Annotated in this window: 50 protein-coding genes and 1 riboswitch (1 of these 51 running past the window's edge); of the genes, 25 read left to right on the top strand and 25 right to left on the bottom strand. The window is 71.1% G+C overall.

The window, feature by feature from the left end:
- On the bottom strand, positions 1–1,532 hold the 5' portion of the coding sequence (locus tag FS770_RS08170; RefSeq protein WP_244944827.1) for an alpha/beta hydrolase family protein. Its footprint begins 112 nt before the window's first position; 1,532 of the gene's 1,644 nt are visible here — the first part of the coding sequence; the start codon lies at positions 1,530–1,532; the stop codon falls past the left edge of the window.
- Positions 1,533–2,168: 636 nt separating this feature from the next.
- Between FS770_RS08170 and FS770_RS08165 the strand changes: the two genes are divergently transcribed.
- The 3 genes from FS770_RS08165 (at position 2,169) to FS770_RS08155 (ending at position 5,594) form a co-directional block, all read left to right on the top strand.
- Positions 2,169–3,434 carry a glycosyltransferase family 4 protein gene (locus tag FS770_RS08165; protein WP_145011051.1) on the top strand — a complete coding sequence of 422 codons (1,266 nt, stop codon included), beginning with the start codon at positions 2,169–2,171 and terminating at the stop codon, positions 3,432–3,434.
- A gap of 52 nt (positions 3,435–3,486) precedes the next feature.
- On the top strand, positions 3,487–4,527 hold the full coding sequence (gene gmd, locus FS770_RS08160) for a GDP-mannose 4,6-dehydratase (RefSeq protein WP_145011048.1): 1,041 nt from the start codon (positions 3,487–3,489) through the stop codon (positions 4,525–4,527).
- A gap of 65 nt (positions 4,528–4,592) precedes the next feature.
- Positions 4,593–5,594 (top strand): GDP-L-fucose synthase family protein, encoded by a 1,002-nt coding sequence (locus FS770_RS08155; RefSeq protein ID WP_244944837.1) that lies wholly within the window; start codon positions 4,593–4,595, stop codon positions 5,592–5,594.
- A gap of 42 nt (positions 5,595–5,636) precedes the next feature.
- Here FS770_RS08155 and FS770_RS08150 read toward each other — a convergent pair whose 3' ends face one another.
- The 7 genes from FS770_RS08150 to FS770_RS08120 all read right to left on the bottom strand — a co-directional run bounded on the left by FS770_RS08150 (position 5,637) and on the right by FS770_RS08120 (position 12,653).
- Positions 5,637–5,954: an ATP-binding cassette domain-containing protein gene (locus FS770_RS08150; protein ID WP_145011045.1), complete on the bottom strand. Its 318-nt coding sequence runs from the start codon at positions 5,952–5,954 to the stop codon at positions 5,637–5,639.
- 151 nt (positions 5,955–6,105) lie between these two features.
- Entirely contained in the window at positions 6,106–6,480 is a 375-nt protein-coding gene (locus tag FS770_RS08145; RefSeq protein WP_094393426.1) for a hypothetical protein, read from the bottom strand.
- A gap of 185 nt (positions 6,481–6,665) precedes the next feature.
- Entirely contained in the window at positions 6,666–7,559 is an 894-nt protein-coding gene (locus tag FS770_RS08140; RefSeq protein WP_145011042.1) for a phosphatase PAP2 family protein, read from the bottom strand.
- Positions 7,560–7,653: 94 nt separating this feature from the next.
- Complete coding sequence (locus FS770_RS08135) at positions 7,654–8,913, bottom strand: polysaccharide biosynthesis protein (protein ID WP_144943165.1); 1,260 nt, start codon at positions 8,911–8,913, stop codon at positions 7,654–7,656.
- Positions 8,907–9,758: a glycosyltransferase family 2 protein gene (locus FS770_RS08130; RefSeq protein ID WP_145011039.1), complete on the bottom strand. Its 852-nt coding sequence runs from the start codon at positions 9,756–9,758 to the stop codon at positions 8,907–8,909. The genes FS770_RS08135 and FS770_RS08130 overlap by 7 nt, the downstream gene beginning before the upstream one ends.
- 67 nt (positions 9,759–9,825) lie before the next feature.
- A complete protein-coding gene (locus tag FS770_RS08125; protein WP_145011036.1) occupies positions 9,826–11,292 on the bottom strand; it encodes a hypothetical protein in 1,467 nt (488 codons plus the stop codon).
- A gap of 14 nt (positions 11,293–11,306) precedes the next feature.
- Positions 11,307–12,653, bottom strand: coding sequence for a tyrosine-protein kinase domain-containing protein (locus FS770_RS08120; protein ID WP_186366732.1), 1,347 nt, complete (start codon positions 12,651–12,653; stop codon positions 11,307–11,309).
- Between the two features lie 712 nt (positions 12,654–13,365).
- Here FS770_RS08120 and FS770_RS08115 point away from each other — a divergent pair.
- The 6 genes from FS770_RS08115 (at position 13,366) to serA (ending at position 20,776) form a co-directional block, all read left to right on the top strand.
- Positions 13,366–14,010, top strand: a complete 645-nt coding sequence (locus FS770_RS08115; RefSeq protein ID WP_186366731.1) for a YveK family protein — start codon at positions 13,366–13,368, stop codon at positions 14,008–14,010.
- Positions 14,007–15,269, top strand: a complete 1,263-nt coding sequence (locus FS770_RS08110; RefSeq protein WP_145011030.1) for a hypothetical protein — start codon at positions 14,007–14,009, stop codon at positions 15,267–15,269. The genes FS770_RS08115 and FS770_RS08110 overlap by 4 nt, the downstream gene beginning before the upstream one ends.
- An 85-nt stretch (positions 15,270–15,354) precedes the next feature.
- Positions 15,355–17,088, top strand: coding sequence for a hypothetical protein (locus tag FS770_RS08105; protein ID WP_145011027.1), 1,734 nt, complete (start codon positions 15,355–15,357; stop codon positions 17,086–17,088).
- A 122-nt stretch (positions 17,089–17,210) separates the two neighbouring features.
- Positions 17,211–17,747: an LbetaH domain-containing protein gene (locus FS770_RS08100; RefSeq protein ID WP_055086077.1), complete on the top strand. Its 537-nt coding sequence runs from the start codon at positions 17,211–17,213 to the stop codon at positions 17,745–17,747.
- A gap of 5 nt (positions 17,748–17,752) precedes the next feature.
- Positions 17,753–18,868: a glycosyltransferase gene (locus FS770_RS08095; RefSeq protein ID WP_144943192.1), complete on the top strand. Its 1,116-nt coding sequence runs from the start codon at positions 17,753–17,755 to the stop codon at positions 18,866–18,868.
- A 711-nt stretch (positions 18,869–19,579) separates the two neighbouring features.
- Positions 19,580–20,776 (top strand): phosphoglycerate dehydrogenase, encoded by a 1,197-nt coding sequence (gene serA / locus FS770_RS08090; protein ID WP_144943160.1) that lies wholly within the window; start codon positions 19,580–19,582, stop codon positions 20,774–20,776.
- 82 nt (positions 20,777–20,858) lie between these two features.
- On the opposite strand, the gene FS770_RS08085 is transcribed toward serA, so the two are convergent.
- The gene (locus FS770_RS08085) at positions 20,859–21,500 is read right to left on the bottom strand and encodes a Dps family protein (RefSeq protein WP_144943159.1); all 642 of its coding nucleotides are present in this window, start codon (positions 21,498–21,500) and stop codon (positions 20,859–20,861) included.
- Between the two features lie 242 nt (positions 21,501–21,742).
- On the opposite strand from FS770_RS08085, the gene FS770_RS08080 reads away from it, so the two are divergent.
- The 8 genes from FS770_RS08080 (at position 21,743) to pknB (ending at position 33,950) form a co-directional block, all read left to right on the top strand.
- Positions 21,743–23,899, top strand: coding sequence for an oxidoreductase (locus FS770_RS08080; RefSeq protein WP_145011025.1), 2,157 nt, complete (start codon positions 21,743–21,745; stop codon positions 23,897–23,899).
- A 208-nt stretch (positions 23,900–24,107) separates the two neighbouring features.
- A complete protein-coding gene (locus FS770_RS08075) occupies positions 24,108–24,950 on the top strand; it encodes an FHA domain-containing protein (RefSeq protein WP_144943157.1) in 843 nt (280 codons plus the stop codon).
- 1 nt (position 24,951) lies between these two features.
- Positions 24,952–25,476, top strand: a complete 525-nt coding sequence (locus FS770_RS08070; protein WP_145011023.1) for an FHA domain-containing protein FhaB/FipA — start codon at positions 24,952–24,954, stop codon at positions 25,474–25,476.
- 3 nt (positions 25,477–25,479) lie between these two features.
- Positions 25,480–27,060, top strand: coding sequence for a PP2C family protein-serine/threonine phosphatase (locus tag FS770_RS08065; protein ID WP_144943155.1), 1,581 nt, complete (start codon positions 25,480–25,482; stop codon positions 27,058–27,060).
- Positions 27,057–28,787, top strand: a complete 1,731-nt coding sequence (locus FS770_RS08060; protein ID WP_313960154.1) for an FtsW/RodA/SpoVE family cell cycle protein — start codon at positions 27,057–27,059, stop codon at positions 28,785–28,787. Before FS770_RS08065 ends, FS770_RS08060 begins: the two co-directional genes overlap by 4 nt.
- Positions 28,784–30,226 carry a peptidoglycan D,D-transpeptidase FtsI family protein gene (locus FS770_RS08055; protein WP_145011019.1) on the top strand — a complete coding sequence of 481 codons (1,443 nt, stop codon included), beginning with the start codon at positions 28,784–28,786 and terminating at the stop codon, positions 30,224–30,226. The genes FS770_RS08060 and FS770_RS08055 overlap by 4 nt, the downstream gene beginning before the upstream one ends.
- On the top strand, positions 30,223–31,992 hold the full coding sequence (locus FS770_RS08050; protein ID WP_144943153.1) for a protein kinase domain-containing protein: 1,770 nt from the start codon (positions 30,223–30,225) through the stop codon (positions 31,990–31,992). The genes FS770_RS08055 and FS770_RS08050 overlap by 4 nt, the downstream gene beginning before the upstream one ends.
- Before the next feature lie 5 nt (positions 31,993–31,997).
- The gene (gene pknB, locus FS770_RS08045; protein WP_145011016.1) at positions 31,998–33,950 is read left to right on the top strand and encodes a Stk1 family PASTA domain-containing Ser/Thr kinase; all 1,953 of its coding nucleotides are present in this window, start codon (positions 31,998–32,000) and stop codon (positions 33,948–33,950) included.
- 181 nt (positions 33,951–34,131) lie between these two features.
- On the opposite strand, the gene FS770_RS08040 is transcribed toward pknB, so the two are convergent.
- Complete coding sequence (locus FS770_RS08040) at positions 34,132–34,773, bottom strand: anthranilate synthase component II (protein ID WP_055082492.1); 642 nt, start codon at positions 34,771–34,773, stop codon at positions 34,132–34,134.
- 201 nt (positions 34,774–34,974) lie between these two features.
- Here FS770_RS08040 and FS770_RS08035 point away from each other — a divergent pair, with 201 nt between their 5' ends.
- Complete coding sequence (locus FS770_RS08035; RefSeq protein WP_055082494.1) at positions 34,975–35,781, top strand: cell division protein CrgA; 807 nt, start codon at positions 34,975–34,977, stop codon at positions 35,779–35,781.
- A gap of 49 nt (positions 35,782–35,830) precedes the next feature.
- On the top strand, positions 35,831–36,037 hold the full coding sequence (locus FS770_RS08030) for a hypothetical protein (RefSeq protein WP_144943151.1): 207 nt from the start codon (positions 35,831–35,833) through the stop codon (positions 36,035–36,037).
- A 129-nt stretch (positions 36,038–36,166) separates the two neighbouring features.
- Here FS770_RS08030 and FS770_RS08025 read toward each other — a convergent pair whose 3' ends face one another.
- The 4 genes from FS770_RS08025 to FS770_RS08010 all read right to left on the bottom strand — a co-directional run bounded on the left by FS770_RS08025 (position 36,167) and on the right by FS770_RS08010 (position 39,048).
- Positions 36,167–36,724, bottom strand: a complete 558-nt coding sequence (locus FS770_RS08025; protein ID WP_055082497.1) for a YceI family protein — start codon at positions 36,722–36,724, stop codon at positions 36,167–36,169.
- 127 nt (positions 36,725–36,851) lie between these two features.
- The gene (locus FS770_RS08020) at positions 36,852–37,511 is read right to left on the bottom strand and encodes a flavin reductase family protein (RefSeq protein WP_083482298.1); all 660 of its coding nucleotides are present in this window, start codon (positions 37,509–37,511) and stop codon (positions 36,852–36,854) included.
- A gap of 214 nt (positions 37,512–37,725) precedes the next feature.
- A complete protein-coding gene (locus FS770_RS08015) occupies positions 37,726–38,253 on the bottom strand; it encodes a flavin reductase family protein (RefSeq protein ID WP_144943150.1) in 528 nt (175 codons plus the stop codon).
- An 87-nt stretch (positions 38,254–38,340) separates the two neighbouring features.
- Positions 38,341–39,048 carry an alpha-ketoglutarate-dependent dioxygenase AlkB family protein gene (locus FS770_RS08010; protein ID WP_144943149.1) on the bottom strand — a complete coding sequence of 236 codons (708 nt, stop codon included), beginning with the start codon at positions 39,046–39,048 and terminating at the stop codon, positions 38,341–38,343.
- A 106-nt stretch (positions 39,049–39,154) separates the two neighbouring features.
- Here FS770_RS08010 and FS770_RS08005 point away from each other — a divergent pair, with 106 nt between their 5' ends.
- Positions 39,155–40,132 carry an LLM class flavin-dependent oxidoreductase gene (locus tag FS770_RS08005; RefSeq protein WP_144943148.1) on the top strand — a complete coding sequence of 326 codons (978 nt, stop codon included), beginning with the start codon at positions 39,155–39,157 and terminating at the stop codon, positions 40,130–40,132.
- Positions 40,133–40,221: 89 nt separating this feature from the next.
- On the opposite strand, the gene FS770_RS08000 is transcribed toward FS770_RS08005, so the two are convergent.
- The 11 genes from FS770_RS08000 to FS770_RS07950 all read right to left on the bottom strand — a co-directional run bounded on the left by FS770_RS08000 (position 40,222) and on the right by FS770_RS07950 (position 49,257).
- Positions 40,222–41,037 (bottom strand): alpha/beta fold hydrolase, encoded by an 816-nt coding sequence (locus FS770_RS08000; protein ID WP_145011013.1) that lies wholly within the window; start codon positions 41,035–41,037, stop codon positions 40,222–40,224.
- An 85-nt stretch (positions 41,038–41,122) separates the two neighbouring features.
- Positions 41,123–41,998, bottom strand: a complete 876-nt coding sequence (locus FS770_RS07995; protein WP_144943146.1) for a prenyltransferase — start codon at positions 41,996–41,998, stop codon at positions 41,123–41,125.
- Positions 41,992–42,330, bottom strand: a complete 339-nt coding sequence (locus FS770_RS07990) for a lycopene cyclase domain-containing protein (RefSeq protein WP_055082509.1) — start codon at positions 42,328–42,330, stop codon at positions 41,992–41,994. The genes FS770_RS07995 and FS770_RS07990 overlap by 7 nt, the downstream gene beginning before the upstream one ends.
- Positions 42,327–42,674 carry a lycopene cyclase domain-containing protein gene (locus FS770_RS07985; protein ID WP_055082511.1) on the bottom strand — a complete coding sequence of 116 codons (348 nt, stop codon included), beginning with the start codon at positions 42,672–42,674 and terminating at the stop codon, positions 42,327–42,329. Before FS770_RS07985 ends, FS770_RS07990 begins: the two co-directional genes overlap by 4 nt.
- On the bottom strand, positions 42,674–44,293 hold the full coding sequence (crtI, locus tag FS770_RS07980) for a phytoene desaturase family protein (RefSeq protein ID WP_145011010.1): 1,620 nt from the start codon (positions 44,291–44,293) through the stop codon (positions 42,674–42,676). Before crtI ends, FS770_RS07985 begins: the two co-directional genes overlap by 1 nt.
- The gene (locus FS770_RS07975; RefSeq protein ID WP_145011007.1) at positions 44,290–45,270 is read right to left on the bottom strand and encodes a phytoene/squalene synthase family protein; all 981 of its coding nucleotides are present in this window, start codon (positions 45,268–45,270) and stop codon (positions 44,290–44,292) included. The genes crtI and FS770_RS07975 overlap by 4 nt, the downstream gene beginning before the upstream one ends.
- A 14-nt stretch (positions 45,271–45,284) precedes the next feature.
- On the bottom strand, positions 45,285–46,385 hold the full coding sequence (locus FS770_RS07970) for a polyprenyl synthetase family protein (RefSeq protein ID WP_145011004.1): 1,101 nt from the start codon (positions 46,383–46,385) through the stop codon (positions 45,285–45,287).
- A complete protein-coding gene (locus tag FS770_RS07965; RefSeq protein ID WP_244944826.1) occupies positions 46,382–46,873 on the bottom strand; it encodes a MarR family winged helix-turn-helix transcriptional regulator in 492 nt (163 codons plus the stop codon). The genes FS770_RS07970 and FS770_RS07965 overlap by 4 nt, the downstream gene beginning before the upstream one ends.
- 115 nt (positions 46,874–46,988) lie before the next feature.
- Positions 46,989–47,858, bottom strand: coding sequence for a fructosamine kinase family protein (locus tag FS770_RS07960; RefSeq protein WP_144943141.1), 870 nt, complete (start codon positions 47,856–47,858; stop codon positions 46,989–46,991).
- Between the two features lie 9 nt (positions 47,859–47,867).
- On the bottom strand, positions 47,868–48,470 hold the full coding sequence (locus FS770_RS07955) for a hypothetical protein (protein WP_145011001.1): 603 nt from the start codon (positions 48,468–48,470) through the stop codon (positions 47,868–47,870).
- Positions 48,471–48,558: 88 nt separating this feature from the next.
- A complete protein-coding gene (locus tag FS770_RS07950) occupies positions 48,559–49,257 on the bottom strand; it encodes a TetR/AcrR family transcriptional regulator (RefSeq protein ID WP_055082522.1) in 699 nt (232 codons plus the stop codon).
- Between the two features lie 77 nt (positions 49,258–49,334).
- Here FS770_RS07950 and FS770_RS07945 point away from each other — a divergent pair, with 77 nt between their 5' ends.
- The 5 genes from FS770_RS07945 (at position 49,335) to FS770_RS07925 (ending at position 57,592) form a co-directional block, all read left to right on the top strand.
- The gene (locus FS770_RS07945) at positions 49,335–50,948 is read left to right on the top strand and encodes an MFS transporter (RefSeq protein WP_186366730.1); all 1,614 of its coding nucleotides are present in this window, start codon (positions 49,335–49,337) and stop codon (positions 50,946–50,948) included.
- A riboswitch (SAM riboswitch) is annotated at positions 50,929–51,044 on the top strand. (Overlaps the previous gene by 20 nt.)
- A 42-nt stretch (positions 51,045–51,086) precedes the next feature.
- A complete protein-coding gene (locus FS770_RS07940) occupies positions 51,087–52,094 on the top strand; it encodes a methylenetetrahydrofolate reductase (protein WP_244944825.1) in 1,008 nt (335 codons plus the stop codon).
- Positions 52,095–52,346: 252 nt separating this feature from the next.
- Positions 52,347–54,857 (top strand): 5-methyltetrahydropteroyltriglutamate--homocysteine S-methyltransferase, encoded by a 2,511-nt coding sequence (gene metE, locus FS770_RS07935; protein ID WP_145010998.1) that lies wholly within the window; start codon positions 52,347–52,349, stop codon positions 54,855–54,857.
- 94 nt (positions 54,858–54,951) lie between these two features.
- Positions 54,952–56,241 (top strand): aminotransferase class V-fold PLP-dependent enzyme, encoded by a 1,290-nt coding sequence (locus FS770_RS07930; protein ID WP_145010995.1) that lies wholly within the window; start codon positions 54,952–54,954, stop codon positions 56,239–56,241.
- A 55-nt stretch (positions 56,242–56,296) separates the two neighbouring features.
- Positions 56,297–57,592, top strand: coding sequence for a cystathionine gamma-synthase (locus tag FS770_RS07925; RefSeq protein WP_144943137.1), 1,296 nt, complete (start codon positions 56,297–56,299; stop codon positions 57,590–57,592).
- Positions 57,593–57,671 lie beyond the last annotated feature (79 nt).

Genomic DNA, 57,671 nt, shown 5'->3' with positions numbered 1-57,671 from the left:
AGCGCGGGGACGTGGGCCACCTTGATCCGGCGGCCGCGGCGGGTGAGCCGCGCGAGCCCCTCCTCGCCGCGCTCCTGCTCGAAGAACACGCCGTCCTCCACGCCGAAGTAGAAGGAGACCTCCGCGTTGCGCGAGGCGTGCTCCATGACCACCTCCGGCACGTTGGGGATGTTGCAGCGGCCCAGCAGCAGCCACATGCGGTAGGGCATTCGGCGGCGCACGAGCTCCTTGGCGCGCGTGCGCCACGTGGTGTTCAGCTCCACGTCGCTCATGGTGCGCAGCTGCTCCAGCACGGCGTCCACGTCCCAGTTGCGGTAGAGCTTCTCGTAGTACCGCTCCCCGGCGCGCCAGGCCACGTTGTTGAGCACCACGCGGGTGGTCATCGCGCTCGTGGGCGGTGCCATGGCCACGAGCCAGCCGCCCACGCACAGCCCAGCGCCCGTGACGGCCTCGCCCGTGCGCTCGTGCAGCCAGGACGCGCCGAGGTCGATGTCCGCGACCCCCTGGTACTTGTACGGGTTGATGTCCTTGACCTCGTCCAGCCCGGCACCGTCCCCGCAGTGGTGGCGCTCCACACGCATCGCGGGCACCCCGCGTGCGGCCAGCCGGCGCGCCTGGACGGCCCACAGACCTGTGGGCCCGTCCTTGGGGTCTGCGGAGGGCGGCGCGAGCACGGCCGCACCGGCACCCGTGCCGTGGCGGCCCACAGGGTGCGTGTAGGTGGCCGGCAGCAGGTCCTCCCCCAGCTCGAGGAGCTCCTCCTCCACGTCCACGTCGAACTCGGCCACGTGGAACCGGGCGTGCGTGGTGGGCCGCCAGCCGCTGACGTCCGCCGTCCCTCCCGTCACGACGACGCCGCTCGCGGCCTCCCCGGCCCCACTCACCGTGGTCTCGTGGGCCGGGTCCGCGGCGGTGCCGGGCGAGACCGCGCGTGGCGCGGCGTCGTCGTCACCGGCGCCCGCAGCCGGCTCGTCCAGGCGGGCGACGAGCGCGGCAATGGCCGACGGGGTCGCCTTGGCGTAGATCGCGGCCACGCCGTAGAGCTTCTTGGCCACGGTGCGGTCCTTCTCGCGCACCGGCACGAGCCCGGGGGTCGTGAGTTTGCGCGGGTCCGGCAGGGCGCGGATGGCAGCGGCCTCGGCATCGGTGAAGTGCGCGCCGCCGATCTCCACGCCGCCCTCGACCTCCGGCGGCAGGCTCAACCCGCTCGCCCGCCGCAGCCCGGTGTACTGGCGCATGTAGATGGCGCCGGAGACCGGCTCCCACAGCACCCGCTTCCCGAAGGGGAGCTCGGAGGTGGCGAGCACCGCGGCACCGATCCGCAACCCGATGCCGTGGACGGGCAGGTGCGGCCCCACCAGCTCCCGGGCCGTGCCGAACGCGACCTCGAGATCCCGTTGCCACACAGCCACGGGATTGCTTCCCACGGGGCGTTCGCCGGACTCCGAGGTGCCGCTCCAGGCGACCCTGATGACGACCCAGCCCGCTTCCGCCGCGCGTGCCGCCACCAGCCGCATGCTGCGGTGGCTCACCACTTCCTCCCGCGCGAGAGCCGGTGCAATGACCACGGCTCCGCGGACACGGTCGTTGTCGGGACCGTGCACCCACGCGTGAATGGTGCGCCCGTGCCCCGTCAGAAAACTTGCCTGTCCGGCAATACGCATGAATTCTCCCCAGTCCTGCCCCGGAAACACCTCAGCCGTGCCACCGTTGCCCTGTTTCCCCCGTTGCCGGAGGAGTCTCCCCGTGCGAGCGCGGCGCCTCCGCCACCGGCCGACCCCCGCCCCCGAACGCCGCGTTCCCCCACGTTCCCCCGTGAGTGGCGTACGGCTTTGCACTCATAAATCATAGCCACTCGTGTCCCAGGACGGCTCGATGACGCCGTCCCCTAATGTGTGGTTTTACATTTACACGACTGTTTTTCCCGGTCCCACGTGCGCTTTTACCGCGTTGTACCTATATGGGCCCACACAGATTTGTCATCTTTCTGGCGATAAGGTCAGATCTGCAGAGTTATGATGGCAAACGCCGATGTTCTGGGGAGACACAGCATTGGCGCCGTTCACTGTCCACGGGCTTGCACCGTGGGTGACGGGGGACCTGGGGAGGTCCCCCGTACTGGGGGAGATGCAGGCACCGTCTGCGTCTTCATTGGGGGAGGAGACAGCGTGGCTGCACGCATCCTGATTATCGGTCTCAACTATTCACCGGAGCACACGGGCATCGCCCCGTACACCGCCGGGATGGCACGCGCCCTGCGTGAGGAGGGCTGGGACGTGGAGGTCGTCACCGGCCTGCCGCACTACCCGCAGTGGCAGGTCCACGAGGGCTACCCGCGCCAGGACGGCCCGCTCGAGGTGATCGACGGAGTGCCCGTCCGGCGCATTCCGCACCCCGTGCCCCACGACGCCGGCCAGCTGCGCCGCCTCGGCATGGAGATCGTCTTCGGCCTGCGCGCCGCGCGGGCCCCGTGGGGGGACCCGGACGTCGTCGTGCTCGTCACGCCCGCCCTGTTCGCCTCGGCGATCGCGCGGGTCAGGGCCGCACTGACCCGCACCCCGGTGCTCGTGTGGGTGCACGACATCTACACCGCCGGCCTCGCGGAGACCGGCGCGGCGGGCGGACCCGCGACCCGGGTGATGCGCGCTGTGGAGGGGACGTTCCTGCGCTCCTGCAGCGGCGTCGTCGTGATCCACGACCGTTTCTCCGACTACCTGCGCCGCCACATGGGCGTGGCCGGGGAGAAGATCACCACTGTCCGCAACTGGACCCACATCGCCGAGGCCCCCACGGTGGACACCGTCTCGCTGCGCCGCCGCTTCGGGTGGGAGCCGCAGGACGTGGTGGTGCTGCACACCGGCAACATGGGCGCCAAGCAGGACCTCACCAACGTGGCCGCCGCCGCGCGGGTGGCCGAGGAACGGAGCGCCCCGCTGCGCTTCGTGCTCGTTGGCGGCGGGCACCAGCGCCCGCAGCTCGAGGAGCTCGCGGCCACCACGCCGCGCTTCGAGGTGCTGCCCAGCGTGGACAACGACACCTACGCCGGGCTGCTGCGCGCGGCGGACATCCTGCTGGTCAACGAGCGGCCCGGGCTCACCGAGATGTGCGTGCCCAGCAAGCTCACCAGCTACTTCACCGCGGACCGCCCCGTGCTGGCCGCCGTCGAGGCCGCTGGGCCGTCCGCGGCTGAGCTCGCGGCGGCCGGTGCCGGGATCCGCGTGGAACCCGGTGATCCCGAGGCCCTCGTGGCGGGCGCCGTGCGCCTGCACGAGGAGTGGATCACCACGGGCGGCACCACCCACCGCGGCGGTCGCCGCTACGTGCGCGAGGTGCTGAGCCGGGGGGCCGCGGTGCGGTCCTTCCTCTCGGCGCTCACCAGGCTGCGCCCGGACCTCAGAGCCGAGGACCGGTCGCCCGCCACCGTCAAGTCCTGATCCACCGGGGCCGGGGGCCTCGACGATCCGATCCACAAGGGGAGAGAACACTATGAACAAGAAAGCACTGATCACCGGCATCACCGGGCAGGACGGCTCCTACCTGGCGGAGCTGCTGCTGTCCAAGGGCTACGAGGTGCACGGGCTGATCCGCCGCGCCTCCACGTTCAACACGTCCCGCATCGACCACCTCTACCAGGACCCCCACAACCCGGACGCCCGGCTGTTCCTGCACTACGGGGACCTCTCGGATGCGGCCCGGCTCGTGACCCTGCTGGGGGAGATCGATCCTGACGAGGTCTACAACCTGGGCGCCCAGTCGCACGTGCGCGTGTCCTTCGACGAGCCCGAGCACACCGGTGACACCACCGGGCTGGGCACCGTGCGTCTGCTCGAGGCCGTGCGCCGCGCCGGCGTGAAGTGCCGCTTCTACCAGGCGTCCACGTCCGAGCTGTTCGGGGCCACGCCCCCGCCGCAGGACGAGAACACCCCGTTCTACCCGCGCTCCCCCTACGGCGCGGCCAAGATCTACTCGTACTGGATCACCAAGAACTACCGCGAGGCCTACGACATGTTCGCCGTGAACGGGATCCTCTTCAACCACGAGTCCCCACGCCGCGGCGAGACGTTCGTGACCCGCAAGATCACCCGGGCTGTGGCCGCAATCGCCGCGGGCAAGCAGGACCTGCTCTACATGGGCAACCTGGACGCCGTGCGCGACTGGGGCTACGCCGCGGAGTACGTGGAGGGCATGTGGCGGATGCTCCAGGCGGACGAGCCCGAGGACTTCGTGCTCGCCACCGGCGTGCCCTGCACCGTGCGGGACTTCCTGGTCACGTCCTTCGAGCACGCGGGGCTGGACTGGGAGAAGCACGTGCGTTTCGACGACCGGTACCTGCGCCCCACCGAGGTGGACGCGCTGATCGGAGACCCCTCCAAGGCCGAGCAGAAGCTCGGGTGGAAGGCCACCGTGCACGCCCCGGAGCTCGCGCGGATCATGGTGGACGCGGACCGGGCCGCGCTCGAGTGCGCGGGCACCCCCTGGATCGATACGGTGGCCCAGAACATCTGGACCCCGGAACACGCAGCATGAGGACAACAGTGGACACAGCAGATCAGATCGGGACCGTCGACGCCGGGGCGGACTGGCCCCAGACCGTGAGCGACCCTGCGGACGCCCGCACGAGCGACGACGTCGTCTACGCACCGCACGAGCTGGACCGCACGGCACCGTTCTACGTGGCGGGCCACCGCGGACTCGTGGGCTCGGCCATCTGGCGCCACCTGGAGAAGCAGGGCTTCGAGAACCTGATCGGGGCCAGCTCCCAGGAGCTGGACCTGCGGGACCGCGAGGCCGTGGAGGCGTTCATCGCCGAGCACAAGCCGCGCTACATGATGCTGGCCGCCGCGAAGGTGGGCGGGATCGGGGCCAACAACACGCGCCCGGTGGACTTCCTCTCGGACAACCTGCGGATCCAGCTCAATCTCCTGGATGCCGCGCGCACCGCGGAGGTGGAGCGCGTGCTGTTCCTGGGCTCGTCCTGCATCTACCCCAAGCTCGCGGAGCAGCCGCTGCGCGAGGGGGCCCTGCTGACCGGATACCTGGAGCCCACCAACGACGCCTACGCGATCGCCAAGATCTCCGGGATCATGCACGTGCAGGCGGTGCGCCGCCAGTACGGGCTGCCGTGGATCTCCGCGATGCCCACGAACCTCTACGGGCCGGGGGACAATTTCTCCCCCACCGGCTCGCACGTGCTGCCGGCCATGATCCGCCGCTACGACCAGGCCGTGCGCAACGGGGACACCGAGATCACCAACTGGGGCTCGGGCACACCGCGGCGCGAGTTCCTGCATGTGGACGACCTCGCGGCGGCGTGCCTGTTCCTCATGGAGCACTACGACGGCCCGCAGCAGGTCAATGTGGGCACGGGTGAGGACATCTCCATCAAGGAGCTCGCCGAGCTCGTGGCCGAGGCCACCGGCTACCGCGGCGCCACTCATTGGGACTCCTCCAAGCCGGACGGCACGCCCCGCAAGCTCATGGACGTCTCCCTGCTCAGCTCGCTGGGCTGGACCGCGTCCATCGACCTGCCCACCGGCCTCGACGACGCCGTGGCCTGGTACCGCTTGCACCGCGACTCCGCGCGCGGCGCGTAGCACCGACACACCACGACGACGGCGCGTGGCCCTGAAAAGGGGTCACGCGCCGTCGTCGTGTGCCCGGGTCTCCGGTCGCCGCAGCCGGCAGGTGCGGTCCGAGACCGCGACCATCTCCTCGTCGTGTGTCGCGACGACGACCGAGGCACCGTGCTCCATCAGCTCACGGAGCATCCCGACGACCGCACGACGGTTCTCGTCGCCCAGGCACACGGTCGGCTCGTCCGCGAAGACATACACCGCCTGCTTGTGCAGGGCATGGGCGATCCTGACTCGCTGCTCATCCCCGCCGCTGAACCGGGCGGCCTGCTCCTCGTGGCGCCCCTCGAGACCGACCCTGTCCAGGACCTCGCGGGCCACGCGTCTGCGAGGGGCGCGTGAAGACCCCCGACGGCCGCAGCAGAACGTTCTCCAGAGCCGTCCACGGAGTCGAACCGGTCAATGGGCATCACCGTCACGAGCCGTAGGCGAGGACCGCCTCGTAGAGCGTGCGGCGGCCGAGGACCTGACTTCACATCTGCCCTGCGCAGTGCCGCAGGAAGAGCTGGCGGTGCACGGTCGCCACGTGCACGCGGACCGAGACCGCGGCCGAGATGACGGAGGCGCCGGAGCCCGGGGACCAGACCGTGACCAGCAGGAGGTGCGCGGGGTCCACTGTCGGCTCTCGGACGCTCACACCGTGCTCGGAGGTGAACCGCGCCAGGGCGTCACGCCCGTCCGGTGCAGTACGGAAGGCGAAGGTCCAGATCGCGCTCAGGTCGGCATCACCAAGCTGCGAGGACGGCCGCGCGGTGCCGTGCCTTCTGGTGTCGTACCAGCAGATCTCGTCGGAGGTCTGCGAGCCGCCGCCGAAACGGTAGAGGTCCGTGCCGTGGAAGAAGTCCATGCTTTAGGAGGCGTCGTTGCCCAGCGGAACGACCTCGTACCGTTGGCGGACGTACGCGTCCGTGAGGCACATGAGGAGCAGGAGCACGAGGACACTGGCCACGAGGACGGAGACCCTGATCATGGCTGCTCTCCCTCCGCCGCACGGACGCCCGGGAGTGTGCGCTACATCCTATGACCGCGAGGTCAGCGCTCCGTGGTCCCCGGGGCCCCGCGGGGAACAGCGACGCACCCCCGGTGCCGCGGCGCCGTCGGCCGCCACGCGTCCACACCGATCACCACGCCCAGCACCGCGAGCGCCAGCAGGAACGCGCCGGTGACGTCCGTGAGCCAGTGGTACCCGAGGTAGAGGCAGCTGAACGCGACGACGGCGATCACCGTGACCGCGCCGAGCAGTGCCCACCACCGGCCCCGCCGCGGCTCGGGCCGGGTCGTCGCCGCGACCTGCCGGACGCCGTGGTCACCGGGAGACGTCGGTACGGCGCCCGCGGGAGACCGCAGGGCGGCGTCGTCCGCGGCAAACCGGGGCGTGACGGCGCGGGGGCGGAAGTACAGCAGGTAGACCAGCACCAGCACGAACGTGGTGGTGGCCAGGGTGTGCCCCGAGGGGAACGAGAACGAGTGGTCCGCACCCAGGAGCATGTCCGCGATCGGGGGCCTGCGGCGCTCGACGATCCACTTGACACCCACGATGCCCGTGACCGCCAGGAGCATGGACCCAGCCAGGAGCACGGGCCGCCACCAGTGCGTGCTGCGCCACAGCCACACGAGCACGGTGGCCAGGCTGATGAGGATCATCCCGGTGGGCGCGGTGACGGTGGTGATCACGACCAGGACGGACGTGACCAGCGGGTCCCGGTGCTCCGTGAGCCACCGCATCAGGGGGGTGTCCAGGCGGGAGAGGTCCTCGTGCTCCAACCACCAGTCCCACACGCGGGTGAAGAGTAGCACGCTCCCGACCACGAGCAGGCCCGCGAGGACCAGCCGACGACGGCGGGCAGCCAGGTCCATGATGGCGGGTTCGGCCAGGCGGCGGCGCAGAAGTCCTTGGGATGCGTCGGGGTGCGGGGCGGATGGCATGCGAAAATCCTAGGAGCACCAGCCGCACGTCAGCTGGTGGTTTCCTCGAAGGACGGGCCGTCTCCACGGTGTGGGGAGCCGCAGGCCCAACGCCTCAGAGCACCACGATCCAGCAGGTTGCCAGACCCACCGTGGTCAGCGCCACTCCGAGCCAGAACGAGCGCCACGGCGCCGCCTTGCCGACGAAGCTGTAGGCAACGATCACCACGGCGAACTCGCGCAGCACCAGGATGGTGGCCGCGAGATGGAGGTCGAAGGACGCCACCCAGGCGATGAGCGCGCCGAAGACGATGCCGATCACCGGACCCACGAACGTCTTCCACGCCGCGCCCGTGCGCACGAGCAGCACGGAGGCCGCCCAGGAGAGCACACCGGGGAACGAGACCATGGCGATGAACGGCACCATGGACATCGCGGAGTTCCACTTCTCGCCCAGAATGGGCCCCAGCACGACCGCGGCCACCTGTGCCACGACCACTCCAACCACCGCGAGCATGAGTGCCCCGGAGAGGAAGCGGTTGCTGGTGTCGCTGATCTCCTCGGGGGTCTCCTTGTCCGCCACGGCCACGCGCACCATGTTCGCCGTCGACGCCGCCAGGGCGTCTCCCGGGGCTCGGCCCACCGCGCTGCCCGCGGTGTAGGTGCCGAGCACAGCGGTGCCTGCGAAGAACGTCATGAACAGCCGCTCGGCCTGTCCCTGGAACCACGCCATCAGTGCGTACCCGGACATCGCTCCCATGTCCGAGAGGATCGACTTCTTCCCCGGTGCGGAGTGCGGGATGGGAATGGTGTTCTTCCGCGCCCGCCTCCAGCACAGCAGCGCGAACACGCCCTCCGTGACGGCCAGCTGCAGTGCGGGCCCGAGCAGGGACTGGGTGAGCAGCAGCGTTGCCCCACCCACCACGAGGCCCACGATCGCGGCACGGAACTGGAGCCGCGCGAGCAGACCCCACTGGCTGGTGGCCTGCAGCGTACCCACGTAGAGCAGCCCCAGTGCGCCGAAGCCGGGCGCGAACGCCACGGGCAGCACCTGGAAGAACTCGCCCCAGTTCTCCAGGGTCCCGTTCCACAGCAGGAACAGCATGAGCGCGACCAGCAGCTCGAACGCGACCACCGGCATGAACATCCGGTAGCGGTTCATGATCTTCATGCCGCCAGGCTCGGTGAGCACGCGCATCACGGCGAAGCGTGCACCGGAGTCGATCGTGACCTGGATGGCGGTGTAGAGCAGCGTGACCACGTTGTAGATGCCCACGTAGTGCGGGTTGGTCAGCGCCGCGAGTGTGAGGATGACCAGCGCTGAGGACAGCCTAGGGATGATCCGCTCGATGAGCGCCTTGACCTGATTCAGCACGAGGACTCCGCCGCCTCCACGTGATGCATCACCTGGTGCCTCGCGTAGGGGCGGGTGACGGGCCGCACCTGCGTCAGGACCTCCGCCGCGCGCTCCGAAGGCACGCTGGGATGGGACGGGGTCCCGCCGTCATCGAGCAGCCAGCCGCGACCCGTGGCACGGGCCCACTCCTGATAGACGCGGCGCACCTCCGGGTCCGCCTCGACACGCCGGTGGTAGTCCTCCGCACCCGAGATCTGTCCGGCGCTGAGCCGGTAGGCGATCACGGGAGCCGCGATCTTCGAGAGGCGTGCCCCGTTGAGCAGGGCGTCGTGCCACAGCACATAGTCCTCCGCCGGGGAGTCCACGGCGTAGGCGTTGGCCTCCAGCAGGGTCTCACGCCGTGCGAGCATGCTCGGGTGGAACATCGGATTGGTGAACGGCAGCAGGACCCCGATCTCCTCGGAGGTCAGCGACCCGAAGTACGAGGGCCGCGGGACGGCGCCGCCACCGAACCGGATCCCGCTGCCGCACACGATGTCCGCGTGGGGCATCGCGGCGAGCTCCAGTCGGAACCGCCACGGGGCGCAGAGGTCGTCCGCGTCCATCTTGGCCACAAACGCGCTGTCGGTGCTCAGCAGCAGCTCCCGCGTGCACGCGACCGAACCCCGGTTGCGTTCGTGGGCCCGCACCACCAGGCGCGGGTCCGTGACGGCGCGCGCAGCCCGCTCCGTGGCGTCGTCGGGCCCGTCGAGGCCCACCACGAGCTGGGCGTCGCGCGGCATGGCGCGCAGCGTGGACCTGATGCTGCGCCCGATCGTGCCGGACGCCCGGTAGGCGGGCATGATGACCGTGATCAATGGCATGTCTTTTCCCCCAAGAAAGTGTGTCAGAGCGCGTCCGGCGCCCCTCCCCCGAATTGTCCTCGGCGGCTCAGAGCCGCGCGGGTGCCCTCGCGCCGCCCAGCGCCGTCGCACCGCTCGTGCCGTTCGGACCGCACTGGCCGCCCGGGGACCCGGGTGCCGACGACGCCGCGGGCCCCGGTTCCAGCGGCTGCCCCAGGTCGCATGGCCGTGCGAAGAGCCGTTCGGCAACCCACAGTGCCCACAGGGGCAGGATCGACAACGTCACGAAGACCTCGAACGACTCGAGCTGCCCCACGATGCCCTGGAACACGAGAGTGGAGCCGACCGTGGCCAGCAGCACCCGGTTGGTCTCGCTGCGGCTGCGGCTGTAGGCGTCCGAGACGACCGCGGAGAAGATCCCCAACAGGAAGTACCCCGCGACCACCCCCACAAGACCGAAGTTCAGCAGCATCTCCGCGCTGAAGCCGGGAACCACGTAGATCTGGTCCTCCCCTCCGAGCAGGTCGTAACCCGAGACCTGGACCATGGAGCGGAAAGGGTTGTCCACGGAGACGCCGCCCAGGTGCAGCAGGGCGAGGGGCACGTTGATCAGCGCGCTCCAGATGGTCTCCCCGTGCAGCGAGCCGTGCAGCGCGGTGTGGTTCGACGCCCATGCGGACATCGAGAACCGCCCCCACTGCCAGTCGATGAAGGACCAGGGGTCCGTGGTGGCACCGACCCGCTGGGAGGTGGTCGCCACGACGAACACGACCATCGCCACGGCGCCCGCCACGATCAGGGGCCACCGCAGGATGCTGATCCGCGGCAGCATGATCGCCAGCAGCGGGAACGCGACGTAGGCGATCTCGGCGCGGCCACCGTTCCACGTGGCGCTGACGGCCAGCGCGGCCAGCCCTCCCACGAGCAGCAGCGTGTTCCACACGGCCTGCCCGGTGGCACGCCGGCGAGCTGCGAACGCCAGCACCAGGAGAGTCACGGCCCACGGGAGCCATCCGGCCAGGAACGCGTAGCGGGCGTTGCCACCGTCCACCGAGATAATCCGGCCGCCGGTCTGGTCCGTGGTGGCACCCATGACCCGGATCAGTCCCACTCCTCCCGCAGCGGCCAGCACGAGGGCGAGACCACCCACGCTCACCCGGTGGGCGGCGGCGAACGAGTACAGGTTCTCCGGTGCCAGCGGGCGGCGCGGGACCTCCCGGGAGTCGTCACGGGCCGGGAACAGCCGGGGGCGCGGCACGACCAGACCGGCCCACAGTGCGCAGCTGGCGAGGAACGTGGCCCACGCGGCGGTGGTCAGCCCGGAGGTGGAGCCCACAGGATCGCCCGAGAGCACCTCGTAGAAGCCGCGGTCCTTGGACCAGCCCAGCACGTGGGCGAAGCCGGAGACCACATTGGCCAGCAGGAAGTTGAGCACCATGAACAGGCGCAGGTTGAGTCCGTCCACCCGGCCACGGGTGCGGATGTGGCTCAGGGCCAGGAGACCCACCACGGCGGAGGCGGTGAGCAGCAGGATGGCGCCGGCAACGGGATTCACCGCGGTCACCGCGCTCAGACCAGTCCGGCGTGTCCGCGGCCCGAGCGCACCTTGTTGGCCACGAGGGACACGGGCACCTCGCGGAACCCCGCCACCGCGCTGTGCAGCTGGTCCGTGGAGACCCGCCCGGGAACCGTGACGAGCAGGACCTCGTCCGCGAGCTCGCCGAGCACGGCGGCGTCCGCAGACTCGCTGAGCGGCGAGCAGTCCAGGATAACGACGTCGAACTCGCCGTGCAGCTCTCGCAGCAGCGCCACCATGGGCTCGGAGCACACGAGGTCGCTGGGCCGCGACGCGGGCGAGCCCGCCGGCAGGAACGAGAGCCCCGGCTCGAGGCGCACTGCGCTCTGCTCGGCCGCCGCGCGCCGCTCCAGGAGGTCGGAGACCCCCGGGTGCGCCTGCTGCGCGAGCAGCTCCGTCATCCCGCGGTCGGAGAGATGTGCGTCCACGAGGACCACCCGGCTGCCGAGGCCCGCGAAGCTGCGGGCGAGCTCCAGGGCCACCGTGCTCGCGCCGTCACCGGAACGGGTTCCCGTGACCACGAACGTCGCGCCGCCCTCCACCTGGGGCAGCACCTCCGCGTGGCGCTGCTGCAGCCGCGAGCGCAGCGCGGTCACGTGCGGGGTCGGGGCCGCGGAGCCGGGCTGCTCGATGGCCGCGGGGTCGAAGCTCAGCGCGTCGCTGTGGTGTTTCAGGCGCGGGACGCTCGCGGTGAGAGCCGCCCCCGGGACGCTGCGCAGCTCGGTGAGGGTGCGGGGGCGCCGGACCAGACTCTCCAGCACGAACGCCAGGACCGCTCCGAGCAGTGCACCGAGCACCAGGCCCGCGGCGGGGTACACCGCGGCGGGAATCCCGCTCGGCTTCTCCGGCAGCTGGGCCCGGCTCAGGAGCTCGGCCTTCACGGCGCCCTCACGGTTGGCCACCTCGGGGGACAGGGACTGCACGCCCTTGGTCAGCTGGTCGGCGACGCCGTTGGCCACCTGCTGGGCCTCCTCCGGCGTCTCCGCCGTGGCGGTCACCTGGATCACGGACGTGGCCGTGGGGTTGGTGACGTCCAGCATGTCCTGCAGGTCCGAGACCGAGCGGTTCAGGCCCTTGTCACGGATGACAGGGTCCAGGACGTACGGGGTGGTCGCCACCGTGGCGTAGGACTTCAGCTCCCGCGAGAGGTACGTGGCCGCCTGGTTCAGCTCGGTCGCGGAGTCACTCGTGGGAATGGTGACGTAGAGCTGCGAGCTGGCCTCGTACTTGGCCGGCAGCGCCACGGCGAGCACCCCTCCCGCCACGAGGCCCACCACCGCCAGTGCGGCAATGGTCTTCCACCACTTCTTCAGAACCTCGGCGTAGTCGCGCAGCGTCATGTGTCCTCCATACCCCGTGGTGACGGTGTCGCGGTGGACCCGAGCCTGCGCGCTGCCCAGCGCACACGGCGATCGGGACCGGCCCATCCGTCTCTCCCCAAATGAATCTGAGGGAAGTCTATCGCGCGGATTCATCTCCATGAACACTCAGACAGTTTCCGCGGAATTCCTTTGTACCCACATCGGGGGATGAATTTTACCTCCGGCAGGGTGGGCTCGTGCGTTTCGCCCGGAAAATGAGGGGTGTCGAAAGTGCACTGCCCGGAATCCCATGAGTGCGACAACTACTTCGACACCGAGAGGAGGGGCCTCCCACCTGCGCCGTCGCCCAGGAGGCCGTGCCGGACCCCCGCCCCTGGGACGGCCTGCGCGGCCCCCGGTGCGACGAGGAACATGTGCGGACAAGGTCTTTGCCAAAGTGAACTTCGCGGGAAATTGGGGCTACGATGAAGAGAGAAGGGGGCAGGAGCGGACCACGAGGACCGCACCGCCCCCGGCATCACACGTCGCGGCGCGGCCGGTGCACGGTGTCCGGGGCACCTCCGGCCCGTGACCACGGAGGCCGCCACCGCACAGCGGAGCTCACGGGACGAACGCTTTGTCCCCCGAGCTGGGGAATGTGATGAATATTTGTCCCCCATTCGGGGAACGACAGGGAATGGGGATTTCCGTCGGGCTGACGGGAACGCGAAAGAACTATCGGGGGAATCACATGAGCGCACGAACGAAGAACGCCGTCGTGGCATTCCTGGCCGTCGTCCTGGGCACCGCGGTGCTGGGGGCAGTGGTTGCGGGCGCCGCGGCCGCGCTGCGGCCGGAGACCTACACGTCCACCGCCACCGTCATGGTGGCCCCGGACAAGGACCTGCCGAACGCGCAGACGGACTCCGTCTCGCAGTACGTGCTGAGCAACATGCCCACCTACAACAACCTGGCGACGACCACCACCGTCCTGCAGGAGGCGGCGGACCACGGCCGCTCCACGGACGAGATCTCGCAGCACCTCGCGGTCGAGGTCCCCACCGGCTCCACGCTGATCAAGCTCGCCTACACGGACACCGACCGCGAGCGCAGCGCGGCTGTCGCGGACGACCTCGTCGCCGGGCTGCAGAAGGCCATCCGCGAGTACTCTCCCCGCGCCGACGGCACCTCGCAGGTGGACGTGACCATCGTCCAGGACGGTGCCTCAGCGACGTCGAGCAGCACGCCGCAGGTCAGCCGCTGGGCGACCGTGGGCGGTGTGGTGGGCGCGATCGTCGGTCTCGCCGCAGCCCAGGCCCTGAGCACGCGGCGAGCCAAACGCGCCCGTGACGCGGGCTCCTCGGCCGCCGCGCGGACCGAACCCGCGTCCTCGTGAAGTGGCGCGACGCCCTCACGATGGACCGGGTCCCGGTCCTCACGCTGGTCGTCTTCCTGCTGATCAGCTGGGCCTCCACCGAGTACTACCTGGGTCACGCCGTCGTGGCCTCGCCCAGCCCCTTCACACCCGTGTGGGGCGCGTACGACCACGCGGACGCCGTGCGGCTGGTCCTGTGGGCGCTGCTGGGACTCGCGCTGGCACTGATCGTGCCACTGCCCGGCCGGGTCGCCTCGTGGCCGTCCCTGCTGGGCACCGTGGGTCGCCAGGTGCAGTCCCTCTCCGGCCTGTGGCTGGTCGTGACGTTCGGGACCATGGCCGCGCTGGTGCTCGCCAAGGGGCCGTACCTGCTGCACGCTCCCCAGTACCTGATGTTCACGGCACCCTCCGCGTTCGTCTCCGCCGCGAGCGTGGCCCAGCCGATGGCGGTGCTCGCGGCAGGGTTCCTCTCCGTGCGGCACCCGAACCTGGGCCGGATCGCCCTGGGCCTGTGGCTCGTGCTGCTCTTCGCGTGCGCCACCCGCGTGTTCGCCGGCGTGCTGGTGCTCTACATGGTGGGGAAGTTCCTCGCGGGCGGCCGGGTGGCCTGGCCCACGTGGCTGCTGACCACCGTCGTCACCGTGGTGCTGCTGCCCATCCCGCTGCACTGCCGGGCGCTCACGGACCACGGACTGATCCCCTACGCGCGTGCCATGGTGCACCTCGTGGAGAACCCGTCCTTCTTCACGGACTCCCTGCTGACCACCACGAGCAGCTTCGGCTTCAGCGTGCCCCTGCTCGTGTTCACGAGCCGTGAGCAGTCGATCACGGCGTCGGACATGCTCATCTCGGTGAACCCGGGGCCGGGATCGCTGGTGGGCTGGGACGAGATCATGCCCACCATGCGCGTCCACGACTTCATCCCGTACTCCGCGCTCGGCGAGTGGGCGAGCTTCGGCGGCTTTGCCCTGATGCTGTTCCTGCTGGTGTGGGGCGTCGTCGTGCGGGCGTGCCTGCGCAGCGTGGGGAGCAACCCGCACCCCACCATGGCCTTCTTCCTGGCGGCCGTCCTGGGCATGTCCATGCTCACGGTGGTGATGGTCACCCAGTACAACACCCGGGCCGTGAGCCGGATCGTGTCCATGATGATCGTGCTGACGCTGTTCGAGCGCGTGGTGCGGCCGTGGACGGAGTCCTTCCTCCGCAGCCGCTCCCTGCGCCCCGTGCCGTGGGCGGGGCCCGCCGCGCCCCGTGGAGTTCGCGATGTCCACGCCGCGTGACGGAATGCCGCGGCGTGAGAGCGCGCCTCTCGGCTCGACGCCACGCCGTGGTGGTCTGACCGGGGCAGAACCGCGCGGCCCGGAGGTGACCCGACGGCGCGGCGCCACCCGCCGCACCTTCCTCGCCCTGGCGGGCACCGCACTGGTGGGCACCACCGTGGCCTGCTCTGCCTCCGGGCGGCCGGGCGCCACACGGGGCCCCTCCTCCGCCGCCGCCCAGCAGCAGGTCTGGGCCCACATGGTCCCGCAGGGCCTGCCGCTGGCCGAGAGCGGGGACATCCACTACGGCAGCGAGCGCCCCCTGGCCCTCGCGCCGGCGGGCACGGAATACGCGAGTCTCGTCTCCGGCCAGCTGGAGCAGGGCCGGGCGGCCGGCCTCACGGGCATGCAGATCCTCCTGCTGGAGGGCGAGAACAAGGGCTCGGACTTCCTCGGGGACTGGATGGACGCCGCGGATCCCACGTGGCAGGACGGGGCAGAGGGCTTCGCCGTGGCACCGTGCCTGCTCGTGTCCTCGCGGGACGGCGCCGTCCAGATGATCCGGCAGTACGCCGAGGCGGCCGACGGCAGGTCCTCCGCCGCGCGGGTGGAGGACGCCCTGGTGGTGTGGATCTACAACGCGCGCTCGCTGTCCCCCGAGGACTGGGCGTCGTGCCGCGGGGCCGTGGAGGAGAGCGGCACCCGGCTGCACCTCGTGGCGGAGCTGGCCACCGCGGCGAGCCAGCACGGGGACTCCCTGGACACCTCCCTGCTCGACCCCTACGCGGACACGTTCGAGGCGGTCTGGCTGTTCGAGGACCGGGAGTCGCAGGTCCTCGGGGACTTCGCGGCGTGGGCGGCGGCGCACGGCACGGTCTTCGCGGGCGGCACTCTGCCCGGCTACGACCGCGCGACGAGCCACGGCGGCTACGTGGACGCGCGGGGCACCCAGCTGTGGCGCACCCAGCTGGAGCGTGCCCGGGACTCCGGCGCCGCCTGGCTGACCGCCGTGACCTGGAACGACGCCGTGGAGCACACGAGCGTGCAGCCCACCACGGACTGGGGCACCACCCGCGCGGACCTGCTGGCCCACCACGCTGCTGCGTTCCGCGGGCACGAGCCGCAGGAGAAGAACCTCACGGCGTACGTGACGAGTCCCCAGTACCTCGTGGCGGGCCAGGAGCTGCTCGTGGAAGGGCTCGCGATCAACCACGAGTCGCAGGATGCCCGTGTCACCGTGCGGGTCACCGACGCGGACGGCACCACCCTGGCCACCTCGCAAGAGGTCACGGTTGCCGCGGGTGAGGTGGGCGCGGCCGTGCTGGAGCGCACGGTCCGGGTCTCGGGCGGGGCCCACGTCTTCGCCGTGGTGGAGCTGCGGGACGCCTCCGGCGAGCTGCGCAGCAGCACCCGCGGCGCGCCCGTCGTCGTCTTCGCCGCCGGGGACCCCGCGATCCCGGACCCGCCGCGGCGGCGCTGGTACTCGCTCTCCTCCGCGGCCACCGTGGACTTCTCGCGGTGGGCGAGGATCGAGGGCGAAGACGACGACGCCGCGTCGCCAGCCAACCTGCGGGTCCTCGCCGAACGCACGGTGCGCTCCGTGGAGTTCCTGCACAACACGTGGCCGGCGGGGCTCGCACTCGACGCCCGGGAGCTGTCCTACCGCGCGCCGCCGGCCTCCCTCGTCGGGGGCCAGGAGGTCGCCACCGTGCCACAGGGCTTCACGGTGGCACGCCTGGTCACGGACTCCGGGGAGATCGCGTACTCCGCGCCGGTCCACCACGGCACGGTTGCCGGATCCGGCGACGGCGACGACGGCGACGGCGACGACGCAGGGTGACGCGGCGGCGTCGTCGTCGTCCCACCAGGGACCGCGTCACCACGGACCGCGCCACCGCACGCACCGCCTCGCCCACCGCCGCGAGCAGCACGAGCACACAGCCATCCACGAAGGGGAGAAGCATGGGAACCACCACACGCCGCCTGGCCACATTCACCGGCCGAGGCTACGACAAGGGCAGGGGAACGCTGCAGTGCGCCGCATGGGCGCTCGTGGCGGAGCCGCTGCAGCGCTCGGTGCTGTGCCCGCCGAGCGTGCGCACCCGCATCCTGCGCGCGTTCGGGGCGCAGATCGGCGACGGCACGCTGATCCGCCACGACGTGCGCATCCACTGGCCCTGGAAGCTGAGCGTGGGTGAGAACACGTGGATCGGAGTGGGTGCCTGGCTGCTGAACCTGGAGCCCATCACGATCGGCTCGGACGTGTGCATCTCGCAGGGCGCCATGCTCTGCACCGGAAGCCACCGCGCTGACGACCCCGCCTTCGAGTTCGACAACGCCCCCATCACCGTGGCCGACGGCGCCTGGATCGCCCTGCGCGCCACGGTGCTGCGCGGCGTGAACGTGGGCGAGGGAGCCGTGGTCGGTGCCACTGCACTCGTCACGCGTGACGTCCCCGCGGGTGAGCGCGTCCTCGCCCCGGTCTCGGCGAGGGCGTGAGCGGCATGCGCATCCTGCAGATCGTCGCGCTCGTCTCCGGGACAAACGCCTACGGCGGCCCCACGACCGTCGCCTTCAACCAGTGCCGCGCGCTCGCCGAGGCAGGCCACGACGTCGTCCTCGCCGCCACCGGATCCGGCCTCGGCACGCCGCTGCCCACCGAGCGCGACGGCGTGCACACCCGTCTCTTCCGCCCGTCCTACGTGCTGCCGGGGGCCGGTTTCGCGGGCCTGACCTCACCCGCGATGCTCACCTGGGTGCGCCGGGTGGCCGCGAGCGCGGACGTGGTGCACGTGCACACCGCCCGGGACCTGCTGACCCTGCCGTCCGCGTGGCTCGCGGAGCTCTCCGGGACCCGCGTGGTGCTGCAGACCCACGGGATGATCGACCCCTCGGACCACCCCCTCGCGGGCCCGCTGGACGCCGCCCTCACCCGGCGCGTGCTGCGCGACGCCCACCGCGTCTTCTACCTCACGCCGCAGGAGGAGCAGGACGTCGCAGAGGTGGCACGTGGGCCCGTGAACCTCATGGAGCTGCACAACGGCATGCCCGTGAACCCCACGCCGCGGGCTCCCGGGGACGACGACGTGTGCCGGGTGCTGTTCCTCGCCCGCCTCCAGGAGCGCAAGCGCCCGCTCGCGTTCGTGGCCGCCGCGCGTGCGCTGGCGGAGCGTTTCCCGCGGGCCGTGTTCACCCTCGTGGGCCCCGATGAGGGCCAGGGAGACGCCGTGCGCCACGCGATCGAGGACTCCGGTCTGGGCGAGCGCCTCACGTGGGCCGGCGCAGTGGACTCCGCCGGTGCCGCCCGCTGGATGAATGACTCGGACCTCTACGTGCTGCCCTCCGTCAACGAGCCGTACCCCATGTCCGTGCTCGAGGCCATGTCCACCGGCCTGCCGGTGGTCGTCACAGACACGTGCGGTCTGGCGGAAACCGTCCGCCGAACGGGGTCTGGGACTGTCGTTGACGACTCCCCGCAGCATCTGGAGGCGGCCCTCGCCGAGCTGCTGGCGGATCCGCAGCTGCGGCGACGCCGGGGAGAGGCCGCACGGGAGACGATCGCGCGGGAGTACGGCATGGACGCCGTGCTCGAGCGGCTGCTCGAGGCCTACCAGGACTGAGCGCCGCGCAGGATCACGTACCGCGGGCCCCAAGATGATTCTCGGTTCCCACGGTGCGTTTCGGTGCACGGTCCACGCGGGGCCCCGCAGCGCGACGCGCGGGCCCCTACAAGCCGTAGGTACCGTCCCCCGAGCAGGGAACACGGGATTGGCCGAACGGCCAGTCCGAGCTGTCCATCGGCCATCGGAAGTCTGGCCGATGGACAGTATCCGCGGGGTGTGTACTCTCCGTACGGTGGTTGCTGCCGGGTTCGAGAACGGACGGAGCACACAGATTCCGCACGGACCGGCCCGGCACTGCACAGTCACGATCACTACTCAGTCACGATCACTACTCAGTCACGATCGCTGCTCGCTCACGCGCACTGCAGGAGCAACGAGACAAGGACGTACACCGTGGATATCGCCACTTCCGCCACCCAGTCCCTGGGCAGCGTGGCCGGCATCGAGCTGGACTTCCTCACGGCCTTCGGGATCGCGGGCTGACGGGTTCACCCTGTGAGCCTGCTCGTCATGCATGGGCGGGGGGACGCTCCACCGCCCGGCTCCAAGTACCCCACCCGCGGTGGGGGCCTTGGGCCGTTCGAAACCGCCCCGGGGACAACACCCCCTCCCCCCCCTGTCCCGGGGCGGTTCCGAACGGTGTGCCCGGATACCTGGCATGGCCGACGCGGGAGGAAACGCCGCAGACCCACCCCTTAGGATGGACGGGTGAAGGCCTTACTCCTTGAGAACATTCATTCCGACGCCGTGGACGCGCTGCGAAGCCGCGGCTTCGAGGTCGAGACCCGCAAGGGCGCCCTGGATCCCCAGGAGCTGCTCACCGCACTGGACGGCGTGGACCTGCTGGGCATCCGTTCCAAGACGCAGGTGACGCGCGAGGTCCTGGAGGCCCACCCGCAGCTGCAGGCGGTGGGGGCGTTCTGCATCGGGACCAACCAGATCGACCTCACCGCGGCCACGGACACCGCCACCGCGGTCTTCAACGCGCCGTTCTCCAACACCCGCTCCGTGGTGGAGCTCGCGCTGGGCGAGATCATCGCCCTGGCCCGCCACCTCACGGACAAGAACGCGGCCATGCACCAGGGCGTGTGGGACAAGTCCGCCAAGGGCTCCCACGAGGTCCGCGGCCGCACCCTGGGCATCGTGGGCTACGGCAACATCGGCAAGCAGCTCTCCGTGGTGGCCGAGGCCTTCGGCATGGACGTCTACTACTACGACGTCGTGGATCGGCTGGCCATGGGCAATGCCACCAAGTGCGACTCGCTCGAACAGTTGCTGGGCACGGTGGAGACCGTGACCCTGCACGTGGACGGGCGCGAGAGCAACACCAACATGTTCGGCCGCGAGCAGTTCCGCCAGATGCGCCCCCGCTCAATCTTCTTGAACCTCTCCCGCGGCCATGTGGTGGACATCGAGGCCCTGCAGGAGGCCCTGGTCTCCGGGCACCTGGCCGGTGCCGGCCTGGACGTCTACCCCTCCGAGCCCAAGGCCGCGGGCGAGCCCTTCGAATCCCCGCTGCAGGGGCTGCCCAACGTGATCCTCACCCCGCACGTGGGCGGTTCCACGGCGGAGGCGCAGGAGAACATCGGCGGTTTCGTCTCCGGCAAGCTCATCGACTACTGCCGCTACGGCACCACGAGCCTGTCCGTGAACTTCCCGGAGGTGCAGCTGGACCCGTTCATCCACGGCACCCGCCTGCTGCACATCCACAGCAACGTCCCCGGCGTGCTGGCCCGCGTGAACTCCACCCTGGGCGAGCACGGGATCAACGTGGACCGCCAGCAGCTCGTGACCAAGGGCCAGATGGGCTACATGGTCACGGACTGCGCCAACGGCGTCACGGACGAGGTCGTGGCCGCCATCAAGGCCCTGCCCGAGACCATCCGGGTGGCCACGGTCTCCTGACCCGCCCAGCATGCAGGAACCCCCGACCCTCACCGCTCTGCGGGGGAGGACCGGGGGTTCTTCTGCGTGCGGGGGCGGCGGATCAGCCCTTCTGGCCGGAGCCCGCCTTCTTGCCTGCGGACTTGCCCGACGTCGCACCCTTGCCGGACTTGCCGGCCACGGCCTTCTTCACGGCCTTGGCTGCGGCCTTCTCCGTGCGCGCGGAGCTGTTCTCCAGCACGCCGGAGTCGTTCTCGATGTGTGAGCGCATGAACCACTGGAACAGCTCGAGGCCGCGCACCTGGGCGATCAGCATGTCCTCGGTGATGGGGTCCACGTCCCCCACCTCTGCCAGGGCGGCACGGTGGTCCTGGATCACGCCGTCGTAGACGAGGTCGAGGGCCGCGAGGTGCTCCACCCCGGAGGCACGCATGACGTCGTAGTCGTCCCACGTGCGCCCGGACACGATGGTGCCGGGCAGGCCATTGGGCGAAACGCCCATGGTGGCCATGCGCTCGGCCACCTCGTCCACGTAGCCACGGACCTCGTCGATCTGGGGGTCGAGCATCTCGTGCACCGAGATGAAGTTGGGACCCACCACGTTCCAGTGGGCGTGCTTGAGGGTGAGCTGCAGGTCGTTGAGCGCGTTCAGGCGCTGCTGCAGGACATCGGCCACCGCGTGACCCTGCTCGGTGGTGAGACCGGGGACCGTGTAGGTGGCGTTCTTGCTGGACTTCTTGGCCATGACAACCTCCTCGTCGGGGCGGGGTGCGGCCGGACCGGCGCGCCCCTCGGCCCTTATTCTGATGTCTTCATAATAACACCGTGTCGCACCGCCCACCAGGGCCAGCACCCGGCGGGACCTTCTCCCGTGCTCTGGCGGTCCCCAGACCCGTGGTGCAACGTCGGACCTCCCGGCCCGATCGGATTGGTGATCCAGCTCACGAGCTCTAGGGTGGAGGAAATAACTGAGACTTGGAGTATCGGATGACGTCCTACCCCCACCTGCTGGCCCCCCTGCGCGTGGGCTCGCTGACCCTGCCGCACCGCATGATCATGGGCTCCATGCACACGGGCCTCGAGGAAACGCCGGGCGGTGAGCACGAGCTCGCGCGGTTCTACGTGGAGCGCGTGCGGGGCGGGGCCGGACTCATCGTCACCGGCGGCATCTCCCCCAACGAGGAGGGAGCGGCCCGCCATGACGGCGCCCACCTGAGTCGTGAGGACCAGCTGCCGCCGCACCGCACGGTCACGGACGCCGTGCACTCGGAGGGCGGGCTGATCGCCCTGCAGCTGATGCACAGCGGCAGGTACGCCATGCACGCGAACGCCGTGGCGCCGTCGCCCCTGCGTGCGCCGATCAACAAGGTGACCCCGCGGGAGCTGAGCACCGAGGAGGTCGAGCGCACCGTCGAGGACTTCGCCCGTGCCGCCGCGCTCGCTCAGCAGGCCGGCTACGACGGCGTGGAGATCATGGGCTCGGAGGGGTACCTGATCAACGAGTTCCTGGTGGTTCACACCAACCAGCGCACGGACCGCTACGGGGGCTCGGACGCCGCCCGTCGGCGCTTCGCGGTGGAGGTCGTGCGCCGCGTGCGGGAGGCCACGGGCCCGGACTTCCTGGTGATGTACCGGCTCTCCGCCCTGGACCTGGTGCCGGACGCGCAGGAGTTCGAGCAGGTCCTCGCGCTCGGCCGCGAGGTGGAGGAGGCCGGGGTCTCGATCATCAACACGGGCATCGGCTGGCACGAGGCGCGGATCCCCACCATCGCCACGAACGTCCCGCCCGCCGCGTTCACGTGGGTGAGCCGCGCCCTGCGCGAGAACCTCTCCGTGCCCGTCGCGGCCGTCAACCGCATGAACACCCCAGAGATCGGCGAGGACGTGATCGCCCGGGGAGACGCGGACCTCGTGTGCATGGCCCGCCCGTTCCTCGCGGACCCCGCGTTCGTGGCCAAGGCCCGCGAGGAACGGCCGGCAGAGATCAACACGTGCATCGCGTGCAACCAGGCCTGTCTGGACCACACCTTCTCCGGCAAGCGGATGTCCTGCCTGGTGAACCCGCGGGCCATGCGGGAGGACGAGCTCGCGCTCGGACCCACCCGCACGGCGGAGCGGATCGCCGTGGTGGGTGCGGGCCCGGCGGGGATGGCGTTCGCCGAGGCCGCCGCAGCCCGCGGGCACCACGTCACCCTGTTCGAGGAGCAGCCGGAGATCGGCGGCCAGTTCCAGCTCGCCCGCCGGATCCCCGGCAAGGCGGACTACGGCCACACCATCCGCTACTTCCGCACCCGCCTGGCCGAGCTGGGAGTCACTGTCCGCACCGGGCACACCGCCACCTCGCAGGACCTCGCGGACGCGGACCGCGTGGTGCTGGCCACGGGCGTCACGCCGCGCATCCCCGGGATCGCCGGGGAGGACGGCCCCACGGTGCTCGGGTACAAGGACGTCCTGGAGGGCGCACCCGTGGGTGAGCGCGTGGCAGTGGTTGGCGGCGGCGGGATCGGCTTCGACGTCGCCCACTTCCTCACGCACGACCCGGACGCGGACTTCTACCGCGAGTGGGGCGTGGACCGTACGCTCGAGGCCCGCGGCGGGCTGCTGCGCCCGGAGCCGACCGCGCCGCTGCGCCACGTCACGGTGCTGCAGCGCGGCGAGGGCAAGCCGGGGGCACGCCTGGGCACCACCACGGGGTGGATCCACCGTGCGGAGCTGCACATGGCGGGCGTGGACTTCATGACCGGCGTGCAGTACCAGCGCATCGACGGGGACGGCGTGCACGTGCTGGTCCCGGGCACCGGCACGCTGGAGGACAACGCGGCGGGCGGCGGCGCCGGATCGGCCCCGCGCCAGCAGACCCGCGCCGGGGCCGCCGCTGCCGCGGGGCACTCGCAAGCAGTGCGCCAGGAAGCCGGGCACCCGGGCGCGGCCACCGCGGTGGCGCTCGCCCCGGGGAAGGTCGAGCTGCTCGTTCCGGCGGACACCGTGGTGCTGTGCGCGGGGCAGGAGTCCCGCGCCGAGCTCGCGGAGCAGCTGACGGGTGGGCGCCCGGTCCACGTGATCGGCGGTGCCCACGTGGCCTCCGAGCTGGACGCCAAGCGCGCGATCAAGGAGGCCGTGGAGCTCGCCGCCAGCCTGCCCTGAGCGGGGAGGGGACGACGCCGCCGTGCCCGGCGTGGCGGCCCCCGATCGCGCCGCACGCGGGCCGCCGCCGCCGCGCACGGGAGACCTGTCACCGCTCGCACAGCCACTGCGGCTACTATTCTGGGGACTGCTGACGACCGTGTGCCACACCGCCCCCCTGCGGTTGCACTGAACGCACCGCCACTGGCTGGCCGAGAAAGGAGGCGGGATGGGTTTCTGGACCGGACTGGAGAACGGGATCGAGAAAGCGGTCCGCACCGCCTTCACCGCCGGCTCCCGCAAGCGGGTCGAGGCCGTGGAGATCGCGAGCGCGCTGCGCCGCGAGCTGGACCAGGAGTCCTTCACGGTGAGCGGCGGGCGCACCATGGCCCCCAACGTGTTCACGGTCGAGTTCTCGGACGACGACTTCCCGCGCGCCCAGGAGTGGGGCGTGCAGCTCGCGGAGGAGCTGTGCGACGTCGTCATCCGCCACGCCCGCTCACAGGCCTACACGCTGCAGGGCGCGGTGCGCGTGAGCTTCACCCGCAACTCGGAGCTCGAGGCGGGGAACTTCGACGTCGTCCCCTCGTTCGAGCGCACGAGCACACCCCCGGCCCCCGCCAACGCCGGGACCTCCGCGCGCGCACCCCAGCCCCCGGCTCCCGCACCGCACGCGCCGGCCCGCACCACGCGGGATGGCCGCACCACGACCTCCGCCCCCGGGTACGCCCCTGCCGGGCCCGCCGACCACGAGGCCCCTGCGCCCGTCCTGCGGAAGGTGCCGGTGATCGAGGTGGGATCCGAACGGTTCTCCCTCAACGCGGACAGCGTGAGCGTGGGCCGCTCCTCGCAGGCGGACATCACCGTGGAGGACACCGGGGTCTCCCGCAAACACCTCGAGATCCGCCGCCAGGGGAGCAACTTCCTGGCCGTGGACCTCGGATCCACCAATGGCTCCTATGTGGACGGCCAGAAGATCCAGGGACGGGCCCAGCTCGTGGACGGCTCCGTGATCGCCATGGGACGCACCAGGCTGGTCTTCCGGCTGCTCGTGCCGAAGGAGGGGCGCTGACGTGTCCGAACTGACCGTGACCCTGCTGCGCTACGGTTTCCTCGCGCTGCTGTGGGTCTTCATCGCGGCCGTGGTGTACTCGCAGGCCCGTGACCTGACCGTCAGCGGCCGAGCGCGCACCGCCGCCCGTGCCGGCAGCGCCCGCGCCGCCGAGTCCCCGCGGCAGGAGCGCAGGGCCCCCGAGCCCGCGCCGGAGCCCCGCACCTCCGCGCCCACCACCGGCGGCACGCGCCACCGGCCCCAGCAGCTCGTCGTCGTCGAGGGCCCGCTGGCCGGCAGCAGCTACCAGCTCGGCTCCGCCCCGGTAATGCTGGGCCGCTCGCCCGAGGCCACCGTGCCCCTGGAGGACGACTACGCCTCGGGCCGCCACGCCCGGCTGTTCCCGCAGGGCTCCCGCTGGTTCCTCGAGGACCTCGGTTCCACCAACGGAACCTTCCTGCGTGACCAGAAGATCTCCCGCGCCGCCGCCGTGGACCCCGGCGTGCAGTTCCGCGTGGGGCGAACCGTGATGGAACTGAGGCCGTAGCCCATGCCCATCGCCTTCCGCTATGCGGCGCGCTCCGATGTGGGCCGCGTCCGCTCGAAGAACGACGACTCCGCCTACGCGGGGCGCTACCTCGCCGTCGTCGCCGACGGCATGGGCGGTCACGTGGGCGGTGACGTGGCCTCCGCGTCCGCGGTCATCGACCTCACGCACCTGGACCACGCCGGCCACGACGGCGACGGCGCCACGGTCCTCGCGGACGAGATCCAGAACGCCAACCAGAACCTCGCCAAACTCGTGCAGTCCAACCCCCGGCTCGGGGGAATGGGCACCACGGTCACCGCCCTGCTGATCGACGGGGACGAGATCTCGGTGGCGCACATCGGGGACTCGCGTGCGTACCGGCTCTCCGAGACCGAGGGCTTCGAGCAGGTCACCACGGACCACACGTTCGTGCAGCGACTCATCGACGAGGGGCGGCTGCGGCCGGAGGAGGCCGAGACCCACCCCCACAAGAACGTGCTCATGCGGGTGCTCGGGGACGTGGACGCCTCCCCCGAACTCGAGGTGCGCACCGTGCGCCCCGCCGTGGGCGAGCGCTGGCTGCTGTGCTCGGACGGGCTCAACGCCGTCGTGAACGCGCAGACCATCGAGAACGTGATGCGCTCCACCGGGGACCTCAACCAGATCGTGAACTCCCTGGTGGAGCTCACCCTGGACCGCGGCGCCCCGGACAACGTGACCGTGGTGGTCGTGCAGGTGGGCGAGATCCCGGACGGCCGGGAGGCCCACCCCATGACCGGCGAGGCCATGGGCGCCGTGCCGGACGAGTCCCGCACCTCGGACGAGCAGCTGCGCAGTGAGAGCGAGACCGTCGAGGAGTGGGACGGCCCCATGGACTCCCCCGTGGCAGGGGGCGGCCGCGACTACCGCGAACCCGGACGCAGCACCGGCCCGGGCGCCAGCGGGGACGAGCGGTCCTCGGCGTCCGTGCTGCGCGGGGACCTCGCCGAGCGCCCCCACCTGCTGGTGGGCGCCGCGGCCAACGCGACCCAGACCGGTCGGATCCCCACGGTCTCCGACTCTGCGATCCAGCGCCGCGCAACCATGCTCTCCACCTCCACCCTGGACGTCACCGCGGACCCCGCCGAGGTGCGCAGCCTGCTGCGCCGCAGGGGCGAGGACCCCGGGCGAGGCTCCACGCGCCGTCGTGCCCTGGTGGTCGCAGGTGTGCTCGTGCTCGCCGTCGCCCTGCTGCTGGGCGGCTGGGCCGCCCGCGCCTGGACCTCCTCGCAGTACTACGTGGGTGAGGAGCAGGGGAAGGTAGCCGTGTTCCAGGGCGTCTCGCAGTCCCTCGGGCCCATCTCGCTGAGCGAGTTGGACTCCACCACGGAGATCTCCGTGGACTCGCTCTCCCAGTACGCCCGGGAGCGCGTACGCGCCACGATCCCCGCCGGCAGCCGCGAGGAGGCCGAGAAGATTGTGGCGGACCTGAAGACCTCCACCGGGCCCGGGCCCCATCCCACGGGCCGAGTAACCGTCACGACCCCCACCCCGACGACCTCCGGCAGCCCCTCCCCCAGCCCCGCCGCGTCCTCCGCCACACCGGGGGGTGACGCCTCGTGAGCTCCCCCGCTACCACCACGACGGCCTCCCCCGCCGACTCCGCGCCCGTCGTGCGCCCCAGGCCCCGCCGGATCATCGAGCTGTTCCTGCTGCTGCTCGCGCTGTGCATCGGCGTGGGCGCCAACATCCTTGTGGACCCGGACCAGCTGCGGGAGGACCCCCGTCACATCGTCCTCAGCGGCGCCGTGCTCGCCGGCGGCGCACTGCTAGTGCACGTGGTGCTGTGGATCCGCGCGCGCTACGCAGACCCCTACCTGCTTCCCATTGCCGTGGCCCTCAACGGACTGGGCCTGGCGATGATCCACCGCATCGACCTCTCCACCGGTCAGAGCGCGGCGAACACCCAGGTGGTATGGACCGCGGTGGCCATGGTGACGTGCTGCGTGGTGCTCTGGTTCCTCAAGGACCACCGCCGGCTGCGCAACGTCACCTACATCATGCTGCTGCTCTCGGCGCTGCTCCTGCTGCTGCCGATGGTCCCGGGGCTCGGCGTGGAGATCAACGGGGCCCGACTGTGGATCTCCGTGGCCGGACGCACGTTCCAGCCCGGTGAGATCGCCAAGATCACCCTGGCGATCTTCTTCGCCGGATACCTCTCCACCAACCGGGACCTGATCCTGCTGGCCGGGCGGAAGATCGGCCCCGTGCGGCTGCCCCGCTTCCGGGACGTCGCGCCCATGCTCGCGGCCTGGGTGATCGCCATCGGCGTCCTCGTGCTCCAGAAGGACATGGGCACGGCCATCATGTTCTTCGGCCTGTTCCTGGCCATGATCTACCTGGCCACCGGCCGCCTGGGCTGGATCGTGCTGGGAGTGGCGCTCATGGCCGTGGGCGGGTTCGCCGCCAGCAAGGTGTTCTCCCACGTGAGCCTGCGCCTGGATGCCTGGCTCGACGCCTTCGACCCCGAGGTCTACAACCGTTCCCCCGGTGGCTCGGCACAGATCGTGCAGGGCCTGTTCGGTCTCGCCTCCGGCGGGCTCTTCGGCAAGGGGCTAGGCCAGGGCCGCCCGGACCTCGTCTCGTACTCCAACTCGGACATGATCATCACGGCGTTCGGCGAGGAGCTCGGGCTGATCGGCCTGGGCGCGATCCTCGTGCTGTTCCTGCTCTTCGCCACGCGCGGGCTGCGGGCCGCCCTGGGCACCCGGGACGCGTTCGGCAAGCTGCTCGCCGCGGGGCTCTCCGCCCTGATGGTGCTCCAGCTGCTCGTGGTGATCGGCGGTGTCACGCGGCTGCTGCCGCTGACCGGTCTCACCACGCCGTTCATGTCCGCCGGCGGCTCCTCGCTGCTGTCCAACTGGATCATCGTGGCCGTCCTGCTCGCGATCTCCCACAGCGCGCGTCGGCCCGTGGTCACGGGCCCCGCCACGGACGAAGACCTCGCCTCCGTCGAACGACGACGCCGCGCACGCGAGCAGCAGCGTGACGTCGCCGACCCCTCCGCCCGCGACACCGGCGGCGCGCCGTCCGAGGCCCGCACCGAACCCACGCGCTCGGCCGCGCTCAGCTCCTCCGCGGGAGCGCACGCGGGCGCGGACGACACCGCCGAGGCCGGCTCAGCGACCGAGGTGATGTCCCGGCTCGCGGACCGCTCCGGATCCCCGGCGCAGAGCAGGCGCGGGGACGCGAAACGCGAGGCCACCGGCAGCCCCCACGCGGGGACCGGCACGAAGAAGAAGAATGCCCCGGTGCAGGACGACGACCAGCAGGAAGGAGGGACCCCGTGAACAAGGCGATCCGCAGGATGTGGCTCATGGTGGCGGCGATCGTCGTGGTGCTGCTGCTCGCGCTGACCTACGTGCAGTTCTTCGCGGCCGGTTCCCTCAAGGCCAACCCCTGGAACAACCGGACCCTGTACGAGCAGTTCGGCCAGGACCGCGGCTCGATCCTGGTGGGCGGCAAGGAGATTGCCACCTCCCAGCCCTCCGACGACGACTTCGAGCATCAGCGCGTGTACACCGACTCCCCCATGTACTCGAACCTCACCGGCTACTTCTCCCTGGTCTACGGGGCCACGGGCCTGGAATCGGCCCTGGGCGACGAGCTCTCCGGCGCCTCCGACGACCAGTTCTACGACCGCGTGATGTCCATGTTCTCCGGCGACCAGCCCAAGGGCGCGTCCGTGGAGCTGACCATCGACCCGGACCTGCAGAAGGTCGCCTACGACGCGCTGGAGGGTCACAACGGCTCCATCGTGGCCGTGGATCCCAAGACCGGCGAGATCAAGGCCATGGTCTCCCGCAAGAGCTACGACGCGAACTCCATGTCCTCGCACAACACCGAGAAGGTGGTGGCCGCGTCCGACCAGCTCAACGCGGACCCGGACAAGCCCCTCGTGAACCGCGCGATCGGCGGAGACCTCTACGCCCCCGGCTCCACGTTCAAGCTCATCGACACCGTGGCGGCCCTGGAGTCCGGGAAGTACACCACGGACTCCACCCTGGAGAACCCGAGCGAGCTGCCGCTTCCGGACACCACCGTGACCCTGCCGAACTACCGGCAGGGCGGGTGCTCGGCGCGCACGCAGGTGAACCTGCAGTTCGCCCTGGAGCAGTCCTGCAACACACCCTTCGCCTCCATCGCGATGGACCTGGGACAGGACAAGATCCGGCAGACCGCCGAGAACTTCGGCTACGGCCAGGACCTGGACATCCCCCTGCAGGTGACCCCGTCGGTCTTCCCGGACCAGATGAACCAGTCGCAGCTGGCGCTGTCCTCGATCGGGCAGTACGACGTCCGGACCACCCCGCTGCAGGTCGCCATGACCTCCGCGGCCATCGCGAACGGTGGAGTGATGATGAAGCCCAGCCTGGTCAAGACCGTCCGCTCCTCGGACCTCTCCGTGATCGACGAGTTCAAGTCGGAGCAGCTGCGCCGCTCCACGGACACCGAGACGGCCAAGACGGTCACGGACCTGATGACCTCGGTGGTGGACAACGGCATCGCCTCCGGCGCCAAGGTCGACGGCGTCAAGGTGGCCGGCAAGACCGGCACCGCGGAGATCGGCAAGGACGGATTGAACGATTCGTGGTTCACTGGATTCGCACCCGCGGATGACCCCCAGTTGGCGGTGTCCGTGGTGGTCGAGGACGTGGACGTCACCACGGGCTCGGCCCTGACCAGCCCCAGCGCACGGCAACTCTTCGAGGCGGTGTTGAACAAGTGAGACCATCGTCGAACACCATTCTGGGCGGTCGCTACGCGCTCACGGAACGTATTGCCATCGGCGGCATGGGCGAGGTGTGGAAGGCCAAGGACCAGGTCCTGGGCCGCATCGTCGCGGTGAAGATCCTCAAGGACGAGTACAACGGGGATCCCACGTTCCTCCAGCGCTTCCGCGCGGAGGCCCGGCACACCGCGCTGCTCAACCACCCCGGTGTGGCCAACGTCTTCGACTACGGCGAGGACGAGGGCTCGGCCTTCCTGGTCATGGAGCTCGTGCCGGGTGAACCGCTGTCGAACATCATCGACCGGCAGAAGACGGTGGACCCGGACACGGTGCTCAACTACATCGGGCAGACGGCGCGCGCCCTGGCCGCCGCGCATGCCCAGGGCCTCGTGCACCGGGACGTGAAGCCCGGCAACCTGATCATCACCCCGGACAACCGGGTCAAGGTCACGGACTTCGGCATCGCCCGCCTCGCGGACCAGGTGCCGCTCACCGCCACGGGACAGGTCATGGGCACTGCCCAGTACCTCGCGCCGGAGCAGGCCACGGGCCAGACCGCCACCGGCTCCTCGGACATCTACTCCCTGGGGATCATCGGCTACGAGCTGCTCGCGGGCCGGCGTCCCTTCACCGGGGAGTCGCAGATCGCGATCGCCCTGGCGCAGGTCAACGACAACCCGCCGCCGCTGCCGGACTCGGTGCCGGAACCCGTGCGCGCGCTCATCATGTCGATGCTCGCGAAGGACCCGGAGGACCGGCCGGGCAACGCGGGCAAGCTCGCCAACGCCGTCGACGCTCTGCGCCGGGGGGACGTGAAGTCCGCCGTGGCCATGGTCCCGGGCATGGCGCCGCTGCTGTCGGAGAAGTACACGCAGGAAGACCAGCCCACGGAGGCGATCACCCCCGTCACGGGTCCCCGCACGCGGGCCATGGACGGCACGGCCGCCTCCCCCGCGGCGATCGGGACAGGCTCGGCCGCCGCGGCGGACCGCCCGGATCCCAGGTACAGTGCGCACCCCTCCACGGCTCAGTTCGACGCCGTGGACCACTCCGCGCGCGGGTCCCGCAAGGCCGAGAAGTCGGGGGGGCGCTCCGTCTGGGCCTGGCTCCTGCCGTTGCTGATCCTGCTCGTGGTGCTCGCCGTGGCGGGTGTCTGGTTCCTCACCGGCCGGGACTCCTCGGACTCCCCGGAGCCGGGAACCGTGACGTCCTCCACCGTGAGCCCCACGGACGCGAACGCCGTCACGCTGCCCGCCAACATCGTGGGCCGGGACGCCCAGAGCGTCTCGGACGAGATCGTCGCGCTCGGCGTGAACGTGGACAAGCGCCTGCAGCAGGGCACCGGCAAGGCCGAGAACACCGTGGTCTCCTCGGATCCCGAGGGCGGCTCCCGGGTGGAGATCGGCTCCACGGTGGTGCTCTACGTGGCCTGGACCCCGTCCTCGAGCGCCACGCAGAACTCCGGTGCCGACACCGGAAGCTCCCGCGAGGCCACCTCGCCCGCGCGTGAGGAGACCGCCGCGCCCGCGGCTCCCACCCAGCCCGCGAACGGCGGCGCCACCCAGGGCGGGGTTGACGACGGCGGTGCGACGAACGGCGCGGCAGACCCCACCCAGGGCGCTTCGGACGCCCAGGCGCAGGAGCCCGGCACGAGCACCGGCAATGACTCCTCCGGCCAGGGCACGTCCGGGCAGGGCTCGAACGGCGATGCCGTGGCGGCGCCCGCCACTCCGGGCAGTCCGGGCACCGGTACAGACGGGTAGCGGGCATGGCGGCGTCTTCGATTCCTGATCTGATCAACAACCGCTACCAGGTGGGCGAGATCATTGGCCGTGGCGGCATGGCCACCGTGCACCTGGGCCAGGACGTCCGGCTCGGGCGCCGCGTGGCGATCAAGATCCTGCGACCGGAGCTCGCCGCGGACGAGACGTTCCACGAGCGCTTCCAGCGCGAGGCCCACGCGGTGGCGTCCCTGAACCACCACTCGATCGTCGCCATCTATGACACCGGCGAGATCACTCCCCAGGGCCCTGACGGGGTGCTGCGGCCCTACATCGTGATGGAGTACGTCCCCGGCCAGACCCTGCGGGAGCTCATCCACGGTGACGGGGTCACCCCCGAGCATGCCGTCGAGTACATGCTCGGCATCATGGACGCGCTGTCCTTCAGCCACCGTGCCGGGATCGTGCACCGGGACATCAAGCCGGCCAACGTCAAGGTCACACCGGACGGCGGCGTCAAGGTCATGGACTTCGGGATCGCGCGCGCCGTGGAGGACACGCAGGCCGCGCTCACGCAGTCGCAGGCAGTGCTCGGCACCGCGCAGTACCTCTCCCCAGAGCAGGCCCGCGGCGCTGCCGTGGATCCCCGCTCGGACCTCTACTCCGCCGCCTGCGTGATGTTCGAGATGCTCACCGGGCGCGCCCCGTTCGTGGGCGAGTCCTCCGTGGCGATCGCCGCGCAGCACGTGCGGGACGCTCCGCCGGCGCCGTCGGCGCTGAATCCCCAGCTGCCACCCGCCGTGGACCGCTTCATGGAGCGTGCGCTCGCGAAGAACCCCGAGGACCGCTTCGCGGACGCCGGGGAGATGCGACGCGCCCTGCGCGACCTCGGCGCGACCCTGCCCGGGGACCTCGGCGCGACCCAGCCCATCGACACTGCACTGGCCGGGGACTCCAGCACCAAGACCCTTCCCGCGGTGGGTGCCGGTGCACCCGCCGCGGCGGTGACCGCGGCGGGGCGAAGCGAGGACGCCGAGCCCTCGGGCCCCACACCCGCCCAGCACGGGGACCTCGATCCGGACGACGCCACGGACCCCGTGCCCGTGGCCGCCCCCGCCACCGCTGCGGCACCCCGCAAGCGACGGGCCTGGCTGCTGCCCGTCCTCCTCCTGCTGCTGCTCGCCCTGCTGGGCGTCGGCACAGTCATGGGAGTGCAGTGGTGGCAGTCCCAGCAGGCCGAGCAGGTGACTCGCGTGAGCGTCCCCCAGGTGGTGGGGATGGACAGCACCACCGCTGAGAACACCCTGCGCGACGCCGGGCTGAACCCCGCGTTCACCACCAAGCACGACAGCAGCGTGCCGGACAAGCACGTCATCAGCATGGACCCCACGGCCGGGACAGAGGTGGACGAGGGCTCGACCGTGGCCGTGGTGGTCTCGGACGGGCCCGAGAACGTGGATGTCCCCGGAGACCTCGTGGGTCAGTCGCTGGACTACGCCCGTCAGGCGCTGCAGAAGGCCGGACTGGGCGTGGGCGAGGTGACCACTGTCAACAGCGCCACCGTGGCGGAGAACGTGGTGATCTCCAGCGATCCCACTCCGGGCACCTCCGTGGCACAAGGCAGCGCTGTGAAGCTGCAGGTCTCCTCCGGGAAGGTCACCGTCCCGGACGTCGTGGGCATGACCCGCGCGGAGGCGGAGCAGGCGCTGCGCGCGCTGGACGTCCGGCTGGGCTCGGACGTGAAGATCGAGGAGACGCAGGACGCCGAGACCGGCACGGTGCTCGCGCAGTCCGCGCCCGCCGGCTCGTCCGTGAGCCAGGGCTCCACGATCACGCTGACTGTGGCGCGCAGAACCACGCCCTCCCCCACCCCCACGCAGGAGGAGACCGCGGAGCCCACGCCCACTGAGGAGGAGACGACGGCGCCCACGGCCCAACCCACCCAGAGCCACGCCACACCACGGCCCACGGCGTCACGCGGGGGCCGTGGCAACGGCTGAGCGGATGAGCGAACGCCCCGGACACTCGATGGTGTCCGGGGCGTTCGTCGTTGGTGGTGCGTTCACGGTTCGAGGGGCTCGCAGGTCGGCGCGTCTGGGATCTCCGAACGGCGGCGGTCCGCCGCCTCCGCAAGGTTCGCGCCCGGCGTCGTGGTGTGCCGCGAGGGGCGAAGGAGTCCGCTCAGGCGGTCATGAGCGGGGAGAGCCCCGCCGCCGCGGCCGCCGCACCGTGCTGGCCCACGCTTTCGAGCCAGTTGCCGAGCATGAGGTAACCACCCTCGGTGAGGACGGACTCGGGGTGGAACTGGACCCCGTGCAGCGGTGCGCTGCGGTGCTTGAGTCCCATGACCGCGCGGCCGTCGTCGGTGGTGGCGGTGACCTCCAGGCAGTCCGGGACGGTGTCCGCGTCCACGGCCAGGGAGTGGTACCGGGTGGCGGTGAACGGGGAGGGCACGCCGGGGAACACGCTGTCCTCGTTGTGGACCAGGCGGGAGGTCTTGCCGTGCATCAGCTGCTGGGCGTGACCCACGCGGGCGCCGTAGACCTCGCCGAGGGCCTGGTGGCCCAGGCACACCCCGAGCAAGGGCTTCTGGTTCACCTCGGCCCAGCGGATCAGGTCCGAGCACACGCCGGCGTCCGCCGGGGCACCGGGGCCCGGAGAGAGCAGCACGCCCTGGTGCTCACCGGCCAAGGCGGTGGCGGCGGAGACGTCGAGGTCGTCGTTGCGGACCACGGTGGTCTGGGCGCCCAGCTGCTGGAGATAGCCCACCAGGGTGTAGACAAAGCTGTCGTAGTTGTCCACCACGAGAATCTTCACGGACACTCAAGAACTCCTGCGCGTTCACCAATTGACAGAACGTGCGCAAGTCTACGCCCGAGGCGGCCGATAGACTGAACGCCGATCTCACACCGGGCCCCGCACCGCGCCGGGCGGATGAGGTGCCTCGGGCCGCAGCGACCCACCCGCGCTCCGCCCCGGCCGGCCCCTCACCGGGAGCCCACCCATCAGGAGGAATGAACAGCATTGGCCCAGTCCCAGAAGCGCTTCCGCCGCTCCCGCAAGGATGACGACGACGCCCAGCAGTTCGTCCTGACCGATCGGGACCGCGAGCTCGCGGCCCTCGCCGCCGAGATCCTCCCCCGTAACAGCGCGGCGGCCTCCTTCGAACGGCACGCGGCGCGCAATGCCGGCTCCACGTCCGTCTCCGCCAAGGACGCGGTCACGGACCACGAGCTGGTCGACGACGACGCCCCCGCTGCCCGCGCGCACGGCACTTCGGAGAAGGCGGCGGGCAAGAGCACGGGCACCGCCACGGCAGGCACCGATGCGGACGCAGCCACCGGAGCCGAGGGCGATGCCGCGTCCGCCGGGGGCGCAAAGTCCGCGGGCCGCAAGAAGCGCGCCGGGAACAACCCCCGCAAGGGCGCGAGCAGGGTCGGTGCGACGGCGCGGACGGACGCCGCGGCGTCCGCTGCCGCTGAGGGCTCGAGGAGCGAGAGGGCCACGGGCGCGGCCGCCAAGAGTACGGAGACTGCCGAGGAGACGCCGGCCGAGCTCAAGGCCCGCCGCAAGCGCGAACTGGCCGCGAAGCGCCGCGAGGAGAAGGCGGCCAAGGCCGAGGAGCGCGAGCGCCGCGCTGTCGACTACCAGCCCACGCCCACGTGGTACAAGGTCATCATGGTGGGGCTGATGATCGTGGCTCTGCTGTGGATCATCTCCTACTACCTCTTCCAGGGCCTGATCCCCATTCCCGGGATCGGCGTCTGGAACCTCGTGATCGGGCTCGGGTTCATGCTCACCGGCCTGATCATGACCACCCGCTGGCGATGACCCCGGCCCCGGTCAGCCATCCCGCCCGCCAGGCCCGTCAGGAGTGCCCGTGAACATCCCGTCCGACCCGCCGCAGGAGGGCGACTCGCGCCACGTCGCCGATCAGACAGCGAGTGACCTCAACACCGAGGCGGATCGCCACCCGACCCGTCATCACGTCAACCCCGCGCGCATGGAGGTGCGGGTGCGCCGCATTGCGCTGATCGGGCTCATCCTGGTGCCGGTCGTCTATTTCGTGGTGCAGTCCCTGCGCTGACGGCAGCCCCGAGAGCGGGCAGCGTGCGCACAGAACGCGCCCCTCAGGACTGTGTCCTGAGGGGCGCGTTCAGTGCTGTCCGGAGTCAGTGGCTCACTGCGTCCAGCTCTGGCTCAGTTGCAGCCGAGCTCAGTTGGAGCTGGACTCGGGAGCGGTGAACTCCACGTCCAGGGTGATGTTCACCTTGTCCGAGACCATGACCCCGCCGGTCTCGAGGGCGGCGTTCCAGGTCACGTTGAACTCCTTGCGGGAGATCGAGGTGGAGGCGCTGAAACCGGCGCGGGTAGCGCCGAACGGGTCCACGGCCACGCCGTTGAACTCGACGGCCAGGTCCACGTCCTTGGTCACGTCGCGCAGGGTCAGCTGGCCCTTGACGGTGCCCTCGTCGCCGTTGAGCTCCACGCCGGTGATCTTGTAGGTCATCTGCGGGTAGTTCTCGACGTCGAAGAACTCGGCGCTGCGCACGTGGTTGTCACGGCCCTCGTTCTTGGTGTCCACGGAGTTGGTCTGGATGGTGACGAGGCCGGTGTTGTTGGCGGAGTCATCGGTGACGTTCAGCTCGCCGGAAACGTCGCTGAAGACGCCGCGGACCTTGGAGATGCCCGCGTGGCGGACGGAGAAGCCCACCTCCGTGTGAGCCGGGTCCAGGGTCCAGGTGCCGGGGGTCATGCCTTCGAGGGTGCTCATGTCGTACTCCTTCGGGTTGGCGGGCGCCGTTCGACGTCCAACTGCTTGCTTCGGAAACTAATCTACGACGAGATACATGCCGCGTCAACCTATGCAATAAAAAGTAACTTGAGCGACCGGGAACGACTCAGGCACGCAGTCCCAGGACCGACTCCTCGCTCAGGCCGTGGAACTGGCGCTGGTGGTACACGAGCGGACGGCCGGAGCCCTCCATGCCCAGGACCTCCACCACGGCCGCGTTGAACACGAGGGACGGGCCCGCCTTGATCCGTGCCAAGGGAATGGCCCGCAGCACTCGGCGCACGTCCGTCAGGCGCGGTTCGCCAGTGGGCAGGGTGGTCCAGGGCATGTCGTCCCCGAAGCGGGGTGCGCCGGAGACGGCGAAGGAGCGGGCGAGGTCGACGTCGTCGGCGTCCAGGAAGTGCACCACGAACGACGTCGCGGCGGCCACCACCGCGGCCGACCCGCGGCTGGCCTGCAGAGAGAAGCCCAGGATGGGCGGGTCCGCGGAGATGGAGGACACCGACGATGCAGTGAGCCCCACCGGACCCTCGGGGCCGGTCGCCGTGATGATCGCGATGCCCGCGGGGTGCTGGCCGAACGCGGACTTGAACCCTTCCGTCAGGGCCGGATCGCTGCGCAGGGCCTCGGTGGGCGCCACGAGGTCCACGGCCTGCGCGGACACGCGCTCGGCCTCGGCGCCGGACGAGGGAACGGTCTCGGGCGCCGGCCCCGAGTCCGGGCTCTGGGGCGTGGTGGACGTGGTGTGGCTGACGCGTTCCGGCATGATGGGTTCCTCTCACACGGCTGTGCTCCGGGATCGGCGGTTTCTTTCCGCTAATTTCCGGCCACTGTAGATCCTTCCAGGCGAATCCTGTCCAACCTATTCTTTGCCAGTCCACATTCTGGGCCACACCGCGTCGAAGAACGTCATGTTGGGGGACAGAACCGCAGGCTCGCAGCGCAGTCGGCGACGGTTTTCGGTCCTCGGTCCTCCGCTGTCAGACCAGACCCCGGTACTCCCGCGCGAAGTGGATCAGCGGGCGGTCGGCCCGCCCGGCGTCGTCACCCCTGCCCATGGCCGTGACCCTGCCGACCACCACCAGGTGCGTGGCGGCGGTGTGGGTGGAAACGGTGTCGAGCTCGAACCAGCTCAGGCAGCCGTCGATCACCGGCGTACCGCTGCGCTCGGTGCGGTGGAAGGGGACGGTGTCCAGCAGGCCGTCCACCGGGTTGCCGGGGCTTGCGAGCCAGTTGGCCACGGAGCGCTGGTCCACGTTGAGCAGGGACAGGGTCCACGTGCCGGTGCTCGCCACGGCCTCGCACATGCGGCCCATGTCGTAGAGACACACGAGCATGGTGGGCGGGTCGTAGGAGACGTCCGCGAACGCTGTGACGGTGATGGCGTGGTCCTTGCCCCGGTAGCGGGCGCACACCACCCCCACCCCCACGGCGTGGTCCGCGGCAAGCGTGCGGTAGCGCTCCACCTGCGTCTCGGTGGGGCTGGGATCCAACGGCTCGCTCTTCATGGCTCCAGTCTGTCACCGCCGATGACGACGCCGCCCGGCCGGGTTTGTCCCGGGGGAAACGTTAGCGACCGACGGCCTCAGGCACCCTCACCTGCCGCCGCAACCTCCGGTCATGCGCAGCGTGATGTTCAGCCGCCCGCCGTTCTTCAGCCCGAGCTGACGCCCGCCCGTTCCGGGGAGCACCTTGGGGACACCGTGGAACGCGTAGCGGGAGGGCCCTCCGAAGACGAACAGGTCCCCCGAGCGCAGCTCCACGTCCTGGTAGGGCGCGGCGCGGGTCTCGGTGTTGCCGAAGCGGAACACGCACGTGTCACCGAGCGAGAGAGAGACGATGGGCGCCGCCGAGAACTCGTCCTTGTCCTGGTGCATGCCCATGTGGGCGGCGTCGTCGTAGAAGTTAACGAGCGCGGAGTCCGGAGCGAAGTCCCGGACCAGGCGCGCGGCGTCCGGGAGGCCGACGTCGTGCCCCGGGTCCCCCAGGTACGCGTCCGCGACCGCCCGCGCGCCGAGGGCGACCAACCATTCCGGCAGCTCCGGGGCCCGGCAGCCACCGTCCGCGCCGTAGCCGTAGGTCGCGCGGCCGCTGCCGAGCATGACCGACTGCACGGACATCCGCCCGCCGCCGGCGAGCACCTTGTGCTCCATGGGAGCGGCGCGCACCCACTCACGGGCGACATCCACCAACCGCTGCTGCCGCGCGGGGTCCAGCCACCCCGGAACGTGGACCGCGCCGGGCACCAGGACAGCCCGCTCGCGGGGGACGGTGAAGAGTTCGTCCACCTCGTACTCGGCCATGACCGCACCATAGGCCACCCGTCCGACACCGGGAACGCCACCAGGAATACCCCCGCCGCCGAGGCCGTTATTTCCACAGTAAGTTTTCTTCTGGAAAGGTTTTGAAATGGCACTGCCCCTGTCGGTCATCGACTTCGCCACCGTGCGCGAGGACCAGTCCCTGGGCCAGAGCTTCGCGGACTCCGTGACGCTCGCCCAGCATGCGGAGCGTCTGGGCTACTCGCGCGTCTGGTACGCCGAGCACCACAACATGTCCACGATCGCGTCCTCAGCCCCCGCGGTGCTGATCGCGCACGTGGCCGCCCACACCGAGAGCATCCGGCTGGGCTCCGGCGGCGTCATGCTGCCCAACCACTCCCCGCTGACCGTGGCCGAGCAGTTCGGCACGCTCGCCGAGCTGCACCCCGGGCGCATCGACCTGGGCCTCGGACGCGCGCCGGGCACCGACCCGCGCACGCTCCGGGCGCTGCGCCGCTCCCCGGAGGCTGCCGAGAACTTCCCGCAGGACGTCAAGGAGCTGCAGGGCTACCTGAGCGGCAACTCGATCGTCCCGGGCGTGAACGCGGTTCCGGGCGCTGGCACCAACGTGCCCCTGACCATCCTCGGATCCTCCCTCTTCGGGGCCCAGCTGGCCGCCGCCTATGGACTGCCCTATGCCTTCGCCTCCCACTTCGCACCGGACGCCCTTGTGGACGCGGTGGCCGCCTACCGCTCCCAGTTCCAGCCCTCGGAGCAGCTGTCCGAGCCGTACGTGATCGCGGCGGTGAACGTGATCGTCTCCGAGGACGCGCAGGACGCCGCTCGGCAGCTCGAGGCTTCCCAGCGTTCCCGCGTGCGCGCCATGGTGGGCCGCGGCCGCGAGTTCACCGAGGAGGAAATGGACATGGTCATGGCCTCCCCCGCCGCGTCCCAGGTGCTGCACATGATCAGCTACACCGGCGCTGGCACCCCGGACACGGTGGTCGACTACCTGCACCGTTTCGCCGAGCACGCGGATGCGGACGAGCTCATGATCTCCCCCACGGCCACCCGCCAGCCGGACGTCCTGACCTCCATGGAGCTGCTCGCCAAGAACTGGAACTGAGTCCGCCCCAGAGCGACACGCCGGTCGACGACGCCGTTCGACACTCCGGGCGCGGCGGCTCGCGGCACCGCACGGGCCTCCTCCCCCGGTCAGACGAGGGAGTCCAGGAACCGCAGCAGGGCGGCGTCGTAGTCTGCAGGGTTCTCCATGTTCGGCGTGTGCCCGCTGCGGGGAACCACCGCGAGCTCGCCGTGCGGCAGCAGCTCGGCCATCCTCCGGGCTGCGCCGCCGTCGAACGCATCCCCGTCCCCCACGACCACGAGCGCGGGCTTGTGCCACGACCGCAGCGTCTCGGTGAAGTCGTTGCGCTCGGCACGCCCGCGCATGGCCGCGGCCGCCCCCTCCGCCGGACACGCGGCGATCATCTCGCGCACCGTGTCGGCCACCACAGGCAGCCGTTCCACGTTGTCCTCGCGGATCATGGAGGCGAGCACCCTGTCCGCGTAGGCCGGCATCCCGCCCGTCAGGATCCCGTCCGCGCCCACGTGACGACGACGCCGCCCCGCCGCGTCCTCGGCGTGCGGCACCGTGTCGTTGACGACCAGCGCGGCCACCCGCTCAGGGTGGGTCGCAGCAATCTGCAGGGCCACCTGCCCCGCCATCGAAAACCCCACCAGCACCACTGAGTCCAGGCCCAGGCGGTCCAGCAGCGCGATGGTGTCCGCCGCGAACTCCTCGGTGTAGACGATGCCCGGCGTGACTTCCGAATCTCCGAAGCCGCGCAGGTCCGGGGCGATCACGCGCCATCCCTGGTCAACGAGCACCGGGATCTGCGCGTCCCACATGGAGCGGTCGTAGCCGTGGCCGTGCAGCAGCACGACCGCCAGACCCTGCCCCTCGTCCGTGTAGGCGAGCTGCGTGTCGCTGACCCGGGCGGTGTGAGTGGCGAACGTCGATCGGCTCATGCGCCCATGATGCCAGCTCCGGGCACGCGACCCGCGGGCCACTCACCAGGCCGGTCCGCCCCGGTCCCGGGCATTTCGCGTCCGTTCACAGGACGTGGACCCGAGCCCACCAGATCAGCAGCATCGTGACCAGGAAGCCGGTCGCGTAGTTCAACCACAGGAACGTCTTCCATCCGGCGTTGGCCCGGGCTGAGTCCTCGTCCGTGACGCCCCGGAAGCGCCACGCGTCGACCAGGTACGGCACCGCGAGCAGCGCCGCGAGCTGACCCGGCCACTGGGTGAGCAGCATCAGGGCACCGGAGAGCGCGTAGAGGCCCGCCGCGAGCCACACCGTGGGGCGGGCTCCGAGCACGGTGGCCACGGATGCCAGCCCGCCCTCACGGTCCGGAACCACGTCCTGCACCGCCCCGAACATCTGCGAGGCCATGCCCCACAGGAAGAAGCCCACGAGCACCGCCCACAGCCCCGCCGTGAACTCCGCCCGTGCGAGCACCAGCCCGTAGACGGCGGGCGAGACGAAGTGGGTCGCGGAGGTCATCGCGTCCACGAACGGGCGCTCCTTGAAGCGCAGTCCCGCCCACGAGTACGCGACCACCGCGAACAGACTCACGGCCAGTACCAGCACGGACAGCACGTTCCCGGTCGCGATCCCGTACCCGGCCAGCACAGCGACGAATGGCACCGGCAGCAGGCACGCCGCCCGCAGCACGCCGCGCTGCGCGGAGCGGTCCACCACCGCGCCCTCCACACCGCCCTTGCGGGGGTTGCGCAGGTCCGACTCGTAGTCGAAGACGTCGTTGATGCCGTACATCGCCAGGTTGTAGGGCACCAGGAAGAACACGGTCCCGAGCGCCACCAGCCACCAGGGCAGACCGCCCGTCAGCAGCACGGCCGCGGCGAACGGATAGGCGGTGTTCACCCAGCTGAGCGGGCGCGAGGCCCAGAACAGCGTCCTCAGCACGGTCCGTTCCTTCCGTCGTTGGAATTGCCGCTGCGCCTGCCCCCGAGCAGCAGCCACAGCGCCGGCAGCAGCAGCACGCCGGCCACCGGGTAGGCGAAGTCCTCCAGGGGGGCGAGCCCGATCTGCACCCCGGAGATGTTGCGGTCCGTGTACGTCATGATCCCGGAGGCGATCATGACGTTGTCGAAAACGGCGGTGAGCACCACGAGCAGCGCCGCGGAGGCCGCGAGCGCCCCCCAGAACCGGGCGGGTGGACGCCGCACGAGCGCCGTTGCCAGCAGAACGACCGCCGCCATCCCCAGGAAGACCGCATTCACACCCCAGTACGTCATGCCCGCCTCCCCGCGTGGGCCGCGCCGGTGCGGGCCCGCAGCCACCGCCACAGCACGGGCGCGCCGAGCACGTAGACCATGGTCTGGTAGCAGAGGAACGCGAGGAAGAAGACCTCTTCCAGGGGCAGCTCGGGAGCCACGAAGATCCCCAGGGTCAGGGAGTTCTCCCCGTGCCAGAACAGTCCGTTGGCGATCCCCACCAGGTCCCAGGCGAGGAAGAACACCACCCCGGTGACCAGCACGAGCCAGGCCCGCATCGGGTGCCCGGACCAGAAGTACAGGTTCCAGCGCCGGTCGATGAGCGCGAAGCAGCCCAGGAGGACGAGCAGCAGGAACAGGTACATCAGCGCGCCCCGCTCTCCCGCACGGCGTCCCGCACCACCTCGGAGGAGATCAGGCACATGGGTACGCCGATCCCCGGGCGCACCGAGGAACCGGCGTAGAACAGCCCCCGGATCCCGCGGTCGGTGACGCCGGGACGGAACATCGCGGACTGCGTCAGAACGTGCCCCGGGCCCAGCAGGGAGCCGCGCCATGCATTGACGGCCACCGCGAAGTCCTCGGGCCCGTAGGTCCTGCGCACCACGATCCGCGAGGCCAGGTCCGGGATGTCCGCCCAACGCGCGAGCTGCGCGATGGCGGCGTCGGCGACCCGCTCCACCTGCGCGGAACCGGGCTCGTCGACGCCCGGTGCGGTGGTTCCACCGTGGCCCCACTCGAGCGCCGCGGGCGAGGGCACCAGGATGAAGAGGTTCTCGTCCCCCTCGGGCGCGGTGCCCGGATCCGTCGCCGACGTCATGGACACGTAGATCGAGGTCTCCTCCGCGAGGTCCGCACCGGACTCGATGCGCCCGAAGTTCTCGTCCCAGTCCGCGGTGAACAGCAGGTTGTGGTGGGCCAGCTGCGGCAGCTTCCCGCGCACGCCGAGGCACACGAGCACCCCGGAGGGCCCGGGATCGCGGCGTTTCCAGCGGGACTCCGGCGCGCGGAACGGACCCGGCAGCAGGCGGGTCTGGAGGTGGTGCAGGTCCGCGGCGCCGACGACGACGTCCGCGGGCACGGTGACCTCCGCACCGGCGACGACGCCGTCCGGGTCCGTGCCCGGCGCCGTGCGGTAGGTGACGCCCGTGACCGTGCCTGCGGTGCGACGTCGTGCCCGGGCGGCAGCCAACCGGGAACGCGGCGACCGCGGTTCGGGAGCCACCTCGATGCCGGTCACGGTGGCCCCGGTGACGATCTCCACACCGGCCGCGCGCACGAGCCGCTCCATGGCGTCCACCATGACGGCGAATCCACCCATCGGATACTGCACGCCGTCGGTGAGGTCCAGGTGGCTCATGAGGTGGTACATGGCCGGGGCGGAGCCGGGGGACGCCCCCAGGAAGACGGCGGGATAGCCCAGGATCTGGCGCTGCCGCGGCTCGGGAAAACGGCGCGCGACGTAGTTCTTCATGGACGTGCCCAGCAGCGTTGCCAACCGCGGGAGGTTGCGGAGCACCTCCGGGCGCACGAGGTCCAGCGGGTGCGCGAAGTCCGTGTAGAGGAAGTGCTTCTTGGCGAGCTCGTAGACCTGCGCGCCCGAGTCCAGGTAGGCGCGCAGCGCGCTGGAGGACCCCGGGTCGAGGCTGTCGAACAGCTCCTGCGCGTGGCCGGTGACCACGTCCGTGGGCGGTTCCGCCAGGTGGTCCTCGAAGAAGACGCGGTAGCCCGGGTCCAGCCGGCGCAGGTCCAGCTGCTCGGCGGCGCTCGTGCCCATCAGGGTGAACCAGCGGTCGATCACCTCGGGCATGAGGTACCAGCTGGGTCCGGTGTCGAACGTGAAGCCCTCCGCGGACCACCGCCCGGAGCGGCCACCGACCGTGTCCTGCTGCTCGAGCAGGGTGACGCTGCGCCCGTCCCGGGCGAGCAGGCCCGCCGTGGCCAGGCCCGCGAAGCCGCCGCCGATCACCACCGTGCGCGTCATCGGGTGGCCCCCGTCCCGGAGGTTTCGGGCACGGTCGCCGGCACCGGTGGCCCCGACTCAGGGGCTCGGCCCCGCCCGTGCGAGCCCGTGCGCGCGGTGACGGACAGCGCTCTCGCGGCAATCCGCAGCTTCACCCCGGCGGGCACGCTGATGCGCCGTCGTGTGAGCTCCGCCGCGGGCACCTCCTCGATCCGCCGTGCGAGCTCACGGAACAGTCCGTGCGCGATCAGCACCGCCCGCCCGGCACGGTGGTCCAGCGCGAGGATCCCGGGCACGGCGGCATCCAGGTCCGCGCCGAGGTCCGCGAGCAGCAGCTGCTTGCGGGTCTCGTCCAGGTGGGAGGGGTCCGCGCCGGGGAAGTAGGTGCGTCCGAGCTGGTCGTGGTCCGCGCCGAGGTCCCGCAGGAAGTTGACCTTCTGGAACGCGGCGCCCAGCCGGCGGGCCGTGGCGCGCAGCATCTCCCGCTGCTCCGAGGTCTGGGCGCGGGTGCCGGGCATGTCCATGAAGACCTCCAGGCACATCAGCCCCACCACCTCCGCCGAGCCGTAGATGTAGGACTCCAGCGAGGCGCCGTCGTGCTCGGCCACATCCAGGTCCGCCCGCATGGACGCGAAGAACGGCCCGGTCAGCTCGGTGCCAAAGCCGTGGCGGCGGGCGACGTCCGCGAAGCCGTGGACCACCAGGTCCGTCGAGAAGCCCGTGGCGAGCGCGGAGGCCACCTCGGCCTCGTACGCGTCGAGCGCCGCGCGCACCCGGTCCGGGCCGAGACCCGCCGCTCCGGCCGTTCCGTCCACCACCTCGTCCGCCACGCGCACGAGCGCGTAGATCCCGGCGACGTCCCGGCGCACCACAGGCGGCAGGGTGCGGCACGCGAGCGAGAAGGAGGTGGAGTAGCGCCCGATCACCGCACCTGAGGCCGCCAGCGCGGTGGCGGTGTAGAGGCTCAGCGGCGCGTCGGCCGGTGCGTCCTGGGGCATGGTGGGGGTCCTCACTACGAGTCTCTGTTCAGGACGTGGTGGCACAGCGCGTCGAGCTCCGCGCGCTGGGCAGCGGGAAGCGGGAGCTCGTCCAGGGTCGCTCGGGCCCGGTCCACGAGATCCGTGGCCAGCGCCACGGCTGCCTCCTGCGCTCCCGACGTCGTCAGGACAGCCCGCGCAGAGCCCACCGAGGCGCGCCCTGCCGCGAGCTCTGCGAGGACGTCCCGCACCGCGGGGTTCCGCATTCCGTGGGCGGTCAGCACGGTGGCCTTGCCCGAGGTGAGGTCGGCGTCCACCGACTTGCCAGTGAGCTCGGGGTCGCCGAAGGTTCCCAGGACGTCGTCGACGACCTGGTACCCCACACCGAGCAGGGCACCCGCGTGAGCCAGCCGGCGGGCCTGGTCCGGGGGAGCCCCTCCGAGCAGGGCCCCTGCCCGCAGCGGTGCCTCGAACGAGTACGTGGCGGTCTTCAGCCGCTCCATGTCCAGGATGTCCTGGACGCCCGGATGCTGCGCGCCGTAGCGGTGCAGCGAGAGGAGGAGATCGTCCAGCTCCCCCGCCGCGGACGCGGTCACTGCCTCGAAGACCACGTCCGCCACGGCGCGGGCCCGCCCCGGGTCGTCGGTGCACGTGGTCGCCAGCCGCAGCGCACCCGCCAGGAGCAGGTCTCCCGCAAGGATCGCGGCGGACTCCCCCGCGTGCTCGGCCTCGCGCTCAGGGGCCCCCGCCTGCACCGCGTCGCGACGGAAGAGCTCGCCCACCGTGGGCCTCCCGCGCCGGCGCCAGTCCCGGTCCACGACGTCGTCGTGCACGATCAGCGCGGCGTGCAGCATCTCGAACGATGCGGCGAGCCGCACGCACTCGGCCCCGTGGCCGACGTCATCGCTCTGCTCACCGGCGAACGCGCGCCACGCGATGTGCGTCAGGCGGGGCCGGATCAGTTTGCCGCCCAGCACCTGGTGCCGGATGCGATCCCACATCACGGGGAAGCCGGGGCTGGAGGGGACCCTGTTGCGCGGTGAGTCGAAGAACTCGCCCAGCTCCCGGTCGACGGCCGCGCGGAACAGGTCCCAGACCGCGGTGGGGTCGGCCGCGGTGCCCGCCTCTGCGGTCATGAACGCTCCTCCCTGGCACGGTGCGCGCCCCGTGTGGCGCCGCCTGTGTCGGCCGGGCGTTCCCGCAGTCCCGCCAGGTAGTCCTCCATGCGGTCGGCGGTGCCGGTGAGGAACTGAAGGACGGCCCCGCGGCCGGACTCGTCCAGCCGCGCAAGCTCCTCCTCGACCATGTCCATCATGGGCACCACGTGCTCCCGCACCTGCTCGCGGGAGCCGGACACGGCCCGCACGGTCATGCGGCGACGGTCCTCTCCGTGCGGTTCACGCACCACGTGCCCGGCCCGGGCGAGCCGGTCCACCACGGCCGTGGCGGAGGCGGTGGTGATGTGCAGGGCGTGGGCCAGGTCGGTGGGCCCCATCGGACTCCGCATGAGCAGGGCCATGGCGGAGTAGTCGGTCTCCTTCAGGCCCATGAGACGGCGGATCTGGTACCCGATCTCCTCGTTCAGCCGCACCAGCCGACGCAGCGCCCGCGACTGCGGGCTCACGCTCGCACTCCACGCTCCGGTCTCCGTCACCCGGTGACTCCCGCCTCGTAATTACTAGAAATTCTAGTAACCATCATGCTGGACAGCGGCGGGACCTGTCCAACCCCGGGCAGGGTCACCCGAGCTGGCGCAGGGCCCGCACCACCCCACCCCCGTATCCGCCGCCGAACCGGATGGCGTGCACGAGCAGCGGGGGCAGCTGGTACCACGGCACCCGCTGCTGCCAGCCGTCCGCCAGGGGGTAGGCGTCGTCGTACGCGGTGAAGCACTCCCTGCCGAAACCGCCGAAGAGCTGCATCATCGCGAGGTCGTACTCGCGGCCCCCGTAGAACGAGGACGGGTCGATCAGCCAGTTCGCGCCGGAGGCGTCCACCACCCGGTTGCCGGCCCACAGGTCCCCGTGCAGCAGGCTCGGCGGCTCCGCGGGACCGGCCAGCTCCTCCGCCCGGGGCGCGAGCTCCGCCAGCAGGCCCGACGCCGCGGGGTCCAGGTTCCCGGCGTCCACCGCCGCGCGCACCAGCGGCTCGATCCGGCGCACCAGCAGGAACTCGGCCCAGTCGTCGGTGGGCGTCAGATCCGTGGGCGAGGAGCCGATGCGCTCGGGCAGGTCCGGGGCCAGCCACCCCACGTGCGGTGCGTGCGCGCGGTGGATCGCGGCGAGGCCGACCCCGAAGCCGCGCTCGGTGGCCTCGGTCCGGGCGCCCGCGCCCTCGTCGATCCACTCCAGCGCGAGCGCACCGTCCGAGACGTGCAGCACGCGCGGCACACGGATCTCTTCCGGCGCCACGGCGCGCAGGGCCTCCAGGCCCCTCGCCTCGAGGGGGAGCACTCCCGCCGGGGCGTTCGGCATCGTCTTCACGAACACGGGCCCGCCCGGCGTCTCCACGCGGAAGGCGTTCGCGCTGTCACCGCCGCTGAGCGGCTGGGCGGTCTCCGCCCGCAGCTCCGTCACGAGGTCCGGGGGCAGCTGGTCGATGTGAGTCATGGTTTCTGTCTAGCACTGCGCGCGGGGCTGCGTCACCGCGCGGGGCAGGACGGTCGGGCAGGACCCGGCGACCTCAGCCCGCGACGAGGGCTTCATGGTGAACGACTCCGGCACCGGGAGCAGCCGGGCCCGGAAGAGATCGCTCTGCAGGAATTCCTGGGTCTCGTCCGCCATGTCCACCTGGTCGTTGGTTCCGCCCTCCTGGGTGCCCTCGAACGAGACCACGGTGCCGTCCCCGCGGCTCACGTAGCCGAAGAGCCGGTCCGCGCCGGTCGCGGACGTCACCGCGTACACGTTCGCCATGTTCACGCCCACCGACTGGCCGGGGAACGGCCCCACGCCGACGGCCAGCGGATGGCCCTGGGCGCCCAGCGCGTCCGGGAGGGTTCCCACCGTGGCCGGATTCTGGGGCGTCACGGGGCTCGCGATCTGGCCGTCCGGACGGATCGAGAGCGTGAACATCCGGACTCCGCTCTCGTCGTTGACGCCCCACGCGGGAATCTCGGCGGTCGAGGTGCTCAGCGCGGTCACGCTCCAGTCGCCCGGGTAGTCGAACGAGATGGTGCCGTCCGGGGTCGTGAATGTCTGGGTGAGAGCCACCGTCGTGCCCACGAACGTCCCCTCGCTCGCGGCAGCGGACGGGCTCGCGGTGCCCTCACCGACGGGCCCACCGCGCGACCCGCGCCCTCTCGGCTCCGTCTCAGCCCAGCTGCGCCCGAACCCCGGCGAGGTAGATGTCCACCCCGGCGAGGAACTGTTCGCGGTCGTCATGCTGCGCGAAGCCGCGGGCAATCGTGTGCAGGAACGGGAACTCGTGGGCGTCCAGGGCGAGCCAGGCGTCCGCGAACTCCTGCAGGTGCTCCTCCTGGCTCACCCCCTCCTCCAGGAACGCGGCCGGCATCTCGCGGATCTCGGCGCCGCTGCCCACCACGAAGGACAGCAGCCCGCTGGCGGCGTTGAAGCACTGCGCGCTCGTGAGCTGCATCCGCATGAACTGCTGGCCCATCGCCTCGAAGATGCGCAGGGAGTTGGGCTGCATGGTGGTGTCGCGCAGCAGGTACGCCCCGGCCCACTCGTGCGCCTGCAGGGTGTCGAACAGGGTGGCAGAGAGTGTTCGCAGCACCTCGAACGGGTCCTCCCGCACGTCGACGCCGCTCAGGACGTCCGCGAGGATCGCGTTGGTCGCGCGGTCGAGCAGCTCATCGCGCCCGGTCACGTAGTGGTAGATCGCCCCCACACCCGTCTCCATGCGGGCCGCGAGCGCCCGGAAGGTCAGGGCGTCCTGGCCCGCCTCGTCGAGCAGCGCCACGGAGGCATCGACCACGGCGGGCAGGGAGAGGGCTGGCCGGCTCCCCCTGGGGCGGCCGCGGGTGCGCTTGGACTCGGGTGCTGGACTCATGGATTGCACTTTACCGAACCCCGTTCTAATATCGCAGCAGGTTGAAATTAGAACCATGTTCGAGAAAGGCTCACGCCATGTCCCACACCACCTTCGAGCCGGTAACCTCCCCCTCGCGGGAGAGCGCTCCGGCCACGATCGTCGGCAAGACGATCAGCCAGGCCTGGCTGCCGTTCGCAGCCCTGTGCCTCTGCTTCTTCGTCGAGATGGTGGACAACACCGTCCTGACCATCGCCCTGCCCACCATGGGCCGGGACCTGCACGCCTCCACCACCCAGCTGCAGTGGGTCACCGGCGCGTACTCGCTGATGTTCGGCTCCCTGCTGCTCACCTCCGGCTCCCTCGCGGACCGCTTCGGCCGACGCCGCGTGCTCACCGTGGGCCTCGCCGGTTTCGGCCTGGTCTCCGCCCTGGTCTGGCTGGTCCAGGACGCGGGCCAGCTGATCGGGCTGCGCGCCGTCATGGGCATGTTCGCCGCGTGCATGGCACCGGTGACCATGTCCCTGGTCTTCCGCCTGTTCGACGACGAGAAGGTGCGGATGCGCGCCATCTCGATCATGGTCATCATCGGCATGAGCGCGATGGCACTGGGCCCGGTCGTGGCCGGCGGCGCCCTGGAGTCCGTGAGCTGGCACTGGCTGCTGTTCGTCAACACCCCGATTGCCGCCTTCGCGATCCTCGGGCTGCTGTACGGGGTGCCCAAGGACACCGCCGAGGACCTGCACACCACGCCCCTGGACCTCCCCGCCGCACTGGCCACCATGGCCGCCATGGGCCTCGGCTGCTACGCACTGACCAGCGGCGTCGACAACGGGTGGACGTCTCCCGTCACCCTCGCCTGCTTCGTGGGAGCGGCCCTCGCCGTCGTCGTGTTCATCGCCCGGGAGCGCGGCGCCGCGCACCCCATGATCGACCTCGCCGTCCTCACGCGCCCCACCGTGCGCGGCGCCGCACTGGCCCAGCTCGGCAGCTCCGTGGCCATGATGGCGGCGATGTTCATGCTGATCCTGCACTTCCAGTACGCCCTGGGCTGGTCCCCCATGAAGGCCGGTCTCGGCAACCTGCCGTTCGTGGTCATGATGATCATCTCGAGCCCCGTCTCCGAGAAGCTGATCGCGAGGTTCGGTCACCGCGTCACCTGCATGATCGCCACCGCGAGCGTGGTCCTCGGCACCCTGGTGCTGGCCTTCGGGGTGGAACACGGCTACTGGGTGCTCGCCGCCGGCATGGGCCTGATGGCCATGGGCCTGCGCATCATCATGACCGTGTGCGCCGTGGCGCTGATCGAGGCCATGCCCGAGGACCAGACCTCCATGGGCACCGCGCTCAACGACGTCAGCCAGGAGCTCGGCAACTCGCTCGGCACCGCCGTGGTGGGCACCATCCTCGCCGCGCTCGTGGCCAGGACCCTGCCGGACGGTCTGTGGTCCGCGGACTTCCTGGAGTCCTTCTTCCACGGCGAGCGCGTCATCTACCTGGTGGTCGCCGTGCTGGTGGCCGTGATCAGCGGCTACGGCTCTGCACCACGCTCACCAATTCCCACGCCGCGGACGAGCACTGAGCCCCGCCCCGCTGCGCCCGGCGTGCGACCTCCCGTTGCACGCCGGGCGCACGCCCGTCCGCCCCTTGACGGCCACGGTGTGAGCCGTGCTACGCTCTCGAACAACAAAGGATCAAGAGTCCCGGTATAAAGCTCTGGCTAGCCGGGCGGCAACCCTCCTGCTGTAGTGGGGTGCCCCAGATGACGATCCGGCCGTTGCGCAACCGCGTGATGGCAAGTACGGCGCTCGGAACTGGACCTCCGGCGTCAACGTCGGAGGTTTTTTCACATGTCCGCACCGTCGCTCGCACCGCAGCAGACCCCGGCCCGGCAGCAGGCCCCGGTGGCTGACCCGCCCACGGGCACGTCCTGGCTCGTGCGCCGTCCCCGGCGTTCCACGCTCGTGTCCTTCGAGGTGTTCCCGCCCCGCCCGGACGCGGACCCGGACACCGTGTGGTCCCACATCGACGCCATGGCCCAGGCCGGTCCGGACTTCTTCTCGGTCACACACGGGCACTCCGCTGGCACGGGTGTCTCCCGGGAGGCACTGCGCCACCTGCGCCGCACCACGAGCACCCCCGTGATGGCCCACTTCACGTGCGGCGGCACGGACCGCGCGGGCCTGGAACGCTCCGTGGAGCAGCTGCTCGACGACGGTGTTCGCGACCTCCTCGCGCTGCGCGGGGACCCGCCGCTGGGCAGCGGGCAGTGGGAGACTCCCCGTGGCGGGCTCGGCCGCGCCTCGGAACTGGTCTCGCTCATCCGTGACGTCGAGCGGCGCCGCTTCGGAGACGGCTACCGCCCCGGGACCCGGCCGCTGTCGGTGTCCGTGGCATGCTACCCCTCCCCCGCCCGTGGCCGGGACTTCGAGGCGGACCTGGCGTCCCTGTGGGAGAAGCAGGAGGCCGGCGCGGACTACGCGATCACCCAGGTGCTCTACGAGCCCGAGGACTACGCCCGCTTCCTGGAGCGCGCCCGCTCGGAGGGCATTCACATCCCGGTGGTCGCCGGGCTGATGCCGCTGAGCAACCCGCAGCGGTTGCGCCGGATGACAGAGATCACCGGCGTGGCCGTGCCGAAGCGGCTCACCGACTTCCTGGCGGCGGGCACCCCGGACGAGCTGCGCCGCCGCGGGATCGCCGCCACGCTCTCACTGATCGACGACCTGCTGGACCTCGGCTGCGCGGGCTTCCACCTCTACACGTTCAACCGCCCGGACGCCGCTCTGACCATCCTGGAGCACCTGCGCGTGCGGGACGCCGCCCGCGAGTACCGGGGCCGCAGCCCGGCCTCCTGAGCCGACGCCGCGGCGTCGCCGTCATCCTCCCGCCGCACCTCTCCCACTCCCTCAGGCCCCGCTCCGCGAGCCCACCCGCCCGCGGTCGCGGTATCGCACACCCTTTTTCCCGCCCGCACCGGGCAGCCCAGCCCCGCACGTCACGCAGCAGGGCGGCAACCCGGCCCCGTCAGCACCACAGACGATCACCACCGACCGAAGCATCCACGCCACCAGGCATCGCATCCACCAGAGATTCACGAAGGAGTTCCCATGACTGCTCGACCCACCACCCCGTTCCCCACCGCCACCGTTCTCGGCTATCCCCGCATCGGCCCGGACCGCGAGCTGAAGAAGGCGCTCGAGGCGTACTGGGGCGATCCGGTCCAGCACCCTGCCCAGACAGTGCTGGACACGCTCGCCGCACTGCGGGAACGCACCACCTCCCGGCTCACGGGGCTCGGCCTGAGCGCCCCGGCCGCGGTGCCCTCCGAGGGCTTCGCCGTGGACCACGTGCTCGACACCGCCCTGGCTCTGGGTGCGGTCCCCGCCCGCTTCGCGGCGGACGGCTACCGTCCCGCCGCCCCGGACACCCCGCGCGGCATCGAACTGGTGACGGCACTGTCCCGCGGGACGGACCACCTCGAACCGCTCGAACTGACCAAGTGGTTCGACACCAACTACCACTACTACGTGCCGGAGATCGGCCCGGACACCCCCCTGAGTGCGCACCCCGAGAGTCTGGTGCAGCGTTTCGCCGCCACACTCGCGGCCACGGGCACGGTCACCCGCCCCGTCCTGGTGGGGCCGCTGAGCCTGCTGCTGCTCTCTCGTCCCGAGACCACGGACGACTCCGGCGTCCGCTCCCTGGACCGGCTCGAGGACGTCGTGGCCCTCTACACCACCCTGCTCTCCGCTCTCGCGGACGCCGGAATCCCGTGGGTGCAGCTGGACGAGCCCGCCCTCGCCGCGGACGGGTGGCAGCTGCCGCGCGCCGAGCTCGTGGCCGCTCTGGAGACCGTCTACGCGCGGCTGAGCTACCCCGCCCACCGGCCGCAGATCCTCGTGACCGTCGGCTACGGGGACGCCGGCGAGGACGCGCAGCTCGCCCTGGCCCGTACGGACGTGGACGCCCTGGCCGTGGACCTGGACCGCGGCGACGTCCCCGGCGAGGCCGCCCTGCGGGCGTGGGGCGAGCGCCCGGTCGTGGCCGGCGTGGTCGGCGGCCGCACCGTGTGGCGCACGGACCTCGCACGGGCCGTCCAGAAGCTGGACCTGCTGCGCTCCCGTGCCCACGGACCGGTGGCCGTGGGCACGGCGACGCCGCTGCTGCACGTGCCGCACGACGCCGCCCGCGAGACCGGGCTGGACCCGGCCGTGCGCGCCTGGGTGGCGTTCGCGGACCAGAAGGTCGGCGAGGTCGTGGAACTGGCGCGCGGCGTGGAGCAGGGATGGGAGACGGTGGCCGAGACGCTGCGCCACGACGCCGCCGTGCGCGAGGCCCGCGCGAACCACCCCGCCACGCACCGAGCAGAGGTCCGCGAGCGCACCGCCGCCGTGCGGGACACTGACCGCCGCCGGGACACCGCCGAGGCCCGCCGCGCCGCGCAGCACGAGCGGTTGCAGCTGCCCGTACTGCCCACCACGACCATCGGCTCCTTCCCCCAGACCGCGGAGGTCCGCACGGCCCGCGCCGAGCACCGCGCCGGGCGCATCACGGACGCGCAGTACACCGCGCGGATCCGGGAGGAGATCGCCCACACGGTGCGCGCGCAGGAGGAACTGGGCCTGGACGTGCTCGTGCACGGGGAGGCGGAGCGCAACGACATGGTGCAGTACTTCGCGGAGGCCCTGGACGGCTTCGCAACCACCCGCCACGGCTGGGTGCAGTCCTACGGCTCACGGTGCACGCGCCCCTCGATCCTGTTCGGTGACGTCTCCCGACCCGCGCCCATCACGGTGGACTGGACCTCCTACGCGGCGTCCCTGTCCGAGCGGCCCGTCAAGGGAATGCTCACGGGCCCGGTGACGATCCTCGCGTGGTCCTTCGTGCGCGACGACGCCCCCGCCGCGGAGGTCGCGGACCAGGTGGCGCTGGCACTGCGGGACGAGATCACGGACCTGGAGGCTGCCGGGACCGCGATCATCCAGGTGGACGAACCCGCCCTGCGTGAGCTGCTTCCGCTGCGTGAGGCGGACCGTCCGGAGTACCTGGACTGGTCCGTGGGGTCCTTCCGCCTGGCCACGGGCGGGGCGGCCACGGACACGCAGATCCACACGCACCTGTGCTACTCGGAGTTCGAGACGGTGCTGGGCGCGATCGACGGTCTGGACGCGGACGTCACCACCTTGGAGGCCTCCCGGTCCGGTTCGGGCATCGTGGATGGGCTCGCCGCCGCGGACTTCCCGCGGGATGTGGGTCCCGGCGTGTGGGACATCCACTCCCCGCGCGTTCCCACCTTCGAGGAGGTCGCCCAGCGCGTGCGCCACGCCGCCCACTCGATCGGCGCCGAGCGCGTGTGGGTCAACCCGGACTGCGGCCTGAAGACCCGCGGCTGGACGGAGACGGAGGCCGCCCTGGACCGGCTGGTGGCCGCGGCCGTCACGGTCCGCGGGGAGCTCGCGCGAGAGGGCGACGCCCCTGCCGACGCCGCCGCACGGGCCGTCCCCGGGGCGGGTCGCCCGGGTACCGAGCACCACGGGGACCCGCAGCACGACACCGACCGCGCCCGTTCGACCCACGCGGCGCCGGCCAGCGCGAGGGTCGGCGCCCCGAAGCGCTGACCCCGGGCCCGGCCCACGAAGCACACCGAGCACGATCCGCGGCCCCGCATCCCTCCGGGGCGGGGCCGCGCGGCACCGAGAAACGGAGAACGTCTTGAGCGACACCACAGCTCGCGCCCCGCTGGGGACGCCAATCGTCCAGCCCATCCACCACAGCGCGGCGTACGCGTTCGACTCCCTCGCGGAGGCCCGCGCGGTGTTCGCGCAGCGGGCCGGTGGGTTCACGTACGCGCGGACCGGCAACCCGAACGTTGCCGCGCTGGAGGCCGAGATCACTCGGCTCGAGCACGGAGAGTGCGCGGTGGCCACAGCATCCGGGCAGGCGGCCCTGGCGCTCGCGCTGCTGGCGCTGACCGGTCCCGCGGAGGACGCGCACGCCGTCGTGTCCTCGCGGATCTACGGCGGCAGCGTGGACCTGCTCACGGACACCCTCGCGGACACCGGACTCGAGGTGACCTTCGCGGACCCCCGGAACCCGCAGGAGTGGGAGGACGCGCTGCGGCAGGGGACCCGGGTGTTCCTGCTGGAGTCCATTGCGAACCCACTGACGGAGCTGCCCGAGCTCGAGACCATCGCGGAGATCGCCCACCGCCACGGTGCCGTGGTGATCGTGGACAACACCGTGGCCACTCCACACCTGTACACCCCCGCGGAGCACGGCGCGGACTTCGTGGTTCACTCGGCCACCAAGTACCTCTCCGGTCACGGCGGACCGCTCGGCGGTCTGCTCGTCGACGCCGGGCGCTTCGATCCCACCCGGGACCCGGAGCGCTGGCCGTGGCTCACCGAGCGGCAGCACCGGTGGGGCGACCGCTCCGCCGTGGAGGTCTACGGAGCGAAGCGTGCGCTGCTGGGCGTGGCCCGGTGCAAGTACCTCAACGACCTCGGCCCGTGCATGGGCGCCACCACCGCGCACGAGATCCTGCAGGGCATCACGACGCTCGGGGTCCGTGTGGAGCGCCAGTCCGCCACCGCGCAGCGGCTCGCAGCCACACTGTCCGAGCATCCGGCCGTGGCGCACGTGCACCACCCTCGTCACAACGGCCCACGCCAGGCCGAGCTGCTCGAGACCGGCGGCTACCACGGTGCGGGCGGCGTGTTCTCCGTGGAGCTGCACGGAACCCCCGAGCAGGTGGAGCAGGCGGTGGATGCCCTGCGGCTCATCAAGCTGGCGGCCAACATCGGGGACGTCCGCACCCTCGTGGCGCACCCCGCGAGCATGACCCACTGCCGTCTCACCCCCGAGCAGTTCGCGGCGAGCGGCATCACCGAGAACACCCTGCGCTTCACGGTGGGGCTGGAGGACGAGGCTGATCTCACGGCGGACCTCTTCCAGGCCCTCTCCGTGATCGCCCCGGCCGAGGCGCCGCACGCGCACGCGTGACCGCTCGGCGTCGGCCGCCCCACCCGTATTCTTCAATCCGCAATAGGAGGACACCATGACCCGCCACGGACTCGCCACGCGCGCCATCCACGACGGCCAGCAGCCCGACCCGACCACCGGCGCGGTGGTCCCACCCATCTACCAGACGTCTACATTCGCCCAGGACGGCGTCAACGAGTTCCGCACCGGCGGCCACGAGTACAGCCGCGGCTCCAACCCCACGCGCAACGGCTTCGAGGAGCAGCTCGCCTCGCTGGAGCAGGGGACGCGGGCGTTCGCGTTCGCCTCCGGGATGGCCGCGGAGGACGCGCTGCTGCGAGCCGTCCTCGCGCCGGGCGACCACGTGGTCCTCGCCTCGGACGTCTACGGCGGCACTTTCCGTCTGGTCGACCAGGTGCTCTCGGGCTGGGGGATCGAGCACAGTTTCGTCCCCTCCGCCTCCGCCGACGACGCCGCCGCCTCGATTCGCCCCGGCCGCACCCGGGTGCTGTGGCTGGAGACCCCGTCGAACCCACTGCTGAGCGTGGCGGACATTGCCGCCTGGGCGCGGGTCGCCGACGACGCCGGTGCCCTCCTCGTCGTGGACAACACCTTTGCCACACCCGCCCTCCAGAACCCCCTGGCCCTGGGAGCCCACGCCGTGATCCACTCGACCACCAAGTACGTGGGCGGGCACTCGGACGTGCTCGGCGGTGCGGTCGTCGTGGGGGACGCGCAGTGGAAGGGCAAGCCCCTCGCCGAGGCAATCGCCTTCCAGCAGTTCGCCTGCGGAGCGGTGGCCGGCCCGTTCGACTCGTTCCTGGCCGCCCGAGGACTCAAAACGCTGCCGCTGCGCATGGAGCGGCACTGCACCAATGCGCTCGCTGTGGCCCGCTTCCTGGAGGCGAGGGAGGACGTTCTCGAGGTGAACTACCCGGGGTTGGAGAGCCACCCGCAACACGCACTCGCCGCGCGCACGTTGAACGGCGGCTTCGGGGGGATCATCTCGTTCCGACCTGCCGGTGGGGTGGCCGCCGCCCAGGAGTTTGCGAAGGCATCCGAGCTGTACAGCCTGTCGGTGAGCCTCGGCGGGGTGGAGTCGCTCGTGTGCGTGCCCCACGGCATGACCCACGCGTCCCGGGTGGGGACCCCGTACGAGGTTCCCGAGGACCTGGTGCGCCTGTCGGTGGGAATCGAGACGCTGGACGACCATCTGGAAGATCTGGATCGGGCCCTGGCAACCGCTGCCCGGGTTGCCGGTGCCAACCAGCCGACCACTGAACCGCACGGTGCTTGCGCGTCACACGAGGTCCATACCCCGACCACCGTCGACCCCTCCGGGGTTCCTGTCAGTGTCGGGACCGGCCTGTAACAACAGTCCCCCCCCCGAGGATGATGAAGGGCCCTGCGGGGTGGGAACCCACGACTGGGTTCCCACCCCGCAGGGCCCT

Source organism: Kocuria salsicia, from assembly GCF_007681555.1.
GTDB classification, from domain to species: domain Bacteria; phylum Actinomycetota; class Actinomycetes; order Actinomycetales; family Micrococcaceae; genus Kocuria; species Kocuria salsicia.
This window is presented reverse-complemented; position numbering and strand designations above follow the sequence as displayed.

Excerpts from the sequence above, each read along its gene's own strand:
- pknB (WP_145011016.1), top strand. The coding sequence starts at position 31,998 with ATGGCGGCGTCTTCGATTCCTGATCTGATCAACAACCGCTACCAGGTG.
- FS770_RS08010 (WP_144943149.1), bottom strand. The coding sequence starts at position 39,048 with ATGGCCGAGTACGAGGTGGACGAACTCTTCACCGTCCCCCGCGAGCGG.
- FS770_RS08020 (WP_083482298.1), bottom strand. The coding sequence starts at position 37,511 with ATGCCGGAACGCGTCAGCCACACCACGTCCACCACGCCCCAGAGCCCG.
- FS770_RS08145 (WP_094393426.1), bottom strand. The coding sequence starts at position 6,480 with ATGGACTTCTTCCACGGCACGGACCTCTACCGTTTCGGCGGCGGCTCG.
- gmd (WP_145011048.1), top strand. The coding sequence starts at position 3,487 with ATGAACAAGAAAGCACTGATCACCGGCATCACCGGGCAGGACGGCTCC.
- FS770_RS07945 (WP_186366730.1), top strand. The coding sequence starts at position 49,335 with ATGTCCCACACCACCTTCGAGCCGGTAACCTCCCCCTCGCGGGAGAGC.
- FS770_RS08080 (WP_145011025.1), top strand. The coding sequence starts at position 21,743 with ATGACGTCCTACCCCCACCTGCTGGCCCCCCTGCGCGTGGGCTCGCTG.
- FS770_RS07985 (WP_055082511.1), bottom strand. The coding sequence starts at position 42,674 with ATGTACCTGTTCCTGCTGCTCGTCCTCCTGGGCTGCTTCGCGCTCATC.
- FS770_RS07975 (WP_145011007.1), bottom strand. The coding sequence starts at position 45,270 with ATGCCCCAGGACGCACCGGCCGACGCGCCGCTGAGCCTCTACACCGCC.
- FS770_RS07950 (WP_055082522.1), bottom strand. The coding sequence starts at position 49,257 with ATGAGTCCAGCACCCGAGTCCAAGCGCACCCGCGGCCGCCCCAGGGGG.
- FS770_RS08095 (WP_144943192.1), top strand. The coding sequence starts at position 17,753 with ATGCGCATCCTGCAGATCGTCGCGCTCGTCTCCGGGACAAACGCCTAC.
- FS770_RS08130 (WP_145011039.1), bottom strand. The coding sequence starts at position 9,758 with ATGCCATTGATCACGGTCATCATGCCCGCCTACCGGGCGTCCGGCACG.
- FS770_RS07960 (WP_144943141.1), bottom strand. The coding sequence starts at position 47,858 with ATGACTCACATCGACCAGCTGCCCCCGGACCTCGTGACGGAGCTGCGG.
- FS770_RS08065 (WP_144943155.1), top strand. The coding sequence starts at position 25,480 with ATGCCCATCGCCTTCCGCTATGCGGCGCGCTCCGATGTGGGCCGCGTC.
- FS770_RS08005 (WP_144943148.1), top strand. The coding sequence starts at position 39,155 with ATGGCACTGCCCCTGTCGGTCATCGACTTCGCCACCGTGCGCGAGGAC.
- FS770_RS07925 (WP_144943137.1), top strand. The coding sequence starts at position 56,297 with ATGACCCGCCACGGACTCGCCACGCGCGCCATCCACGACGGCCAGCAG.
- crtI (WP_145011010.1), bottom strand. The coding sequence starts at position 44,293 with ATGACGCGCACGGTGGTGATCGGCGGCGGCTTCGCGGGCCTGGCCACG.
- FS770_RS07970 (WP_145011004.1), bottom strand. The coding sequence starts at position 46,385 with ATGACCGCAGAGGCGGGCACCGCGGCCGACCCCACCGCGGTCTGGGAC.
- FS770_RS08025 (WP_055082497.1), bottom strand. The coding sequence starts at position 36,724 with ATGAGCACCCTCGAAGGCATGACCCCCGGCACCTGGACCCTGGACCCG.
- FS770_RS07940 (WP_244944825.1), top strand. The coding sequence starts at position 51,087 with ATGTCCGCACCGTCGCTCGCACCGCAGCAGACCCCGGCCCGGCAGCAG.
- FS770_RS08100 (WP_055086077.1), top strand. The coding sequence starts at position 17,211 with ATGGGAACCACCACACGCCGCCTGGCCACATTCACCGGCCGAGGCTAC.
- FS770_RS08085 (WP_144943159.1), bottom strand. The coding sequence starts at position 21,500 with ATGGCCAAGAAGTCCAGCAAGAACGCCACCTACACGGTCCCCGGTCTC.
- FS770_RS08115 (WP_186366731.1), top strand. The coding sequence starts at position 13,366 with ATGAGCGCACGAACGAAGAACGCCGTCGTGGCATTCCTGGCCGTCGTC.
- FS770_RS08000 (WP_145011013.1), bottom strand. The coding sequence starts at position 41,037 with ATGAGCCGATCGACGTTCGCCACTCACACCGCCCGGGTCAGCGACACG.
- FS770_RS08075 (WP_144943157.1), top strand. The coding sequence starts at position 24,108 with ATGGGTTTCTGGACCGGACTGGAGAACGGGATCGAGAAAGCGGTCCGC.
- FS770_RS08120 (WP_186366732.1), bottom strand. The coding sequence starts at position 12,653 with ATGACGCTGCGCGACTACGCCGAGGTTCTGAAGAAGTGGTGGAAGACC.
- metE (WP_145010998.1), top strand. The coding sequence starts at position 52,347 with ATGACTGCTCGACCCACCACCCCGTTCCCCACCGCCACCGTTCTCGGC.
- FS770_RS08140 (WP_145011042.1), bottom strand. The coding sequence starts at position 7,559 with ATGCCATCCGCCCCGCACCCCGACGCATCCCAAGGACTTCTGCGCCGC.
- FS770_RS08015 (WP_144943150.1), bottom strand. The coding sequence starts at position 38,253 with ATGAAGAGCGAGCCGTTGGATCCCAGCCCCACCGAGACGCAGGTGGAG.
- FS770_RS07990 (WP_055082509.1), bottom strand. The coding sequence starts at position 42,330 with ATGACGTACTGGGGTGTGAATGCGGTCTTCCTGGGGATGGCGGCGGTC.